Origin of the sequence: Psychrobacter sp. SCQQ22, from assembly GCF_015864605.1 — a bacterium.
Lineage (GTDB): Bacteria > Pseudomonadota > Gammaproteobacteria > Pseudomonadales > Moraxellaceae > Psychrobacter > Psychrobacter fozii.
Window position 1 is genome coordinate 305,667 of record NZ_JADYWZ010000002.1, and the last position, 57,671, is coordinate 363,337.

45 protein-coding genes and 1 tRNA gene (2 of these 46 cut by a window edge) are annotated in these 57,671 nt (G+C 41.8%); 24 read left to right on the forward strand and 22 right to left on the reverse strand.

The genetic code is table 11. The features are described from left to right. On the forward strand, nucleotides 1–1,185 hold the 3' portion of the coding sequence (locus I6E84_RS04015; protein ID WP_197216303.1) for a GntP family permease. Its footprint begins 174 nt before the window's first position; only the last 1,185 of its 1,359 coding nucleotides appear in the window; its start codon lies beyond the left edge, outside the window; the stop codon is at nucleotides 1,183–1,185. Nucleotides 1,186–1,252: 67 nt separating this feature from the next. Beyond that, a complete protein-coding gene (locus I6E84_RS04020) occupies nucleotides 1,253–2,386 on the forward strand; it encodes a glycerate kinase (RefSeq protein WP_197216304.1) in 1,134 nt (377 codons plus the stop codon). Between the two features lie 84 nt (nucleotides 2,387–2,470). Here I6E84_RS04020 and I6E84_RS04025 read toward each other — a convergent pair whose 3' ends face one another. Continuing rightward, complete coding sequence (locus tag I6E84_RS04025) at nucleotides 2,471–3,340, reverse strand: LysR family transcriptional regulator (RefSeq protein ID WP_197216305.1); 870 nt, start codon at nucleotides 3,338–3,340, stop codon at nucleotides 2,471–2,473. 108 nt (nucleotides 3,341–3,448) lie between these two features. Between I6E84_RS04025 and I6E84_RS04030 the strand changes: the two genes are divergently transcribed. Next, nucleotides 3,449–3,949, forward strand: coding sequence for a lactoylglutathione lyase family protein (locus I6E84_RS04030; protein WP_110923075.1), 501 nt, complete (start codon nucleotides 3,449–3,451; stop codon nucleotides 3,947–3,949). A 260-nt stretch (nucleotides 3,950–4,209) separates the two neighbouring features. Next, nucleotides 4,210–5,022: an enoyl-CoA hydratase gene (locus I6E84_RS04035; RefSeq protein WP_197216306.1), complete on the forward strand. Its 813-nt coding sequence runs from the start codon at nucleotides 4,210–4,212 to the stop codon at nucleotides 5,020–5,022. Nucleotides 5,023–5,663: 641 nt separating this feature from the next. On the opposite strand, the gene I6E84_RS04040 is transcribed toward I6E84_RS04035, so the two are convergent. The 6 genes from I6E84_RS04040 to I6E84_RS04070 form a co-directional block, all read right to left on the reverse strand. Next, nucleotides 5,664–6,002, reverse strand: coding sequence for a RidA family protein (locus tag I6E84_RS04040; protein WP_197216499.1), 339 nt, complete (start codon nucleotides 6,000–6,002; stop codon nucleotides 5,664–5,666). Nucleotides 6,003–6,061: 59 nt separating this feature from the next. Beyond that, entirely contained in the window at nucleotides 6,062–7,309 is a 1,248-nt protein-coding gene (locus tag I6E84_RS04045; protein ID WP_197216307.1) for an NAD(P)/FAD-dependent oxidoreductase, read from the reverse strand. A gap of 315 nt (nucleotides 7,310–7,624) precedes the next feature. Continuing rightward, nucleotides 7,625–10,120, reverse strand: a complete 2,496-nt coding sequence (locus I6E84_RS04050) for a DEAD/DEAH box helicase (RefSeq protein ID WP_227681292.1) — start codon at nucleotides 10,118–10,120, stop codon at nucleotides 7,625–7,627. A gap of 33 nt (nucleotides 10,121–10,153) precedes the next feature. Continuing rightward, entirely contained in the window at nucleotides 10,154–11,476 is a 1,323-nt protein-coding gene (locus tag I6E84_RS04060) for an ATP-binding protein (protein WP_197216308.1), read from the reverse strand. Nucleotides 11,477–11,524: 48 nt separating this feature from the next. After that, entirely contained in the window at nucleotides 11,525–13,933 is a 2,409-nt protein-coding gene (locus I6E84_RS04065) for a TerB N-terminal domain-containing protein (RefSeq protein WP_197216310.1), read from the reverse strand. A gap of 128 nt (nucleotides 13,934–14,061) precedes the next feature. Next, entirely contained in the window at nucleotides 14,062–16,242 is a 2,181-nt protein-coding gene (locus tag I6E84_RS04070) for an ATP-dependent helicase (RefSeq protein ID WP_197216312.1), read from the reverse strand. A gap of 373 nt (nucleotides 16,243–16,615) precedes the next feature. On the opposite strand from I6E84_RS04070, the gene ychF reads away from it, so the two are divergent. The 4 genes from ychF (at nucleotide 16,616) to I6E84_RS04090 (ending at nucleotide 20,681) form a co-directional block, all read left to right on the forward strand. Beyond that, a complete protein-coding gene (gene ychF, locus I6E84_RS04075) occupies nucleotides 16,616–17,707 on the forward strand; it encodes a redox-regulated ATPase YchF (RefSeq protein WP_197175561.1) in 1,092 nt (363 codons plus the stop codon). A gap of 129 nt (nucleotides 17,708–17,836) precedes the next feature. Continuing rightward, nucleotides 17,837–18,382 (forward strand): hypothetical protein, encoded by a 546-nt coding sequence (locus I6E84_RS04080; protein ID WP_197216314.1) that lies wholly within the window; start codon nucleotides 17,837–17,839, stop codon nucleotides 18,380–18,382. Nucleotides 18,383–18,462: 80 nt separating this feature from the next. Continuing rightward, entirely contained in the window at nucleotides 18,463–19,896 is a 1,434-nt protein-coding gene (locus tag I6E84_RS04085) for a deoxyguanosinetriphosphate triphosphohydrolase (protein WP_197216316.1), read from the forward strand. Between the two features lie 104 nt (nucleotides 19,897–20,000). Then, nucleotides 20,001–20,681: a TetR family transcriptional regulator gene (locus tag I6E84_RS04090; protein WP_110923082.1), complete on the forward strand. Its 681-nt coding sequence runs from the start codon at nucleotides 20,001–20,003 to the stop codon at nucleotides 20,679–20,681. 170 nt (nucleotides 20,682–20,851) lie between these two features. Here the strand turns inward: I6E84_RS04090 and I6E84_RS04095 are convergent, their stop codons facing one another. Both I6E84_RS04095 and I6E84_RS04100 read right to left on the reverse strand, forming a co-directional pair. Next, on the reverse strand, nucleotides 20,852–21,535 hold the full coding sequence (locus tag I6E84_RS04095; protein ID WP_194197404.1) for a TetR/AcrR family transcriptional regulator: 684 nt from the start codon (nucleotides 21,533–21,535) through the stop codon (nucleotides 20,852–20,854). A gap of 219 nt (nucleotides 21,536–21,754) precedes the next feature. Then, nucleotides 21,755–22,543 (reverse strand): TatD family hydrolase, encoded by a 789-nt coding sequence (locus I6E84_RS04100; RefSeq protein WP_197216318.1) that lies wholly within the window; start codon nucleotides 22,541–22,543, stop codon nucleotides 21,755–21,757. A 296-nt stretch (nucleotides 22,544–22,839) separates the two neighbouring features. On the opposite strand from I6E84_RS04100, the gene I6E84_RS04105 reads away from it, so the two are divergent. Continuing rightward, nucleotides 22,840–23,505, forward strand: coding sequence for an acyltransferase (locus I6E84_RS04105; protein WP_197216320.1), 666 nt, complete (start codon nucleotides 22,840–22,842; stop codon nucleotides 23,503–23,505). Between the two features lie 21 nt (nucleotides 23,506–23,526). Here I6E84_RS04105 and I6E84_RS04110 read toward each other — a convergent pair whose 3' ends face one another. Then, complete coding sequence (locus I6E84_RS04110) at nucleotides 23,527–25,314, reverse strand: GspE/PulE family protein (RefSeq protein WP_197216322.1); 1,788 nt, start codon at nucleotides 25,312–25,314, stop codon at nucleotides 23,527–23,529. 50 nt (nucleotides 25,315–25,364) lie between these two features. Then, on the reverse strand, nucleotides 25,365–26,207 hold the full coding sequence (gene tsaA, locus I6E84_RS04115) for a tRNA (N6-threonylcarbamoyladenosine(37)-N6)-methyltransferase TrmO (RefSeq protein ID WP_197216324.1): 843 nt from the start codon (nucleotides 26,205–26,207) through the stop codon (nucleotides 25,365–25,367). Between the two features lie 355 nt (nucleotides 26,208–26,562). On the opposite strand from tsaA, the gene I6E84_RS04120 reads away from it, so the two are divergent. Further along, nucleotides 26,563–27,336 (forward strand): ferredoxin--NADP reductase, encoded by a 774-nt coding sequence (locus I6E84_RS04120; RefSeq protein ID WP_110923088.1) that lies wholly within the window; start codon nucleotides 26,563–26,565, stop codon nucleotides 27,334–27,336. 159 nt (nucleotides 27,337–27,495) lie between these two features. After that, a tRNA-Leu gene (locus I6E84_RS04125) sits at nucleotides 27,496–27,581 on the forward strand. A gap of 284 nt (nucleotides 27,582–27,865) precedes the next feature. Here I6E84_RS04125 and I6E84_RS04130 read toward each other — a convergent pair. Beyond that, nucleotides 27,866–28,657, reverse strand: a complete 792-nt coding sequence (locus I6E84_RS04130; RefSeq protein ID WP_197216326.1) for a tetratricopeptide repeat protein — start codon at nucleotides 28,655–28,657, stop codon at nucleotides 27,866–27,868. Nucleotides 28,658–29,419: 762 nt separating this feature from the next. Between I6E84_RS04130 and I6E84_RS04135 the strand changes: the two genes are divergently transcribed. The 4 genes from I6E84_RS04135 (at nucleotide 29,420) to eutC (ending at nucleotide 35,292) form a co-directional block, all read left to right on the forward strand. After that, nucleotides 29,420–30,946, forward strand: coding sequence for an aldehyde dehydrogenase family protein (locus I6E84_RS04135; RefSeq protein ID WP_197216328.1), 1,527 nt, complete (start codon nucleotides 29,420–29,422; stop codon nucleotides 30,944–30,946). A 187-nt stretch (nucleotides 30,947–31,133) separates the two neighbouring features. After that, nucleotides 31,134–32,552: an ethanolamine permease gene (eat, locus tag I6E84_RS04140; RefSeq protein ID WP_110922565.1), complete on the forward strand. Its 1,419-nt coding sequence runs from the start codon at nucleotides 31,134–31,136 to the stop codon at nucleotides 32,550–32,552. A 357-nt stretch (nucleotides 32,553–32,909) separates the two neighbouring features. Then, nucleotides 32,910–34,304: an ethanolamine ammonia-lyase subunit EutB gene (locus I6E84_RS04145; protein ID WP_197216330.1), complete on the forward strand. Its 1,395-nt coding sequence runs from the start codon at nucleotides 32,910–32,912 to the stop codon at nucleotides 34,302–34,304. Nucleotides 34,305–34,347: 43 nt separating this feature from the next. After that, the gene (gene eutC, locus I6E84_RS04150) at nucleotides 34,348–35,292 is read left to right on the forward strand and encodes an ethanolamine ammonia-lyase subunit EutC (RefSeq protein WP_197216332.1); all 945 of its coding nucleotides are present in this window, start codon (nucleotides 34,348–34,350) and stop codon (nucleotides 35,290–35,292) included. A gap of 312 nt (nucleotides 35,293–35,604) precedes the next feature. On the opposite strand, the gene map is transcribed toward eutC, so the two are convergent. From map to I6E84_RS04165, 3 genes are all read right to left on the reverse strand, one after another. Then, nucleotides 35,605–36,387 carry a type I methionyl aminopeptidase gene (gene map, locus I6E84_RS04155; RefSeq protein ID WP_197216334.1) on the reverse strand — a complete coding sequence of 261 codons (783 nt, stop codon included), beginning with the start codon at nucleotides 36,385–36,387 and terminating at the stop codon, nucleotides 35,605–35,607. Then, a complete protein-coding gene (locus I6E84_RS04160) occupies nucleotides 36,380–36,586 on the reverse strand; it encodes a ParD-like family protein (protein ID WP_197216335.1) in 207 nt (68 codons plus the stop codon). Before I6E84_RS04160 ends, map begins: the two co-directional genes overlap by 8 nt. Before the next feature lie 232 nt (nucleotides 36,587–36,818). Continuing rightward, entirely contained in the window at nucleotides 36,819–37,064 is a 246-nt protein-coding gene (locus I6E84_RS04165) for a hypothetical protein (protein ID WP_110922539.1), read from the reverse strand. A 503-nt stretch (nucleotides 37,065–37,567) separates the two neighbouring features. Between I6E84_RS04165 and dinB the strand changes: the two genes are divergently transcribed. The 7 genes from dinB (at nucleotide 37,568) to infA (ending at nucleotide 46,015) form a co-directional block, all read left to right on the forward strand. Further along, entirely contained in the window at nucleotides 37,568–38,653 is a 1,086-nt protein-coding gene (dinB, locus tag I6E84_RS04170; protein WP_197216339.1) for a DNA polymerase IV, read from the forward strand. A gap of 200 nt (nucleotides 38,654–38,853) precedes the next feature. Further along, entirely contained in the window at nucleotides 38,854–40,056 is a 1,203-nt protein-coding gene (gene queA / locus I6E84_RS04175) for a tRNA preQ1(34) S-adenosylmethionine ribosyltransferase-isomerase QueA (RefSeq protein WP_197216341.1), read from the forward strand. A gap of 111 nt (nucleotides 40,057–40,167) precedes the next feature. After that, nucleotides 40,168–41,904, forward strand: a complete 1,737-nt coding sequence (locus I6E84_RS04180; RefSeq protein ID WP_197216343.1) for a peptigoglycan-binding protein LysM — start codon at nucleotides 40,168–40,170, stop codon at nucleotides 41,902–41,904. 51 nt (nucleotides 41,905–41,955) lie between these two features. Continuing rightward, entirely contained in the window at nucleotides 41,956–43,533 is a 1,578-nt protein-coding gene (locus I6E84_RS04185; protein ID WP_197216345.1) for a FimV/HubP family polar landmark protein, read from the forward strand. 171 nt (nucleotides 43,534–43,704) lie between these two features. Further along, on the forward strand, nucleotides 43,705–44,790 hold the full coding sequence (locus tag I6E84_RS04190) for an asparaginase (protein WP_197216347.1): 1,086 nt from the start codon (nucleotides 43,705–43,707) through the stop codon (nucleotides 44,788–44,790). A gap of 42 nt (nucleotides 44,791–44,832) precedes the next feature. Then, nucleotides 44,833–45,672, forward strand: coding sequence for a tRNA pseudouridine(38-40) synthase TruA (gene truA / locus I6E84_RS04195; protein WP_197216349.1), 840 nt, complete (start codon nucleotides 44,833–44,835; stop codon nucleotides 45,670–45,672). A gap of 121 nt (nucleotides 45,673–45,793) precedes the next feature. Continuing rightward, on the forward strand, nucleotides 45,794–46,015 hold the full coding sequence (infA, locus tag I6E84_RS04200; RefSeq protein ID WP_021814850.1) for a translation initiation factor IF-1: 222 nt from the start codon (nucleotides 45,794–45,796) through the stop codon (nucleotides 46,013–46,015). A 242-nt stretch (nucleotides 46,016–46,257) separates the two neighbouring features. Here the strand turns inward: infA and I6E84_RS04205 are convergent, their stop codons facing one another. From I6E84_RS04205 to leuC, 5 genes are all read right to left on the reverse strand, one after another. Next, complete coding sequence (locus I6E84_RS04205; RefSeq protein WP_197216351.1) at nucleotides 46,258–47,379, reverse strand: L,D-transpeptidase family protein; 1,122 nt, start codon at nucleotides 47,377–47,379, stop codon at nucleotides 46,258–46,260. 422 nt (nucleotides 47,380–47,801) lie between these two features. Next, complete coding sequence (leuB, locus tag I6E84_RS04210) at nucleotides 47,802–48,905, reverse strand: 3-isopropylmalate dehydrogenase (protein WP_197216353.1); 1,104 nt, start codon at nucleotides 48,903–48,905, stop codon at nucleotides 47,802–47,804. A 162-nt stretch (nucleotides 48,906–49,067) separates the two neighbouring features. After that, entirely contained in the window at nucleotides 49,068–49,784 is a 717-nt protein-coding gene (locus tag I6E84_RS04215; RefSeq protein ID WP_197216355.1) for a hypothetical protein, read from the reverse strand. 139 nt (nucleotides 49,785–49,923) lie between these two features. Next, nucleotides 49,924–50,574 carry a 3-isopropylmalate dehydratase small subunit gene (gene leuD / locus I6E84_RS04220; protein ID WP_197216357.1) on the reverse strand — a complete coding sequence of 217 codons (651 nt, stop codon included), beginning with the start codon at nucleotides 50,572–50,574 and terminating at the stop codon, nucleotides 49,924–49,926. A gap of 42 nt (nucleotides 50,575–50,616) precedes the next feature. Continuing rightward, the gene (leuC, locus tag I6E84_RS04225) at nucleotides 50,617–52,035 is read right to left on the reverse strand and encodes a 3-isopropylmalate dehydratase large subunit (RefSeq protein ID WP_197216359.1); all 1,419 of its coding nucleotides are present in this window, start codon (nucleotides 52,033–52,035) and stop codon (nucleotides 50,617–50,619) included. Nucleotides 52,036–52,488: 453 nt separating this feature from the next. Between leuC and I6E84_RS04230 the strand changes: the two genes are divergently transcribed. Further along, nucleotides 52,489–53,361, forward strand: coding sequence for a LysR family transcriptional regulator (locus I6E84_RS04230; protein ID WP_110922529.1), 873 nt, complete (start codon nucleotides 52,489–52,491; stop codon nucleotides 53,359–53,361). A 501-nt stretch (nucleotides 53,362–53,862) separates the two neighbouring features. Further along, nucleotides 53,863–55,362, forward strand: a complete 1,500-nt coding sequence (putP, locus tag I6E84_RS04235) for a sodium/proline symporter PutP (RefSeq protein WP_110922528.1) — start codon at nucleotides 53,863–53,865, stop codon at nucleotides 55,360–55,362. Nucleotides 55,363–55,918: 556 nt separating this feature from the next. On the opposite strand, the gene I6E84_RS04240 is transcribed toward putP, so the two are convergent. Both I6E84_RS04240 and I6E84_RS04245 read right to left on the reverse strand, forming a co-directional pair. Then, nucleotides 55,919–57,226, reverse strand: a complete 1,308-nt coding sequence (locus I6E84_RS04240; protein WP_197216361.1) for an OmpP1/FadL family transporter — start codon at nucleotides 57,224–57,226, stop codon at nucleotides 55,919–55,921. Between the two features lie 406 nt (nucleotides 57,227–57,632). After that, nucleotides 57,633–57,671, reverse strand: the final stretch of a protein-coding gene (locus tag I6E84_RS04245) for an OmpP1/FadL family transporter (RefSeq protein ID WP_197216363.1). Its footprint extends 1,164 nt past the window's final position; the window shows 39 of its 1,203 coding nt (coding positions 1,165–1,203); the start codon falls outside the window, past its right edge; its stop codon occupies nucleotides 57,633–57,635.

The following is a 57,671-nucleotide window of genomic DNA, read 5'->3' on the forward strand; positions in this document are numbered from 1 at the left end:
GGTTATATCGGTCTAGTAATTGTATTCGGTACCATTATCGGCTTAATCCTTGAGAAAACTGGTGCGGCTATTGTGATGGCAGAAACCGTTATCAAAGTTTTGGGGCCACGCTTCCCTACTTTGACCATGTCTATCGTCGGTGCAGTCGTTTCAGTACCTGTATTCTGTGACTCAGGCTACATCATCTTAAACTCATTAAAAGAGACGTTGGCCGAGCGTTTAAAAGTATCTAGTGTGGCGATGAGTATTGCCTTAGCAACTGGCTTGTACGCAACCCATACTTTCGTACCACCGACACCAGGTCCGATTGCAGCGGCAGGCAACTTAGGATTAGAATCCAATCTAGGTTTGGTCATCATGGTCGGTGTGGTCGTGACAGCCGTTGCTGTATTGGCTGGCTGGTGGTGGTCCAACCGTTTTCTGAATGTGACGCCTGACAATATAGATGCGCTGGATGCACCAGCCGTGACATTGCCCGAAAATATGAAAACGCGTGACGACTATAGTAATATGCCGTCAGCAACGATGGCGTTTTTACCCATTATCGTGCCTATCGTATTGATCTGCCTATCGTCTGTTGCCAACTTCCCAAGCGCACCGTTTGGTAGTGGCACGTTGACAGATATCTTAGTATTCATTGGTAATCCACTAACAGCTCTGCTCATCGGTCTGTTTTTGTCATTCTTACTTATCAATACTGAGCAAAAAACACAGCAGATCAGTGACAGCATCTCACAAGGTCTGGTCGTAGCCGCTCCTATTTTATTGATTACTGGTGCTGGTGGTGCATTTGGTGCCATGTTAAAAGTAACACCAATCGGCGACTATTTGGGCACGACACTATCTGCGTTGGGACTCGGTATTTTTATGCCATTCATCGTCTCTGCTGCACTAAAGACGGCACAAGGCTCGACCACCGTAGCACTAGTCACCACCTCTGCGATGGTTGCACCGTTATTGGATCAAATTGGTCTAGACAGTGAGCTGGGTCGCGTATTTTGTGTGATGGCAATTGGTGCAGGCGCTATGACTATCTCACATGCCAATGACAGCTTCTTTTGGATTGTCAGTCAGTTTAGCCGCATGAGTGTGTCACAAGCATACAAAGCCCACTCGATGGCGACTGGTATTCAAGGTGTGACCAGTATTGTGTTTATCTGGCTGTTAACTTTAGTATTTATTTAACAGTGTTCATTTAACACATTCGTTGAAATATCAAAAAAGACGTTCAAAAATACCCAGAGAGACATTCATGAAGATTTTAATCGCCCCCGACTCGTTCAAAGAAAGCTTAGAAGCATTGGATGTTTGCCGCGCCATTCAATCTGGTTTTAGTCAGGTGTTTCCAAATGCTGACTATACGTTATTGCCCATGGCTGATGGCGGTGAAGGCACCTCTGCAGTATTGTCTTATGTATTAGGCGGACGCTGGAAAGAAGTGGTGGTACACGACCCACTCATGAGACCCATTACTGCAAAGTACTTATTATTGCCTGATGCCACAGCAGTTATCGAGATTGCTCAAGCTTGTGGGTTACATCTACTGACCATCGCAGAGCGTAATCCTGTCATTGCTAGTAGTTACGGTGTCGGTGAGCTGATTGCCGATGCTTTAGATGAAGGCGCCGAGCGTATTATTATCGGGCTGGGTGGTAGTGCCACCAATGATGCAGGTCTTGGTATGCTAACGGTATTGGGTATGACATTTCATGATATTAATGACAGTCCATTAGCACAAGGCGGTGGTGAGCTTGCCAAGTTACACAAACTCAATGATACAAGTTTCCATGCAAAAGTGGTAGATACCGTGTTTGAAGTGGCGTGTGATGTGACCAATCCACTATGTGGGCAATTAGGGGCCAGTGCTATATTTGGACCACAAAAAGGTGCATCTCCACAACAAGTTAACGATTTGGATAAAGCCTTAAGCCATTTTGCAGCTGTTCGCGCGAACAGCCATCAGGACTGTCAAGAAGTCGCAGGTGCTGGCGCAGCCGGTGGTCTTGGCTATGCGTTGATGAGCTTTTGTGGCGCGCAGCTGAAATCGGGTTTTGATACGGTCGCTGAAGTGACCAAGTTGTCACAGCATATTGCCGATGCGGATTTGGTTATCACTGGCGAAGGCAAGCTCGATGCACAAACAGCCATGGGTAAAGTCGCTGGTGGTATCAGTCATATCGCTAAAGCCAATAATACGCCTGTCATCGCCATCTGCGGCAGTGTTGACGGATTAAAACCTGCTCAGACTAGCCAATTCGAGGTCGTCATGCCCAGTATCCAAAAGGTAGATACCATCGAAAACGTACTCAGGCAGGCTTATGACAATATTGAAACCACGGCTGTAAACATTGCTGCGAGTATCAGACTTGGGCAAAGCATGAAATAGCTTCATTTTTAGAATAAAGATAAGTCTTAGGTATACGGTTATTAGAGGTTTTTAACAGTTTTTTGGATATTTGTCTTAAAATCTCTATAACCATTTTTGCACTTCATGAATAACGGTTTGCATTCTGTTAGGCAGTACAGACTGACTGCGGACAGCAAGGTATAAAGTTTCGCTGACAGGTACTGGTAGGTAGTGACTTTTGATAGCTTGAGGATTTGGGTATGCGGCAACCGCATGCGCTGGTAAAACGGTAAACCCAAGTCCCCTGCTCACTGGCTCCAAAATCAAGCTAATCTGGTTTGAAAATCCTTTTTTATCAAAATCATTGACGTGCTGAAACTCAGGATAATTAGCACTTAGCAGCAGACTTGCATGGTGCGCACCATCTGGATGATCTATAAACCCAAGCTGATTTAGTGTCTCCCAACTCGTCTCAGTAGTCGTTGCAGGAGTAATCAATAGCAACGCTTCTTGAGCCACTGGCTTGCAACTCACTGTCTCATCACCTGAAATATCCGTCATAAAACCAATATCAATCTCATGCTTGGCAAGTGCCCGCTCTATATCAACATTGGGTGCAAAGCGATAATCAATCACTAGATTCGGATGCTGCTGCTGTAGTGTCAACAGCTGCGGATACAGCTTAAGCCCCACACTACCCGGTGACATCAGTCGCACCAATCCTTCATAAGCAGGGTCTTCCCCAATGCGCTGCTCTAAGCGTGCCAATCGCTGTAAGATATCTTCTGCTTCCTGATAAAGCTGTTGACCGGCATCAGTCAATGAGAACTGCTTACCCTGACGAATAAGCAAATCAATATCTAACTGATTCTCTAGCTTACTGATGTGTTGACTGACACCGGACTGGGTCATGTGTAAGCGCTCGGCTGTATGCGTAAAGTGACCGACGTCAACAAGCGTGCAAAAGGTGCGTAACCATGTGATATTTATCATTACAATATATACTTATCTTTATAATAAATGATAATTTTACGTAATTATCTTCTGTTTGTATACTGGCTCCACGTTAAAGAAAACGCACACCAAACAGGAGCACAAGCTATGAACAATGTTTATCCAAGAAGCTTTTCGCACATCGGTCTTTCAGTCCCTGACCTAGATGCAGCCGTGAAATTCTATACTGAAGTAATGGGTTGGTATACCATCATGGAGCCTACTGAGATTGTCGAAGATGACAGCCCTATTGGTGAAATGTGTACTGAAGTATTCGGCTCAGGTTGGGGCAGCTTCCGTATCGCCCACCTATCGACTGGTGACCGTATCGGTGTTGAGATTTTTGAATTCAAAAATCAAGAAGACCCTGAAAACAATTTTGAGTACTGGAAAACTGGTATCTTCCACTTCTGTGTTCAAGATCCAAATGTTGAAGAGCTGGCTGAGCGTATGGTTGCAGCAGGTGGTAAAAAACGTATGGAAAAACCACGCTACTACTACCCTGGTGAAAAGCCATATCGCATGATTTATATGGAAGACCCGTTCGGCAACATTGTTGAGATATACAGCCACAGCTACGAGCTTATTTATAGCGAAGGCGCGTACTAATCTCAAGATAAATACAGATTCGTATGGCTTTAGCTTATATCTGACTGACAAACCAATAGCGTACTCATAACTTGAGTGCGCTATTTTTGTTTTTGAACACTCTATATTAATAAACTATTGTATATAAAATAAGCCATGCTACTATTTAGGTACAGTCAATTTCCTATAAATTAGCAAATTCTTACAAACGACGTAATCTTGACTGAATAATATAGCGGTACATATTGCACTTACCAACAATCTATTATCAAGGATGATAAATGACTCAATCTGACGTTACTCTAGACCTAAATGACCTTCTGGTTATTAGAGAAGACAATAAAGAAAGTGGCGTAGTCACGCTCACCTTAAACCAACCCAAACAATTTAATGCTTTATCCGTTGAGTTACTGTCTGCGATGCAAACTGAACTAGATAATATTGCCCAAGACAACCAGATTCAAGTTGTCATTATTGCAGCCAATGGTAAAGCATTTTGTGCAGGCCACAATCTAAAACAGATGCGTGCCAATGTAAACGAAGCCTTTCAGCGCACACTATTTCAGCAGTGTAGTCAAATGATGCTAACCATCAATCAAATGCCGCAAGTCGTCATTGCAAAGGTGCAGGGCATTGCGACAGCAGCAGGATGTCAGCTAGTCGCAGCTTGTGATTTAGCCGTTGCCGCTGATGAAGCCAAATTTGCCACTTCAGGGATAAACGTTGGACTGTTCTGCTCCACGCCTGCGGTTGCTGTCAGTCGTAATCTACCTCGTAAGCAAGCGTTTGAGATGCTGATTACTGGTGAGTTTATCGATGCACATACTGCTTTACAATATGGATTAATCAATCGTGTGGCAAGCGCTGAGCAATTAGAGCAAGTCTTACAATCGTTGATAGAAGCAATCACTGTCAAATCACCAGTGGCGGTAAGAACTGGCAAAAATATGTTTTATAAACAACTAGATATGAATGTCGAAGATGCTTATCACTATGCCAGTGAAGTAATGACTTGTAATATGATGGCAGACGATGTGAATGAAGGTATTGACGCCTTTATTGAAAAGCGCCAACCCGTATGGAAAGGATACTAACGGTTTGACAAAAATACTCTGACCAAAGAAAAATGAGGTTACCATTATTATGAAATCATCATAGACCCTAAGATTATAAATGCAAGAGCTACCAATGATCTCAAAAATGGCGAACTACAATCTGGCCAGCGAGTGATAATAAAATATAAATTGGCAAATGGAAGAAACAGATACAAAAGCCCCCAGAGTATTGATTCTTGGAAGGCAATGATAATTAACTTAATGCTATAAATAAGAAGCATAATACCTGCGATTATAAGTATAATAGAACCTAAAATTTCCACGTGATTTTCCTCAAAATTTTTAATAAAAAAATAAACTACAATCTGTTTAAAAACGCTATTTATAATAGATAATATGATTGCTATCCGCTCTCTTGACATCAAGAAATATAATGTGTCTTAAGGCATCCATATTATCTCAGAATTGTTTCTGGCGTATAGTAACAGGTAACACAAAAGATTCATAATTTTATAAGACATAAGTTGATCAAATTTATTCCAGACTACTTCGATAGCTTATAAAAAATGCTGACAACCAATACATGAGAAGACAGAAAAAACAAAAAGGCCATGATATCGCTATCATGGCCTTTTTTGTTTCTATTTAATACCGGTACTACAGATACTATGAGCAAATTATTATTCAGCAGCGATAGCGATCATCTCAACCAATAGCTCAGGGCGTGCTAGGGCTGATTCACCACAAGCACGAGCTGGAGGCTGAATGCCTTCAAAAAATTTGTCATAGACTTCATTCATAGCAGCAAAATCTGCCATATCTTTGATCCAAACCGTTACTGATAGTAGTTTTGATTTATCACTACCCACTTCTTCTAGCAAGGTTTGGATTTTTTCTAAGCAAGTCAATGTTTGTGCTTTGATATCATCTTCTGCATTACCTACCTGACCACACAAGTATACAGTCTGGTTATGGACGACAATTCTGCTCATGCGTGGCGTGGCGTGTAGCTTCTTTATCATATTGTATACCTTCAATTTATTAATTTAAGTCTGTGCTAAATCTAACAGATATGCGCTTATTTTGAAAAACGCTGAGCACTAAATGGTGCAAGATTTACTAATGATGGCTTTTCATGAATCATTTCTTCAACCAGACGCCCTGTCATAGGCCCTAAGGTGAAACCCTGATGGCTATGACCAAATGCGAACCATAATTTTTCATGCTTGTCTGCAGGACCAATAACTGGCTTCATATCTGGCATACAAGGACGCGATCCTGCCCATGCTTCAGATTCTACCGCGTCTTCTAATGGTAAGATTTTGCGAGCCAGCTTCAGAACCGTTTTTAATTGACCAAAGTTCTTGGGCGCATCCATAGTGGTCATCTCAGCACCAGTCGTAATACGGATACCTTGCTGCATTGGGCCCATTACAAAGCCTTTGTCCATATCAAACATACTGTGATTGATGGTATTTTTTTCTGTCACTTTGAAATGCTGATGATAACCACGCATTGGGAACAATGGCAGATTATAACCAAGTGGTCTGATCAAGTCATTCGACCATGGACCCGCTGCAATGACCAACTTATCACTATAGTAAGTGTCATTATCAGTGATGATTTTCCAGCCTTCGCCATCTTTTACGATTTCTTTTACATCGCTCTCTTTGATCGTACCGCCCATCTCTTGAAAGTTTTTCGCATAGGCTTTTACTAGCGAGCTTGGGTTCGATACTTGCCAAGAGTTTTTCCAATGAATCGCACCAACGAAACCTTCAAAATTAGCACTAGGCTCCATGGCTTTTAGTGCTTCAAGGTTTAATACGTTATGTTCAACCCCTTGATTGCGTGCATCAATGGCTGCTGCTTGCGCTTCTTTAAATGTCTCTTCAGAACGATGCAGCTGTAACCAGCCGTCACGCGTGATTAGCTCGTCAGCACCAGATGCTTCAATCATTGTTTGATGTTCACTGGTGCAATGCTCAATCAGTGTCTGCCACTCTGATTCGATTTGCTTAACAGTCGCAGGTACAGAGTATTTCCAGTATTGTAACAGTGCTTGATGGTAACGCAGAATCGCTGGGATACGATAGCGAATATCAGTACCTTGGTTCGGTAATACTCTGATCATCTCAGTCAATTGACGAGGAAAAGGATGGGTGTGAATGGCTTCGCGCTGAATCAACCCAGCATTACCATACGAGGTCTCTGATCCTGGCAGCTTCTTGTCTAACATCAGTACTTGTGAATTGTTTTTTTGTAAATGCCACGCAACTGACGTGCCAACCATACCTGCACCGATAACGATCACTTCATAGCGCATAACCTATCCTTTTCTTAGGGTGTTAATACAGAGTATCAAATATGAGGGTCTAACAGAATTAGGTGGTAATAGTAACGCATTGAGCTAAATATTAAACCCTTATCTGCAAAATATTTTTGGGTTGAACACTTTTAGTTATGGGGTTTTTGAAAATGTATTTTTGATAGGAATAATTTAATAAGTTAACGAAGGTTTTGCCTTTAAATTATTCTTTCTAAACTGAATATATGTAATTCTAGTCAGTTATTTAGAAACGCTATTGAAATAATAAACATACTTTACAAGAAGGTGATATGTTGAGTAGCTTCAAAAACTTTATTTGTAATCAACTTCTCTTTCAAATAATAACTGTAACCATTCACTGAGACTATCAATATCAAAGGCCTTTGCACCATAGCCAAGATTTAATAAATCCTCAGGCAAATATTCATCGAACTTCTCAATTATCTTGTTGGGTACATTTTCGGCAAGTTCAGTAGCACTAGGCATAGCATTTGATGCTAAAAAGCTCAAAAACCTGATAATTTGAACCGAATCGACTTCGTGAACACAGATTACACCTGCATATGCTTCATTAGAGAATCCATGTTGCATAAGCAAAGCTGCTAGGGTATTAACGACTTTATCATCGCGCCACGTGAAAATGTAAGTATTGCCGTCTCGATCTATGATTGGTCGATGACGTAATTGACACCTATCAAAAGTCTCAATGCTTTCTTTGAAAAGTTCACGCGCTGTTTTATCAGCGAAGTCTACTTTTTTATCACCGACTGAAATAAGATAATCACCACTACTCAATATGTCGTACATTTCTTGGCGGACTCGGTCATGTATCGACATATCTCCGCCGCCATCAAAATCTGGAGGCTGACCGCCGCCTTGGACAGCGCTCACATAAATAACCTTTTTATCCATATCGATATCTTTGACTTGCCAGCGTATACCAGCGAAGATGATGTATTGTTCGGGTAGCAGCAGAGTAGTGACGGGTAATGTACCCAGTGTTTTACTACCAGCCACAAGACGATACTCTTCTGGCGTTTTAAACACCGCATAAAAAGTATAATGACCAACGATACGCTCGCCTACTACCCCTAACACTAATTGCTGATTGCCAAGCTGAGTAATCAGTTGCATCGCGCCCATTTGTGATAATAAGGATTTAAAATGAGTAGGTGTTATCTTTTGAAAAGGACCTTGTCTACATAGCAAAGTATAAATTTGATCGGCACGAATACCACCCCATTGACCGATAGTCGCTAGCACTTGATGCAGCAAAGTTGAAAAGTGATAAAGCGACGTATCTGCGGGCTCAAACCATCGGCTAGCGATAAGCAGTCTTATCATTGCTAATGACTGAATAAGCTGTAAGCGTAGTCTATCCACCAAGCTAGTATCGACATCGATTTGTTTTTCGGTGATGAGCATGCGTAGCACTGATGAACCGCCTCGCCTACCCGAGCGCCCAAGCCGTTGCCGCAAGCTTGAAACTGAATGCGGTGCTGTTACCTGTACAACAGAATCTACTTTACCGATATCGATACCTAGCTCTAAAGTCATCGTACAGACAGCAGTAGTCGGCAAATCCTCTTTTTGCAAACGCTGCTCTAATCCTTCTCTTAACTCTTTTGCTAACGAGCCATGATGAGGAAAAAACTCATTTGGAACGATGTTTTGTTCACATTTCTCACTTAGCAGTGTGGCTATAAGTTCAGTACGCTTACGGCTATTGGCAAAGATCAGGTGATTACCGCCACGACAAAAGCGATATAAATCCGTACATATTTGTGATTGAGCATCATAGGGAATCTCAAAATTACTACTTTTAATAATGGCACTCTCTAGACCAATACCTGTAAAATTTTCTTCTTCAGTTTTATTACTTTCATAATTAGTCTCAACACCATCAATTTGTACCATTTGCATTATCTGACTAGGTTCCATACCACCTTTTAGCTGAATATTAACATTTGAGGTTGAGTTAGTATCTTCGACAATAACGTAAGGTAGCAAGCTGTTAGAACGTAGCAATAAAGGAACCCTTTCTAAATCGCCCAAATCAGACTCAACGCTATTATTTTGCACCGCTTGCATTAGCTGACTAGGCTCTACGTAACCTTTTAGCTGAACTTTAACGTTCGAAGTCGATTCAGTGTCTTTAATAATGACGCAAGGTAAGGACTTATTAGGGCGTAGCGATAAAGGCACAGTTTCTATATCGCCCAAAGTGGCGCTAAGCGCGACCCTAGGAATAGGAGCATCTAACCGCCCCGCCACATGCTCAAGACGGTTCAGTAAGGACAATAAGTGCTGTCCACGCTCACTACCCAAAAACGCATGAAACTCATCTATGACAATATATTTTAGCTCACCAAAAGCTTGCTTTACCCATCCTGCATCTCTTATCAATAAGGATTCAAACGATTCAGGAGTAATCAAAATAATGCCTGAAGGTGACTTTTTCTGTTGTTTCTTTTTACTTAGCGGACTGTCGCCATGCCATGGAGTCACTTGCATGTCTAGTAGTTCCGCTAGACTTTGCAAGCGTCGATACTGGTCATTAATCAATGCTTTTAGCGGGCTGATATAAAGAATACCAACGCCCTTGTTTTGATGAGCAATAGCGCTGCAAGCAGGCAAAAAGAAAGCTTCTGTTTTACCTGCAGCGGTTGCCGCACTGATAAGCACATCCTTTTTTCCTGATAAAATAGGTGCGATAGCTTTGGATTGTACTTCGCGTAATCCGTGCCAGCCTTGGTTAAAAATCCAGCGTTGCACACGTTTATCAAGCTCGGTATGGGCATCTCTCAAAGTAATTTTCCGTCCTAAAGTTATATATCAAACTTATAAGCTAAAGTCTGCAAGTCCATCATCTTCATCCATGTCACTAAGGTCGCTCATATCGATGTCCATATCGGACGGCGTCTCAGGGTCGATAGCTACCGAATGAATGAGATGATCCCATGAGATCGTAGGGTTTTGGTCGATGACAGCTAGCATATCTAAAAATGCCTTGATGGTATTACGTGGCGTTCTAAAATAAGCATCACCAATCGTTTGGCTACAGTGTTGCAAAAAAGCTTGTAGTGACTCATCAGGCACTAGATATGCAGACTCATCACCGCCCGCATAAACGTGACGTAGGTTTTTCAGCAAGATATAAAGCTCCTCTGGCGTTAAACTAGCTAAATGTAATGCGGGAGATGAGTAATCAATAACCCCTGCCTTCTTGGCAAAGCTGTTGTCCGCTAAACGAGTTTGCAAGGCATCATAGCTATATAAACCCTTGCGCGGGTCGAGTAAGAACTCAGGAGTACCCCCTAATAAGAACCCTAAGTTCTCAGCCGTACCTTGCAAACAGTCATTTAATATACGCAGAATTTGCTCATAGTTACCTTGACGCGCTTGCGTACTATTGAGCTTATATAGATTGACCATCTCGTCCAAATTAACGAGCAATCCTTGATAACCTGCTTGGCGGACAAATAAGCTCATAATCTTTAGTGAATCATAAAAGGAAGCATCAGAAATAATAGTGCGCACACCTAAGTCCCGTCTGGCATCAGTCTTAGTAACGTATTCTGCACGTAACCAGCGAATAGCGTTGGCTTTTAACTCGTCATTACCCTCTTCGTGCCCTTGCCAATAAGCTTCAATGACTTTTGCAAAATCATAACCGCCTACCAACTCAGTCAATTCAGCTAAATTTTGTTGGATAACGTCACTGATAGCCTCTCCGCTACTGTCCGCTTGTTTGCGTGCTTCGGTAATAAAACGCTCAACCACACTAGCAAGCCCATTGCCATCAGGCTTATTGCGCGTCGATAAGTTACGCATCAGCTCAGAATATAAATTCCTCGCTTGGCCTGACGATGCTTGAATGCGTCTGTCAGGCGATAAATCCGCATTCACCGTGACCAATTTACGCTCAAGTGCAATGGCGCGAACCACGCTCAAAAAGAAAGTCTTGCCCGACCCATATTCCCCAATAATCAGCCGAAACGCAGAACCGCCATCAGCCACACGTTCAATATCATCTATCAAAGCTTTGAGCTCATTAATACGTCCCACTTGGATATGCTGAATACCAACTTTGGGGGTAACGCCAGCCTTGAGCGACTGGATAATCGCGTCGCGTTCTTTGGCTCTAATTTTTTTACCACTCATCTTTATTCCTTTTTAATCCACTATTTTTAGTGTGCTAATTTTTATATATTATAAATTCAAAGCATTTAACTCTTCGACAATCTCAAAATCAACTATGACTTCATCATCATCTTCTAGTACGGGTGCTTCAACGTTGTCATATGCCCAATCATTAATGGTCTCAATAGCACCATTTATCATCAAATTTAAAGATTCGCATAGCTTGTTGACGGCTTCACGTTGCCATACCTCGGCACTAATAAGCTCTTGATACAGTTTGCTGTGACTACTATCTAGTCCATTTATAATCGCCTCATTACCTGAACTATGATTATCAACAGGCGCGTTGCTCTGATGCTCAGTCACAGTCTTACTGTTTATCTTTAATAGTACACTCTCTTTTATATTATCTTCGCTTTCTTCATCTTCTACAGCAAAGATCTTACTTAGCATTGCTTTAGCCACTGCGGTCTCACGTTCATGTAGCGCCAACAGTTCGGCATCAAAACTAAATGAGCGGCTATTTTTGCCGTTATTGTCTTTGGTTTCGGGCGCATTATTTATGCCCATGTCTACTTTTTTATTCGTTGACAGCTGATGAATATCACTAGTCACCATCGTTCTATCCAGACCTAAAGCTTGATATAATTTTTCGATTTGTTTGATTTGACTGGGTTCAATATTGCCATTCGCTAAAGCAACGGTAATGATAAAACGGCTGATAAAGCCAATATATTGCGCGTCAAGATCAGCCAATGTCGCTTTTAGACCTGCCATATTTGCTGGGGTATTTAACTGCCATAGCAAATAAGCGGTCAGTGAGCTTTTTTCAATAGTGGTTAGTTGACTGTCTTGATTGAGCAGCGTCAATAGTGTATCTACTTCCCTTTTATCAACATAACCATTAATAGTCGCTACCATTGCTCCTAATCTCATAGTTAGGCTGACTTGATAGAACGACGAACTCGGCTCAAAATCTTCACAAGATGTACCATGACCGCCAGCAAATAACACAGCATAACCGTCCGATTGCAAGCGAGTCTGATGATAACGCTGGTCAGGTGCAACACCAAAGCCAGCCAGCTCCACCAAATTAACAACCAACTCGTTTTGCTTTTTACTTAGCATTTTGCTAGCGTTTTGTAGCGGGGATTCGTCTAAATATGCCCATAGCGCTTTAGTTGTTGTCAGCCCCTCATTTTTTTCTATAACAGAATTAGCCCAAGTTTTAAATTTATCAATTGCAGGATGGTGATGGTTATGAAGTAAGGGTTTTGGCAGTAGCATAACAGCGGCAATATCATCCGCCGAGCTGCTTTCTTTGCCTAGATAACGACTGTAAGCATCTAAAGAGTCATTGCATTGTTCAGCGATAGTTATAAGTTTTTTGACAGGTGCTCGCAGTACGCTTGGGTCTGGCAGGTCATCAAGCGTAAGTTCTACGCTAACGATAGAGCGACTGGCAGCGTTATAGCTGAGCTTAAGCCTAGTCTTATTGGCAGAAACCATAAGTCCGTTTGGATAAGTATCATAGTAAAAGATTTCGAACAAATCTTTGAACGTCTCTTCACAGCGCTTGGCGGGAGTTTTAAAGTTGTATTCATTAGAATATACCAGCCACTCCCATGCTAATGGTGCTGGAATAGGTAATTGCAACGCTACCACCTTTGCCAAACGCATCTTAAAGTTCAAATTTTGGCTAGTTACAGGTGGTGGTAGCAAATGCCCTGTTTGTATTTTATCTTCAAACAATAATGAACGGATGAGGGTCATAAACGCTAAAAAATGTGCTGAATAACTGTCGAACGAAGCAGACTGGCTGCCATAGATGCGATTGAGTCGTGTCACTTCTTCATAGATAGCCATAAACTCAGCATCGGAGACAACATCATCGTTAATATGTTCAATAATACGGCGCTCAAAACCGCCAAAATAAATGAACACATAGCCAATAGGCGTACTTGGATGCGCGCGATTTGAAGCTAGCCAATCAAGATAAGTACCTCGGCATTTAACGGACAAACGCTCGTAACTTGGCCAATAACCAAGCGATTCATCATGATAAATTGGCGATATACTGTAGATGACGTTTGGAGAGCTGGCAGGTAAACTATCATCGACTAGCGAAGGTTCAATACCAAACCCCGTTAGCATTGTAAGCTGACCGCCAACATAATGAAAACCGCGCTCAATAGAACGTCCTTTAATATTAAAGGCTTCGTTTTCTTTGAACCAGCGTCCTAACTGCTTATTGGCTGAAACACCAGAAGCATTGTTAGATTTACCAGATGAGATGATAAATGACGCGAAATCATCTGTATCGTCATTTTGACTAGACTGACTTACTCTATGTCGGTTATCGGGCTTTATATCAGGTGGTAAGTCTATAAAGGCGGGCTTTGTTGTTTTATTACCTTGAGCATCGGCATCATATTTTTGTCTAAAGAGTGCCTTTACATCGGCGATGAAATTCTTCATTAATTATAAAGTCCATGCTAAGTAGTACGAAGGTTGGTATAAAGAATCAGTCGCCAATACTATTCTAACAACAAACGTGCATTAATTATGCCTGTATTTTTATATTATTTATCGAATTACAATACCCTTCACCACCACACTGGGTCATCATTTTCCAGACTAGGATGTTTAGCTGTCTCTACCTTTACCTCATCCGTAGATAGCTCTGCGATGAAGCGTGATGGCTTGTCAAAATACCCTGAATAACTGGCAAAGTAATCAGGTGCCGTTAGATACAGTCTGGTCTTGGCTCGACTACAAGCAACATAGAATAATTTACGCTCTTCTTCCAACTCCTCAAAATCATCCAAAGAGCGATGGTGTGGCGTGATACCATCGACCAATGAATTGACAAATACCACTGGCCACTCTAGCCCTTTGGCACTGTGGATAGTCGAGATAGTGACTTTATCACTGTCATTATCATCAGGTTGACTGGTTGTGGCTACCGAATCATTGGGTGGATCGAGTGCCAAATTTTCTAAGAAGTTATCAAGGCTACTGTGTTCTGTTGCCAAGTTTTTGAGCACACGAAAGTCCTCGTTACGCTCTCGCCAATTCTCTTCAATCGTTTTTAAAACAGGAATATAGAACTCTAAAATATGCTCAATGACCGTCTCGACTGATTCAGCCTGATTTGCCTTCGTAAGCGTATTGTGTAAAGGCTCAAGCTGTTCGCTTTTTTTAGCAAACTTCGCTGTAAGTAGTGGCTCAAAGGAATTGTTATCCGCATTGATCGCTTGGGTCAAACGCGTTGCGGTAACTGTCCCAACGCCTTGGAATAAGGTCAAAATACGATGCCAAGCAATCGTATCATTGGGGTTGTAAAGAATTTTAATAAAGGCTAAAACGTCTTTGATATGTCGCCTTTCAACGAACTTTATACCACCCACCACGATAAATGGAATATGACGCTCCATAAACTCTAGCTGGACATAGTTGGACTGAAACGACGTGCGGCACAGTACCGCAAAATCATTGTAATCATGATCTGACTTTAGCTCGATGATTTTATCGGCGATATACTTGGCTTCTTTTGTCTCATTGGTTAGGCGGCTAAACACTGGCTTATGCCCACTTATCGATGCGCCAGAGTACAGTTGCTTTTGATAGCCTAGCGTTATTTGCTCAGACAAAGCATTGATATAATCCAAAACAGCGGGCGTACTACGATAATTTTGTTCGAGCTTAATGAGCTTGGCCTCAGGATAGGTCTCACCGAATAACAGAATGTTTTCATAATTGGCACCGCGAAAAGCATAAATACTTTGATTGTCATCACCAACGACCATCAGCGATACCGACTCAGGCTCACAAATCAAATCTATCAGCTGCTTTTGCGGAATATTGGTGTCTTGATATTCATCAACCATGATATAGCGATATTGGTTTTGTAGCATTTGCCGAAAGGTGTCGTTGGTCTTTAAATGGCGCACGACCTGACTGATAATATCGTCAAAGTCGTAGAGATGATTGGCACGCTTATACTCATGAAAATCGACTGCCAATTGCTCGATAATCGGAATATGTACGGCGATATCAGGATAATTGCTTTCGATTAAATCGCGGATATGAATACGTCTATTCCGAGAGCTAGAAATGATATTTTGCAGTGTCTTCTTACGCGGAAAGGCTTGGCTTTTGGTTTGCGCAGGATACTTTTTTTCTTTATGGATTAAGTCGATGGCATCTTCACTGTCGCCTGTATCTAAAATCGTAAATCGCGGATTGATACCGAGTAGACCTGAATACTGGCGCAGCAGCATATTGCAAAACGAATGAAATGTACCACTGGTGATGCTATTTAATGCTTTATCAGTTGGCAGCTTGTCTTCAGCCAACTCATCATTAGACAAGCTGCTTGCCAGCAAGAACTTAGCTCTATCTTTTATTTCATTGGCAGCTTTACGCGTAAAGGTCAGTAGCAACATGCTTTTGGGCGTGACCCCATTCTCTAACAAATAACTGGTGCGATACGTTAGCGTTTTAGTCTTACCTGAGCCAGCTCCTGCAATCACTAATACTTTGCCTTCGATAGTTGTGGCTGCTAATAATTGGTCGGGATTTAACTCACGGGCATAGTCTACTTTTAATCCTAATTCATGATTCAGCCTTTGATTTAACAGCTCAACATTTGCATCGTCATCAGCATCAATCAGATTTGCCTCTAGCTTTTTAATCGCCTTTTCCAGACGTGCCAACTTGGGCTTAATCTCCATGAAATTCTGTGGATAATTATAGTGGCGTGTGTCAAAGATCGTGGTAGTCATTGTAGGGTTTTGCCTTTCATTTTATTTTAGCTGCCTTTATCGATACGGCGCATTTATCATTTATACCTAGGGCGTGTCGTCAATTAGCACATTAATACATTTAGCGTTCATAATGAAGATTGCTCGTAAAGTGTAGCGAGTCACAAATGCTTATCTTTTATAAGCCTATAAGCCAAACTATTATTTTATAACACAGCTTACCATAATCGATAAAACAGCAAAATTGCCAGTCATGAGAAGAAGCAAAATCTCAGTATACAATACAACAACCTCACCCCTATTCCAGTAAATTTGCTACAATGTGCCCAATTTTGATTTATCATTTAACCAATCTTTATACCAACTGATTTTATTAATACATTGAGAGAATGTTATGGGTTTTAATTGCGGCATCGTCGGCCTACCAAACGTGGGTAAATCCACCTTGTTTAATGCGTTGACCAAAGCGGGTATCGCCGCTGAAAACTTTCCATTTTGTACCAAAGATCCCAACACGGGTATCGTACCAGTACCAGACCCACGCCTGAAGAAATTGGCTGACATCGTCAATCCAGAACGCGTGCTACCAACGACCATGGAGTTTGTTGATATCGCAGGTTTGGTTGCAGGCGCGTCAAAAGGCGAAGGTATGGGCAACCAGTTCCTAGCCAATATTCGTGAGACTGATGCGATTGCTCACGTCGTGCGCTGTTTTGATGATGACAACGTCGTCCACGTTGATGGCCGCGTTAGCCCAATTGATGACATCGAAACCATCAATACTGAGCTCGCATTGGCAGATTTAGAGGCCGTTGAGCGCGCTATATTCAACTTGACCAAAAAGGCCAAAGGCGGTGACAAAGACGCTGGTGCTATGCTTGATATCTTCAAAAAAATCGAACCATTATTAGCAGATGGTCAGGCAGCACGCGCCGCCAATCTCGATGCGGATGAGAAAAAACTCATCAGAAGCTATGGTTTAATCACGCTAAAGCCAACCATGTATATCGCTAACGTCTCTGAGGATGGTTTTGAGAACAATCCCTACCTTGATGCCGTTCGTAACTACGCCACTGGTGAAGACTCTATCGTCATCGCGCTGTGCAACCAAATCGAATCTGAAATCGCTCAGCTCGATGAAGATGACAAAAAAGACTTCCTAGCTGAGATGGACATGGAAGAAGCCGGTCTTGATCAAGTAATCCGTGGTGGTTATGACTTACTTGATATGCAAACTTACTTTACCGCTGGTGTTAAAGAAGTACGTGCTTGGACTGTCGCTATTGGCGCAACTGCCCCGCAAGCTGCTGGCGTGATTCATACTGATTTTGAGCGCGGCTTCATTCGTGCCGAAGTTATTGCGTATGATGATTTCATCGAACACAATGGTGAAAAAGGCGCAGCTGCTGCTGGTAAATCACGTTTAGAAGGCAAAACTTACATCGTACAAGATGGCGATGTGATGCATTTCCGTTTTAACGTATAACTTCAAGCGGTAAATAGCATTTAAAATTAATGAGCCGATGTTGGAGATTCTCCATCATCGGCTTTATTTTGTACGCTAATTGTTATATTATAACATATCTTTATTTTTGCTTATTTGAGGACGTATATTATGGCTGCTTATTTCTCTTTTTCTAAACTTGCAAGTGCTGCACTAATAGGAAGCGTAGTGACAGGCTCACTATTGGGCTGTCAGCCTAATAGTGAGACACCAGAACCTGAAAATGTAGTACAAATCGATGAGCATGAAACACATGAGCACGAAGAACATGAGGGAGAAGAACACGAAGGTCATGATGAGCATGAAGGACATGATGAACATGAAGGGCACGATCATGACGAGCACGAAGGACATGACCATGCCAGTGCAGGCACGCCATTTTCTTGTGAGCCTGCGGCTACTATCGATGTTTCTTACCATAGCGACAGTACACCGCAGACAGCGAACCTACTCATCGATGGTCTAGAGTACGATTTAACAGCTACTGCTGCTAGTGACGCTGACAAGGCCATTTACATGAGTGATATTGGCTTAGATGATACTCATGGCATCATCTGGCAAGTAAATGGCGACAAAGCAACCTTGCTCAATAAAACATTGGGCAGTAATGTGGCTATCGAAAAAGAAGAAGTGCTTTTTAACTGCCAAAAATCTTAATGTAGTTCTCTGACTATATATCTGTACCAAGGGCGCTATTTTGCTATGCTAGAGGCTCCCTTGGTTTCGGATGTTTTAATATGCTAAGTACACCAACCTCTTTGCCATCCCCTACCACACAATGGTCTTACCTTCTCAACTCACAGCGTCTTGGCGCTTCCAAAAAATTCAACGCCAATACAAGCACTCGCTCTCAGTTTCATAAAGACTATGACAGATTGGTGTTTTCGCACTCCTTTCGTCAGCTCAATCAAAAAACCCAAGTTCATCCGTTGACCAATCAGCTTGGCATCCATACTCGCTTAACCCATTCGCTTGAGGTTTCCTGTATTGGACGCTCTTTGGCCATGATGGCAGCAGAAAAGCTCCATGATAAATTAGGCAATGGTTTACCAGCAGGTATCTCGCCCGCGGATGTCGGCGTCATTGTACAAGCCGCCTGCCTCGCTCATGATATTGGCAACCCGCCTTTTGGTCATGCAGGAGAGTATGCCATTCGTGATTGGTTTATCAATCCGGATCGTCAAACGGTGTTGCAAGATCTGAATAACAACGAAAAATTAGACTTGCTAGCTTACGAAGGTAATGCGCAAGGGTTTCGACTATTGGCACGTAATGAGCATCATCCGGACAAAGGTGGCATGCGCCTCACTTGTGCGACCTTAGGTGCCTTTATGAAGTACCCTTGGCTGGCCACACATAGCAATCCTGATTTTCAAAGTCTTCATCAAAACGGCAGTGCAACCAATATACAAAAATTTGGCTGTTTCTATAGCGAGGCGGCGCAATTAGAAGAGCTGGCAGCTTGCTTAAATTTGCCGCGCTCTGAGCAACACGATGGCTTTGCCAGACACCCACTGGCGTATTTGCTAGAAGCGGCAGATGATATTTGCTATGCGTTGATAGATTTAGAAGATGGCATCAATCTAAACATGCTCACTTATCAGGAGGTTGCCACGATATTTTATGAGCTGATTGGTGAGCGCCCTGATAGTATTAACTTACCAGCACACATGTCCGTTAGACAGAGTCTTGCGTCATTGCGAGCACGAGCCATGATGCGTTTGGTAAACACGGTGACCGATGCCTTTGTTGCCAATAGTGATGCCCTGCTGGCCGGAAAGCTCCAAGGCAGTTTATTTGACCACTGTGATATCAGTGTGCAAAGTGGCATCAACCAAGCAAAACAGTTGGCACGTGAAAAAATATTCAATCACCCAAACAAAGTAAGAATGGAGTTAATGGCCAACCAATGCTTGCATCGTTTATTAGATGCTTTTATGCCATTGGCTTGGACAGGCAGTAGAGCAACATCTGACCCTCAATCCATGTCCTTTGAGCAGCAGCGTCTATCAAAGTTGCTACAGCCTCACCTTTGTGAGCATCGCCGCGAGCTATCAGATGATATCTATCACAATATTTTAAATATTTTAGATTTCGTTACTGGCATGAATGACCATGAAGCGTATCGATTGGCGCAGGAATTGCAAGGTCATTGGGGCACAATGGTTTAAAAGACCAGTGCAGGGTTAGTAAATTAATACAAGTTGCGTATTTCATTCGTATTTTTACGCTGAAATGAGTATGATAAACACCTACCGGACAATTTTGAAATATTATGAGCAGTCGCGAACAAAAGAAACTTCAAACTCGGCACGCCTTCTTTAATGCCGTACTCGATTTATGTATGACAGGGCAATCTTTTAGCTCTATCAGCCTAAGACAGGTCACGCGTGAAGTCGGTGTAGTGCCGACCGCATTTTATCGACATTTCGATGATATGGAATCGCTCGGACGTGCGTTGGTGGTTGAAGAGTTAGGAGGCACGTTGGCCATATTAAGCGATAGCTTACAGATTGGTCGCAAGCGTAGTTTCGATCGTCAAATTGCCAAGAGCATTCAGCTGTTTTTGTATATGGTGAGCGATCAGCCTTATTACTGGCAGTTTTTGGTCAGTGAACGTTATGGCGGATCGGAGTCTGTCCGTAAAGCCATCAATGAGCTCACAAAGAAGCACGCTCAAGGTTTGGCAGATGACCTAGCACTACAGCCAGCATTTACTCATATCAATGACTATGACCGTCGGTTATTGGCCGAAGCTGGAGTCAATATGTTCTTTTCTTGGATTATCGACTGGTTGGAGTTGACGTATACGGAAGACCATGATGACGAGATCGACTTGAACGAGATTGAAGAGAATAAACAGATGATGCTACATAACTGTACTCGTCAAGCACAGATGCTGTTTTATGGTGCTTATAATTGGAAATCTACGGAAGAAACCCTATTAGAAGACTAGCGTGCTGTAGAGCTCGGCATGCTTCATTAATTTTTAAAAGCTATAAAAAACTAAGTGCTGTGTGTTGCCATGATAAACATGACAACACACAGCACTTATAATGATATTGCTTATGACATGCAAACTGCATAGACAGTATTAAGAGGCAATATTAAAAGTCAATAAACCGCTTAATAATTGGTATTGCGATGCTCTTCTGACTCGGTCTCAATCTGTTCTACCAATTCCTGCATATCCTCATCCATCACCTCATCATCCACAGCGGGATAATGACTAGGCAACTCTAGTATTTGCTGGACGAACGCATAACGCAAAGTATCTCGGCGACCCAAGTAACGCTGATAAAAGCTTGAGTTTAATAGCCCAGCACCACCTTGACCCATCGCCCAAATAGACGACAAATAATCTCGCGTACTCAAACTGCTGTGCTCATCTTTCAAATAAGCACTGATGATATCAATCAGACGCTTCATACGCTGACGGCGGATATCATACAGCTCACCAAATAATCGATTGAGTCCTGTTACCGATGCGGCCAAACGCTCTTCGATTTGATTCAGTAGCATGGCTTTTTGTGGATTGAACAGCTGCTGAAAAATCATCCGAGCGACACCTGCCGATGGACAATCATCAATGCGATTGATATTAAACAGATGCTCTTCGTAACGGATAATAATACGCAAATAGAGCTCATCTTTGCTGGAGAAATGCTTATATAGTGTCCCTTTAGCCAAATCCAGCTGGTCTGCCAAACTGTCTAAAGTGATATCACCATCGCCCGACTCAAGTAGCAATTGCTCTGCCATCGCTAAGATATTTTCTTCTCGTACCTTGAACTGATGCTGACGACTCATAGTCTCTCCCAAAACTTAATAAGATTAAGCATATGACTGTCGTTTGCGTTAACACACTAACATCAAGAGTATGGAGCCATACAGAGACTGCGCGAGGTCGACAAGGAATATGCTCATATTTTCTAATATAGTCATTAGCAATCATATAATTACGCCTGCTTGGAGCAGGTCATTATAAGGCTACATGGTAAATGACTGATTGGTCATAGCATAACCATTTTAATGATACTGTGCCAGTAAATTTTCAAAGTTTTTTGCAGTCAATGCACCAACGTCTTCGCTACTACAGCCATACATCTCTGCGATACAACTGGCCACGTAGGGTACATAGGCTGGCTCATTGGGTTTACCACGTTTAGGCACAGGCGCTAAATAAGGGCTATCGGTTTCGATAAGCAGTCTGTCTCTAGGCATATTCTTTGCGGCATCTTTGATTTGTTGCGCACTTTTAAAACTGACGATACCCGAAAATGAGATATAAAATCCCAAATCTAATGCTTTTTTTGCGGTCTCCCAATCCTCGGTAAAGCAGTGGATAATACCGTGTTCTGCTCCTTCAGATTTTAAGATGTCAATTGTGTCTTCTTTGGCATCACGCATATGGATGACGAGTGGTTTTTTCAGACTTTGACTGGCATGTATATGACGGGCAAGGCTGGCTTGTTGTTCTTTTTTATTTTCGGTTGACCAGTAATAATCTAATCCGGTCTCTCCTATCGCCCACACATGATCAGCATTAGCTGTTTCTATCAGGCGCTCGACGGTCGCTGACTGTAATATAGCCATATCTTCACAAGGATGAATACCCACGCTCATACCAAGATTCAGTGTTTCATCCGCATACGTTTTAATAATGTTAGCGATATCATCATATTCGGCAAAATCACACATAATCGCCATCGCACGAGTGACATTGGCTTCTTTCATAGCGGCTATTGCGCCAGACAGTTGACCATCGTACTTTGTTAAATCTAAACGGTTAAGGTGACAGTGAGTATCAGTAAACATAAAAATCTCGTTAATAAAAATTGATAAATAAAAAATATTAAAGTTAAAGCTTCGAATATAGTTGATTCAGTTTAAAAGAGATACAAGGCAACCGAGTGCAGATGTATATCTGATACTTCAAGCGAGGTTAACGCTGTAACTATTTTATAGAGGATTGACTATAGATAACTGTATTTATTGCTCTAGAATAGGCTATTTTCAAGTGCTGTTTGACGGTACACTATAAAACGCTTAACCAGCAGACACTTTTATCCTTTTGACGACTTCTATTTGATTACTTGCATAAGCCCTTTATTATGACCCATAAAAAAACCATTACCCTGCCTCCTATCATCAAGACACTATTACCCAAACAGCTGTACAGACAACGGTTTTTATTACAAGACAGAGGGCATCGTAATCGTATCGATATTGCCGCAGATGCACGTATCATTGGCAGTTCAATTATTACCATTCGTCAAGGTCATGACAATCAAATCACCATCGGTGAGCATGGCAAGTTTAATAAGCTAAAAATAGACATCAATGGCAGTCATAATCGTATAACTATTGGAGAGACAGTCAAATTCTCTGGGCAACTATTGATTGTTGGTAATCATTTGCACATTCATATTGGTAACCATACTACTGCCATTGACTGCTATATTTTGGCACGTGATAGAAGCGTGACCATTGGTGAATCTTGCATGATATCTCGTGGTATTGAGATTCGTGCTACTGACGTCCACAAGGTTTACGATATAGACACCAATGCACGAGTAAATAACGCACATTCTGACGTCATTTTAGGTGACCATATCTGGATTGCTGCCAATGTGACCGTTTCTAAAAACGTCTCTATTGCCAATGGCTGTATCATTGCAGCAGGTGCTTTCGTCAATAAGCCAGTCGAAACACCAAACTGCATGGTGGCCGGCACGCCAGCCAAAATCATTCGTCAAAATGTACGTTGGGAGCGCTAAAAGCGATTTACAATTTGATTCTTAATTCAATGGCACTACTCGCATTACCTCTTCTATGGTCGTCACCCCGTCACTAATACGTTTTGCACCAGACAACCTTAGTGGCTGCACACCTTCACGGTATGCTTGCTGCTTAAGTACGTCTAAGCTCGCATCAGCCGCAACCAGTTTTTTTAGCTCATTTGACAACGGCATGATTTCATAGAGACCCACACGCCCTTGGTAACCTGTATGACGGCAATGCTCACAACCATTTGCAGTATAGATTTGTGCTGGGGCTGGCGCGCGCCAAGGCTGTACCAACTCTTGCCACTGAATCGCAATCTCACTATCTGGCGTGACATCAACGGCTTGCTTGCAATGCGTACATAACGTACGTAGCAAGCGCTGTGCCATCACTCCTAGTATGGTAGCAGAGGTTAAAAACGGCTGAATACCCAAATCATGCAAACGAGTGAGAGAGCTGGGTGCATCATTGGTGTGTAGCGTCGAAAGCACCAAATGCCCAGTTAGAGAGGCTTGTACAGCCATATTTGCCGTTTCTGCATCACGAATCTCCCCGACCATAATAATATCAGGATCTTGACGCATCAAAGAACGAATACCCTCCGCGAAATGCAAATCAACGCCTGGATTTACCTGCATTTGGTTGAAAGCAGGCTCAATCATCTCGATAGGATCTTCAATCGTACAAACGTTAACCTGCTCTGTGGCGAGCTGCTTGAGCGTGCTATATAACGTTGTAGTCTTACCTGAGCCCGTTGGACCTGTGACCAAGATAATACCGTTGGGATGCGCCGTCAGCTCATGCCATGTCTCAAGCTGCTTGCCGGATAAGCCAAGCTGCGCAAATGAACGCACCAGCACTTCAGGGTCAAATACACGCATGACCAATTTTTCACCAAATGCGGTAGGCATCGTAGATAGACGCAGCTCAGTCTCTAACCCTTTTGGCGTACGGGTTTTTAGTCGTCCATCTTGTGGTTTGCGCTTTTCTGCGACATTAAGTCGTCCTAAGATTTTGATTCGTGCCGTGACCGCAACGATAATTGCTAAAGGCATCTCATAGACGGTATGCAGCACGCCATCGATACGAAAACGTACCTTACCCGTCTCGCGCCGCGGCTCAAGATGAATGTCACTAGCACGCTGCTCAAAAGCATATTGCAACAGCCAGTCAACGACTCTGACGATATGTTGATCGTTCGCATCGGGATTAGTATTGTCACCTAACTGCAGTAACGCTTCAACATTGGTGACATCAGCTGCCGCACGCTTATGAACACTATTCGCACCTGCAATGGCTTGCGTGACTTGATAGAACTCTTGTCGATAACGATTAATTTGTTCAGGATTAATATAGACCGTACGATAAGTTTTAGACTTAATTAGCTTTTCAATGTTTGAGTGCCAATCGGTATGAAACGGCTGATCTGTGCCGATGACGACTTCATCCAGTGTGACTTCAATAGGCAAAATATGCTGTGAGCGTGCATACTCAAAGGACATCAGCTGCGTCACAGCAGGGACATCAACTTTCAACGGGTCGATGCGCACAAGTGGCATACCCGCTTTAGCCGCCAACCATTGATTAAGCCACGGCAATGTTAATTTGCTCTCAGAGTCACTATCAAGCGCATGGCCATTTGGCAAACCAAACTCGTTGATGGTCAACAATGGATGCTGTGTCTTATCACGGCGGCTAGTAATTACCAAGTTATAGCCCCGTTGGTCAATCACTTTATCTGCCAATAGCTCATCTAGACACCAGCGCAAATCAATCACTATTGAATATTTATGCTCAGACATATTTTTCTTCTTTTATCGTTTTAGAGTATATGGTTAAGAATGATATCAATTCATATCACTTCTATAACGGCGGTTATTTGTAGCTCATCTACCGCTATCAACTGAAAGCTCACGTCAACGGATTTATAGCGCATGGTAAACGGCATATTTATTTGAGTACGACGATACGCTGGACGAGGATCTTGCGCAATGAGTGCCTTAATAATATCGATATCAGAGAGTAGTAATTGACTTTGCATCTGATGCATAAGCGTCGTAACCGTATCCTGCTCTATATTTATCTCTTTTTTATTATCAATAGGCTGTCCAGTATTAGCTAACGCTAAAAACTGCTCGTAAGCAGGCTCAGTGATCATCACCTCTAACAGCCTAGGAGCTGTGGGTGCAAAGCCACTCTCTGCCTCTACAAGCGCATCGCTATACGCTACATACGGCTTAATATCTATAATTGGCGTACCATCTATCATATCTGCACCGCTAATAATAAGAAATGCTCGTCCCTGTATGACCTCTACGCGCTCAAGCTTGACGACAGACAACCCTAGTGCCGACGGACGATACATACTACGACTGGCAAACACACCTATTTTTTGATTACCACCCAACCGTGGTGGCCTTACTTGCGGGCGAAAGCTACTATCTGCCTCATTCACAGCGTTGTCTTTTATTTTATAGTTATGATGAAACTGCCAACTGATCCAAATATGGCTAAACGCTTCCAAGCCCACGAATGCTGCTGGCGTATCGTAAGGCGCGAGCATTTCGATAACACTGGTGAGTGCTACCAAATTTGGCTGACGTGGCGCACCAAATTTTTGTGATAATGGTGCACGGTGGTAACCCACTATGGGCGCATGATGGTGGTTATCTAACTGTGCATCGTCACCAGACATAAAAGTCTCCAAGAAATCTACTAATAACCAAAACCTGCCAATATAAACCAGTTTTATCCAGTGATACACAATTACTCACTAACGATATTCCATTTTATCATGCCACATAGTAGTGGCTAGGCGGATTTTTATTTTAAATTTTGTTATTATGAGCGAGAATTATTATTGAGAATAGATTGCATCACGATAATAGTGGCCTTTATCTCATTAATAAGATATAAAATATACGTCGACATTTGGACACTGCCTGACCATTTAATCGTCATCATAATAAAAATTTGATGCAGTGCTAACCCCTAATGACACATTCAATTAATACTGTTGACGTCCACAGCGACTACTTAACGAGGACTTTATGTCAAAACTTCGCACCGAAACGGTTACAGAGGTTCGTCATTGGAATGACTCTCTATTTAGTATAAAAACCACTCGCGACGACGGCCTACGTTTTCGTAATGGTGAATTTGCGATGATTGGTATCGTCGTCGATGGCAAGCCATTATTACGTGCTTACTCGATTGCTAGCCCCAACTACGAAGACCAATTAGAGTTTTTCTCTATCAAAGTACCAGATGGTCCACTGACCTCACGCCTGCAACACATTAAAGTAGGCGACGAGCTGTTGGTTAGCAAAAAACCAACTGGGACACTAGTACTAGATGATTTATTACCGGGCAAGCATTTATACATGCTATCGACAGGCACAGGACTGGCACCATTTTTGGCGTTAGCACGTGACCCTGAAGTGTACGAGCGTTTTGATAAAATCATTTTGGTACATGGCGTTCGTCATGCCAAAGATTTGGCCTATCGTGAGATGTTTGAAACTGAGTTGGCCAATGATGAAATCTTTGGTGAATGGTTCCGCGAAAAATTCATTTACTATCCGACTGTTACTCGTGAAGAGTTTAGAAACCAAGGCCGTATCACTGACCTTATGAAATCGGGCAAGTTCTTTGAAGATATTGGCTTGCCTCCGATGAATAAAGAAGATGACCGTGTGATGATTTGCGGTAGCATGCCATTCAACGCAGAAGTTTCTGCTATTTTGGATGACTTTGGTCTAACCGTCTCACCACGTATGGGTGTTCAAGCAGATTATGCGGTCGAACGTGCCTTTGTAGGATAAGTGATATATAGAATATATCGGTTTTTTTGATTTAATCGCAAATTATATAAAATAATTCTTGACGATCAAAAATAGCCTGCTATAATACGCAGCCTATACAGAGTTAACCCTGTAGCCCAATTCGATAATACCTATATAATAGATATTATTACCTAACATGCCAGTGTGATGGAATTGGTAGACATGACGGATTCAAAATCCGTTGCCTAATAAGCGTGTCGGTTCGAGTCCGACCACTGGTACCAATACATAGTTCTATACTATCTTATAGAATAGCTAAAGCCCCTGATATCAGGGGCTTTGTTGTATCTGGTGTTCTATACTGTCCTGCTCTATCTATCCCAATCCATGCACATTGAGTGTACTGAATTTGAAGAACCATTCTGCTCTGCTAAAACATTCATACTTTCAAAAAACTCATCGGCTCCAGCTGACAAAGTTATATCAAATGATAACCTCATGGCTAACACTTAATAAATAAATGTATATTTTAACTTTTTTAAAATCACAGTTTTTCCTATTCAATTGGCTACAACTCATCACAACTGGGCTGATATCCGTTGTCACAAGATTTGCTATACCACTCTTGGGATTGAGCTTTATCTTGCTCCACGCCTCTGCCCTCAAAGTACATCAAGCCAAGACTGTTCTGCGCTTCGGCTATTTCTTGATTTGCAGCTTTCAGATACCATTCAGCTGCTTTTGCATCATCAAGTTTAAGCCCTCTACCAGTTTCGTACATATCACCAATATTGTTTTGAGCTCCCGCATATCCTTGAGCAGCAGCCTTTCTTAGCCATTTGAGTGTCTCTGCATAATCCTGACTCACCCCTTGGCCTTTATCGTACATTCCAGCAAGATTATACTGAGCTAGTGCAAAACCTTTATCAGCCGATTTTTGATACCATTGAACTGCTTTATCATAATCTTGAGGAATACCTTCACCGTGCTGATAAAAAGTTCCAAGATTGAATTGAATCTCAGCATTGCCCTGATTAGCAGCTTTTTCATACCACTCAATGGCCTTGGCATCGTTTTGACGTACGCCAGTGCCATTGCTGTACATCTCTCCAAGTGCATATTGGGAAAATGCCCTTCCTCTATTAGCAGCGGCTTTAGTCCATTCAAATGCTTTAACATCATCTTGACTAATATCATCACCAGTACTGTACATATAGCCAAGAGTGGCTTGAGTAGTAGCGAATCCTTTGTTCATTAAAGTATTTACAATGCCAAGATCTGCAACAGCAGGTATGGCTAAACCACTTGATAATCCTACTATCATCATTTTATGAATTAATGTCTTATTAAGTTTTTGCATGATAACTATTCTTTCTCATTCAGTTTTTGATGAGCGTCATAGCTGAGCTTATAGTCGATTTAATTTAAAAGTAGTACAAAGCAACCTAGTGTAGATGTATATTAAATATTTCAAACTAGGTTAACGCTGTAATACTTTTATAGTGGAATGACTATATAACCATTTTTTTAAGCTTTGCTATACCACTCTATCAATTCGACCTTGTCTTTAGCGATACATCTGCCTTCCAAATATAACTATATAGAATTATATAAACATTTGTTTTTTAATACATCTTTTATTTCATCTTATTGCTGATAAATATAAAAAATAAACCACCCTAATCTTAGCCTTAAAACCGATTAACAGGTTTAGGATGAACGCTCAGCAATACTAATATTAATTCATTCTGCAATCTCGCTTACTACCCACATTACCCCTACTTGTGTCAGCTGTACTTTCTTAGGGAATATTGAATCGCAACGATCAGAGCTTTCAGTAGTCATTGAAAGTGACTGTTGAAAAACTAAGCTATAAAAAATTATTAGTTTGTATTAACTAAACAGTCTTTGACTTTTACTAAAAAATAACATGAAAAGTTTTATCAAAGAGACCCATCCACCTTTATTTAAAGCTATAACTTTTAGTAATAGATAATTGAAATGTTTAACGTAAAAATTAGCTTTAACTTGAATAAGAATATCAGTAGCATGAAATTACGACTCGATCAGGAAGATCAGTTGAAGGTATTTAATATACCTTTCTCACAACAAGGAGCAGTTAATGTTATATCCCCATCCAAACACAGAAAAAAGCCAAGTCCAATTCCGCGAAAAATACGACAACTTCATCAATGGTGAATGGGTTGCACCCGTTGATGGTGAATACTTTGACAATACCAGTCCCATAGATGGCAAAGTTATCTGCCAAGTTGCCCGTTCAAAAGAAGCTGATATCGAAAAAGCCCTAGATGCGGCTCACGCTGCCAAGGATGCGTGGGGCAAAACCAGTGTGACGGAACGCGCTAATATCCTCCTCAAAATCGCTGACAAAATGGAAGCCAATCTTGAGTCTATCGCCATTGCTGAATGTTATGAAAACGGCAAACCGGTACGTGAGACACTCGCAGCAGATATCCCGCTAGCGGTTGACCATTTCCGTTATTTCGCCAGTGCCATTCGCGCTCAAGAAGGCGGCATCAGCCAAATTGATGACGATACCGTTGCCTATCATTTCCATGAGCCACTGGGTGTTGTTGGTCAGATTATTCCTTGGAACTTCCCTATCCTGATGGCCGTCTGGAAACTGGCACCTGCGCTTGCTGCTGGTAACTGTGTCGTTCTCAAACCTGCTGAGCAAACCCCTGCCTCTATTCTTTATATGTTAGAGATTATCGGTGCGGCTGACCTGTTACCTAAAGGCGTATTAAACGTCGTCAATGGTTTTGGTGTTGAAGCGGGTAAGCCGTTAGCTTCTAACCCTCGTATTAATAAAGTAGCCTTTACGGGTGAGACTACGACGGGGCGCCTCATCATGCAGTATGCCAGTGAAAACATCATTCCTGTGACCTTGGAGCTGGGCGGTAAGAGTCCAAACATCTTCTTCGCTGATATCATGGACGAAGATGATGACTTCTTGGACAAGGCCGTTGAAGGTTTAGTGATGTTTGCGCTTAACCAAGGTGAGGTCTGTACCTGCCCATCACGTGCACTGGTACATGAGAGTATCTATGATGAGTTTATCAAACGCTGTATCGCTCGTGTTGAAGCCATCAAAATGGGCAATCCATTAGATACTGAGACGATGATTGGGGCACAAGCAAGCTCGGATCAATTAGAGAAGATCCTGTCTTATCTAGATATCGGTAAGCAAGAAGGCGCTAAAGTACTGGTCGGTGGCGAACGAGCCACGCACGATGGTGATCTAGGTGATGGCTACTACGTGCAGCCGACTATCTTTGAGGGCACAAACGACATGCGTGTGTTCCAAGAGGAAATCTTTGGACCGGTACTTGCGGTAACGACCTTTAAAGATGACGAAGATGCGATGAGAATTGCCAACGATACGTTATATGGTCTGGGTGCTGGTATTTGGACGCGCAGTGTACATAAGGCGTATCGCTTCGGCCGTGGTATTCAAGCGGGCCGCGTATGGACGAACTGCTATCACATCTATCCATCACATTCTGCATTCGGTGGTTATAAACAGTCTGGTATCGGCCGTGAGAACCATTTGATGATGCTGGATCATTATCAGCAAACCAAAAATATGCTGGTGTCTTACGATCCTAAAAAAATGGGGTTCTTTTAAACTCATTTAAGTAAAGTTTTTAAAGGGTGGTGATTAACATATTAGTGAGTCAGGTCTGTAAATCTAAAAGCAGGCTTGACGCATTGGTGTTTTATCAATCTTAAGGTTACTTTGATGAGAGCTTGCCAGTTCATTACTAATTGGCTGAGCTTTGGAGAATACCATGCCTAAAAATGCTAATGGCCAGATGAATGGCGCAGCAGGAAGCACTCAGGCTGAAAAAGACTATTTTGCTAAAAGACAACTCAAACAAGGTGCAGTCGGCTGGGTACTATTAATAGGCCTTGGTGTTGCCTATGTCATTTCTGGAGATTTTGCAGGTTGGAACTTTGGGCTTGCTCAAGGCGGTTGGGGTGGGATGTTTGTTGCCACCATTGTGGTCGCCATAATGTATCTTTGTATGTGCTTATCTATGTCAGAAATGGCGACAATGTTGCCTACTGCCGGTGGCGGTTATAGCTTTGCCCGAACTGCCTTTGGTCCTTTGGGCGGTTATTTAACGGGTACAGCAATTTTAATCGAATACGCTATTGCGCCAGCTGCTATTGCTGTATTCATCGGTGCCTACTGTGAATCTTTATTTGGTATTGGTGGGTGGATGGTATATCTGGCTTGCTATATTGTCTTCATAGCCATTCATTTGAAAGGTGCTGGTGAAGCTTTAAAAATTATGTTTGGTATCACCGCTATTGCCTGTATCGCACTGGGTGTATTTATAGTAGCCATGATTCCTCATTTCGACAGTAAAAACCTTTTTGATATCGCCGTTGGTAATCAAGCAGGGGCAAGCTCATTCTTACCATACGGCTATATCGGGATTTGGGCTGCTGTGCCATACGCTATTTGGTTCTTTTTAGCCGTTGAAGGCGTACCCTTAGCCGCTGAAGAGGCCAAAGACCCTGCTAAATCATTGCCACGTGGATTGATTGGCTCGATGTTGATACTCGCAACATTTGCCATTCTTATCCTATTTTTAGGACCAGGAGCAGCTGGCGCTGATGCGTTAAAAGACTCAGGCGCACCATTAGTAGATGCTTTAGCGTCTGTATATGGAAGTAATTCTTGGTTAGCAAGTTTTGTAAATTTTGTTGGTTTGGCTGGTTTAATTGCGAGTTTCTTCTCGATTATTTATGCCTACTCTAGACAGATCTTCGCCTTGTCTCGTGCAGGATACCTACCTAAGAAACTATCATTAACAAACAATAATAAAGCCCCCTATTTAGCGCTTATCGTTCCTGGAGTCATAGGATTCCTGTTATCACTTACCGGTGAAGGTGATTTGCTTATTCTGATGGCTGTATTTGGTGCAACTGTGTCATATGTTCTCATGATGGCATCTCATATCAAATTACGTTTATCTCGGCCTGATCTTGCTCGTCCTTATAAAACACCCGGTGGTATTTTCACTTCAGGTATCGCTTTAGGTTTGGCATTGCTTGCCGTAATAGCAGGATTGATGGTAGATCCTAAAGTATGGTTTATGGCCGCTGGTATTTATGTCGTATTTATTCTTTATTTCGTTATATTTAGTCGGCATCATTTAGTCAGTGGTACACCAGAAGAGGAGTTCGCTCAAATAGAAGCGGCAGCGGATGAATTGAGTTGAAAGCATAGGGCATGTCCTCAATTCAATCGATAGTCATCTAAATGGGTTGAAAATGGCTAAATCTTGCCAAACGGCGTCAAACAGCTGACTAATATCTCGATATTATCTGCACTATTTTCCTTGTTTGACTGCAATTTATCTCATTTTTATCACCATTTTTAAAATGAGGACACGCCCTAATTATAAAGTCACTGATTATGATGTTGTATAAACTCATCAGAAACTTCTCACTTGGCTTTAAGTTTTAACTTGGTTGAAACTTAAGGTCATGATAGTTTGAAATATATAATACATAGTTTCGTTGGCAACTCACATATCAAAGCTGAGTAATGTTATTACGCAATAAAGGTGGTTAACATGGCATATAAACATACCGTAGGACAGCGAAGCTACCAATTTAAAGACTTAAAAACCTTGCTGGCAAAAGCATCGCCAAGACGTTCGGGGGATGAGCTGGCTGGAGTAGCAGCCTGTGATGCAACTGAGCGCGTAGCAGCACAAATGGCGTTAGCAGACTGCTTATTAACTGATTTTTTAGAAGACTTTTTAATACCCTATGAGACGGATGAAGTCACTCGCCTCATCATGGCACAGCATGATTCTCAAGCATTCTCTAAAATAGCCAGCTTTACTGTTGGAGACTTAAGAGACTGGCTGTTGGGAGGGTCAGCGACCACAGAGACCATATCCGAATTAAAATATGCCTTTACACCTGAGATGGTCGCAGCCGTCAGTAAAATAATGCGGGTACAAGATCTTATCTTGGTAGCGAAAAAATGCCGCGTGGTCACTAAATTTCGTAATACCATCGGTCTAGAAGGATCTCTATCTACACGATTACAGCCCAATCATCCAACCGACGATCTATTGGGTATTTCTGCAAGCATCATTGATGGATTGATGTATGGCAATGGTGATGCGGTCATTGGGATTAACCCTGCTACCGATAATATTCAGAACCTGTCTGAACTATTGAAACTACTAGACCATGTAATCTCCGAATATCAAATCCCTACTCAGTCTTGCGTTTTAACCCATATCACTTCTGCTATACAGTTAATCAATAAAAACGTACCTGTCGATTTGGTTTTCCAGTCCATCACAGGTAGTGAAAAAGCGAATACCAGCTATGGCATAAATTTAGCGATGTTAAGAGAAGGCTATGACGCTGCCACGAGTCTTAATCGTGGCACAGTAGGTCAAAACGTCATGTATTTTGAGACAGGTCAAGGTAGTGCGTTATCCAGTAATGCTAACTTTGGCGCTGATCAGCAGACGCTTGAAGCCAGAGCTTATGCTGTGGCTAGAGAGTTTAACCCTTTGTTGGTCAATACTGTGGTTGGTTTCATCGGGCCTGAGTATCTCTTCGATGGTAAACAAATCATTCGAGCAGGATTAGAAGATCATTTTTGTGGCAAGCTGCTTGGCGTACCCATGGGCTGTGATATTTGTTATACCAATCACGCTGACGCAGATCAGGATGATATGGATACGTTACTGACGTTGCTTGCCAATGCTGGCATTAACTTCATCATGGGTATTCCAGGTTCAGACGATGTCATGCTCAACTATCAGACAACTTCATTTCATGACGCGCTATACATTAGACAACTTCTTGGTCTTTCCCCCGCCCCTGAATTTGCGCTTTGGCTGAGTAATAACGACATCTATACCCAATCTGGCAATAGCATTAATTGGTCAGACAAACCGTCTTCCTTACTGTCAGGGATAATGGGTAGCAAGCTTACTTAAGCGAAAGTATAGAAAACGTCGATACACTATAAAGAGAAATGCTATGTCCATTGATTACTCACAAAATAAGACATCACTGACTGTCAAAGAGCATGTCAAATCGAATACAAACAACTCTAGTGAGTTAGTGCATTTAGATCCTTGGGAAAAATTAAAACAATATACAGACTCTAGAATTGCTTTGGGACGCGTTGGCTGTAGTGTCCCCACTAAGCCCTTGCTGAAGTTTCAGCTTGACCACGCTGAAGCTAAGGATGCTGTATTGCAGGATTTGGATGTTGATTCCTTAGTAATTAAGCTGTCTGAACATTGCCGCTCCTCTATAGTCGAGCTAGATTTAAAACTGGTTACAGATGGGTTAGATCATATAAATAGCCAAGACGATCATGTCAGTGATAGCTTAAAAATACTGAGAGTCACGAGCCAAGCGCAAGATAAGTCGGAATATCTTAAACGCCCAGATTGGGGCAGACTGCTTAGTATGGAATCCGCTAAGCAATTGGAAATATTCGGTAAGGACAAGTCCTACGATGTTGCTATTGTTATGGGAGATGGCTTATCAGCGAGAGCAATAGCCGAAAATGCTCCCAAACTTGTTGCAGAACTCATCTCGCTTTTTAAGGAGAAAGGTTGGGCTATCGCACCCTTAGTCATTGCTACTGGTAGCCGTGTCGCTTTAGGAGATGAGGTCGCAGAGCGTCTTCATGCCAAAATGCTGGTCATGCTGATTGGAGAACGACCAGGTTTAAGCTCTCCTGATAGCTTAGGTATTTACTATACTTGGGATGCTCAATCTTCGAGTCATGATGCTATGAGAAACTGTATCTCTAATGTGCGTAATGCTGGCCTGCCAACCAGAGTGGCAGCAAGTCGTCTCTTAGCATTAATGGAAAAATCTTATGAGCTCAAGCTATCTGGGGTTGGGCTAAAAGATGAGCAGGAACTACCGGTATTAGATCAAGGTCAAACAGCGATCAAACTACTATGATGACGGAAAATATTATGCAATTTAACCGAAAATGCGAAGAACATAGGCTAATGTTACAATGGCTGGGCTGTCGTAAGCATTGGGATATTTCATGTCAATAGAATAGCTCGCTAGGTATAGAAACGCCTGCTTGATCGCATAGACTTCAAAGGTTGTACATAGCGTTTCAAGAGTGCTCATAATACGCTGAAGGATTTTCGGATGTGAGTGATAAACACTAGTAGATAGAGCGATTAAAATAGTGGCAGTGTAAGACATTAAAAAAGGCGCTGCCCATTTAAGGAAGCGCCTTACCAAATACTCTTACAAATATTAAACGGCTGAAATCGCTTCATCTTCTCGCAGAGTAAGAACCTCATAGCCATCAGATGTGACAGCAATTGTATGTTCCCACTGCGCAGATAACTTTTTATCGTTGGTAATTACTGTCCAGCCATCTTTTTTGACTTTAACTTTAGCCTTACCTTGATTGATCATAGGCTCAATGGTGAATGTCATACCTTCTTGTAGGACTAAGCCTTTTCCCAAATGTCCGTAATGAAGCACTTGCGGTTCTTCATGCATTTCACGTCCAATACCGTGACCACAATACTCCCGTACTACAGAGTAGCCCTGTTTCTCAGCATAACTTTGAAGAGCATGACCAACATCACCTAGCGTCGCTCCAGGTTTCACTGCTCGTATTCCTTCCCACATAGCTTCATAGGTCTTATCAACCAAACGTTTTGCGAGGGGTAACACCTCACCTATCAAATACATTTTGCTAGAATCAGCAATAAAACCACCTTGTTCTAGGGTAATATCCACATTCACAATATCACCTGATTTAAGTATTTGATTGTCTGAAGGAATACCATGACAGACCACGTTATTCACCGAGGTATTTAATGCATACTGATAGCCATACTGACCTTTACTGGCTGGGCGTGCACCTAGCTGATCGACAATATAACGCTCGGCAAGATCATTAATATCCATCGTAGAGATACCAACTGTGATTTTTTCGTCTAGATAATCAAAGACAGAGGCTAGAAGCCGTCCCGACTTGCGCATGATTTCCAATTCCGCTGTATTTTTAAGTATGACCTTATCCATCTATAAGGTTCCTTACATTAATATCAGCTTGTCTCATTTGCTCATTGATAATTTGGTTATAAGACAGATTGGGATTAGATTCAGCAAGCATTCCTATCTTGATCCAATATTCAGCTTGTGCGTTGATAGAGCGCACCATGACTGAGCTTGCTTTGCGAATTTCTTCGTGCAGCTCATTATCAATTTTAACAATACCCATATAAAGCTCTTAATATACGAAACGTATATGAATCGTATACCTATTTTTATCTAGTTGCAAGAAGTAGTAAGTTAATGCAATGGAATAGTTTTTTATTGCCTATTAGGCTATGCCCTACGGAAACTAGTCATATACAGCTTCTAATCAATTAGTTGAAGCCATAAAAAAGAGCTGAATAACCAGCTCCTTTTCGACACTTTTCTTTAACTGCGCTAACTCACAGCCATCACAATTACATCGCTGTTTCGTATTGCATGACAGCACATATCTTAATCGGTACGGCAAACCTCCATGGCATGCCAGCGCTGCAATAAAAATACCCGTCACTATATGACACAATATACGCCGTAAAATCATTACCACAATGATCCATCATGGCGCGTTCATCATTTTCATCACAAACTGCACACCATATATCCTGATCACCTCGTGCTAGCATTGCCCGTGTTAAATCACTCCCTTTTAATTCGTTGTACATCATCAGCTCCTTAGTCATTCTAAACCCTCTAAAAACAACGTGTTCTTAAAGCATTGATTCCAATATTACTGAATCTTCTATTTTGGTATGAGCGATAAGCAACGTCTTTTTTTGAGTGAGAATTAAGATGCGCAAAGTATTGCTTATTGTTTAATAGTCGTATATTAACGCGGATAATATATTGTAAAACACTGGAAGCAAAACTGTAACATATAAACGTAAAATTCATGACAAACGGTGAAGTTGTTACGACAAATGGTGCAACTAAACAAATAATTTTTAGATAAACTATATTTAGACTTAGTAATAGAAAACACATGTTCACTAAACAATGCTAGATAAAATTATTATGATTCTCCAACCCTATGATATATAAGATTTGTAGTAGATTACATTATCTATATAGATCCACCACATTACCCAACAATTTATTGTAAAATCTTATCTTAAAACCTAGCTTTTCATCATAAATTGAAGCAGTCAAATCAGGTACAATAACGATTATGACAACCTCTATAACGCCTAATTCTCGGAAAATTATTCATATAGATATGGATGCTTTTTATGCCAGCGTGGAGCAGCGTGATTTTCCTGAATTACGAGGCAAGCCATTGGTCGTTGGTGGAGATCCGAATGGTCGCGGTGTCGTCGCAGCAGCCAGTTATGAAGTACGCAAATTTGGTGTGCGTTCTGCCATGTCTTGCTACGAGGCACGTAAACGCTGTCCAGAAGTAGTATTTGTAAGGCCTCGTTTTGAAGTTTATCGAGCAGTGAGCGATGAGATTCGCCGTATTATGTACCTCTTAACCCCAAACGTTGAGCCATTATCGCTAGATGAAGCCTATCTAGATGTCACAGGACTGGAAGTCCATAAGGGCTCAGCGACGTTGATGGCCAATTGGCTGAGAGCTCAAATACTAGAGCAAACAGGACTGAAAGCGTCTGCTGGCGTCTCATTTAACAAAATGCTGGCCAAAATTGCTTCAGATATCAATAAACCTAATGGCATTGCGATTATCACGCCCACAGATGCGGATGCCTTTATTAGCACCTTACCTATTGAGCGCTTTCACGGTATCGGTAAAGCAACTGCTAAGCGCCTACACGCGATGGGCGTGAACGTTTGTGCCGATCTACGGAAGATGCCAGCAGCGGTATTGGTACAGGAATTTGGCAAACGCGGTCAATTTTATCATGACATCGCACATGGACGTGATGAGCGCGCTGTCAAGTCTGAGCGCATGCATAAATCCATTGGCTCAGAGACTACCTTTAGAGACAATCTAACGGATGATAATGCGTTACGAGTACAGATTTATGAGCAGAATGAAGATGCTTTTAATCAAGTACAGAAAAAGCAGCTAATCGCCTACACCATCACGCTCAAAGTTAAATATGCAGACTTTACTCAAATAACAGGCTCTCACACATTATCAACCGCTTTTGATAGTGCCAAATCTGCGCACTATTGGTTAGACAAGCTGTTTTTAGATATTCCTCGTGAGTTGCCCATTCGTTTAGTGGGTGTCACCTTCTCCTCCCTTGCACCCGCTGCACAATTACTGCCTCAGTTAAATTTGTTTGAATAATTTCATGGGCGACTGGCATTAAACAGTTTTTTTGATGATTATTAATAGTAACTGATAGCAACTATTTATATTACTGCTTAGGCTATTTTTTCTAAGTAGCTGCCTTACTTATATGCGCACGAGTCGTTATTAAACTGTCCTTTCATAATCTCATTTCTGCTACAATTACATCAAAATTTATATTCATTTAAAGATTCATTATGACCGAAACATATGCCGTAGACTCTGCTACCAACACCTTGATCGATACTAATAAAGATAACGAGGCCTTAGATTATTTAAGCGTTGATGATTACGATTATGAGTTGCCGGATAGCCTGATTGCACGCTATCCATTGTCGCAACGCTCTGCTTCCAAACTACTGTACTTGCCTGCTGACCAACAGAAAACCACTACTACTGTAGAGGATCGTTTGTTTGCTGAGCTGCCTGACTTGTTAAGTGCTGGAGACCTCATCGTATTCAATGACACTAAAGTTATGAAAGCACGGTTATTCGGTCAAAAAGACACTGGTGGTAAACTTGAGGTACTCATTGAGCGGTTGGTTAGTATTTCGGACTTGGATACAGCAACGCTGCACTTAGAGGACATGACTGATAAACCAATCAATCAAGAGCATATTGCGCTTTGTCATGTGAAAGCCAGTAAAGCACTTAAACTGGGACAACGTTTACAACTCGCCGATGGTCATATGAGTGCCACTATGATTGGTCGTCAAGACAATTTATTTATTTTGGCTTTTGATGCGCCTATCTTGCCGCACTTAGAGCTTTATGGTGAGTTGCCTATCCCGCCCTACTTTGAACGACATGCTGACGATACAGACAATGCTCGCTATCAGACGGTTTTTCATGACCCAACCAAGCTTGCAAGCGTGGCAGCCCCTACTGCAAGCTTACATTTTGACGATTTGGTACTCAGCAAACTAACTGAGAAAGGTATCAATACTGCCTTTGTCACCTTGCATGTCGGCGCTGGAACCTTTGCGCCTGTAAAAACTGACAACTTACTCAATCACACCATGCATAGTGAGTACGCGCATCTACCACAAGCCACTGCCGACCTAATCAATCAAACGCATGCTAATGGTAAGCAGGTTATCGCTATTGGTACGACGGTTACCCGCGTGCTCGAAACAGCGTATCAAAAAACAGCCAATGATGGACAAGCGCTATCTAGTTGGTCAGGCGACACTGATATATTTATTTACCCAGGATTTAAGTTTGGTGTGATAGACAAACTGTTAACCAACTTTCATTTACCTAAATCCACGCTATTAATGTTGGTGTCGGCATTTTCGGGTAAAGACACGATAGAGCATGCTTATCAACATGCTATTAAAGAGCAATATCGCTTCTTTAGTTATGGCGATGCAATGCTGCTTGAGAAGAAATCGACTTAAACATTACTTAAACATTTTTTGTATTGTTCACAACAGTTGTGAAATAAACTGGTAAACTAAGCGGTATTTTGTTATAACAGCAAAGATAACTTATATTCTAAAGGGCGGCACATGTCTGGTCATTTATCTCATCGTTTGACTAATATACATCGCGCGGTATCGGTGGCACTACTTTATTCTGTAGGTTATGCCGCCTTAGTGTCGAGTGCACAAGCGGCAACGATAGGAAAGACTGTCGTTACTTCTGCTCAGCATGAGCCTCTGGTAGCGAGCATTGCTGTTTCAGATATTAGAGCGTCTGATTTTTCAGCAAGCTTGGCAAACTCTACTATTTATCAACAGATGGGGTTGACCCAGACTGACTCAATGAGTGTACGCTTTCAGCCTACTTCAGCGACCAGTGGTCAGGTATTTATAACGACTTCGCAGCCAGTATCTAAGCCTTTTGCCGATGTGGTTCTGACTCTAAATGATAAAGGTCAACACAATGTTATTCCTAAGACATTGTTGATGCCGCTTAATGATAATGTGCCTGTTGAAGCAACTAAGAATACCGTTACTGGCGCAAAAAAACCCAGTTTACCAAGTGTATCCGCAAGTATTGCCGAGCCATTAACCGTCAGAAAAGGTGCGCCACCACCGTTTATATCAGCGCCTAATGTATCGACGAGCGAGTTAGTTGCCTCTAAATTGCCAGCGCCGAGCATGCAGTTACCTACCGTGGGTAATGCGGCGCAAGGCACCAATCTTGCTTATGCACCGAGTCGTTTGGATAATGGTCGCCTGAGCAATAGCATTGAGACAAATAATACCAATACTAATGACAATAAACCGAATTCAGCGAGCCGTTTAGACAATGGTCGTTTGAGTACAGATAATAATGTTACGACAATCGGCACCAATAATACCGACCTTAATGAAAATAAAAATACATCGATTACAGCGCTCACTGACAAAAAATTCGATATTTTAAATATACAAATCACCCGCCAAATACAGCCAAGTAGCAAGTCAGATAATGGCATAATGACTGCTGTGCCTATGATGCCCGCACCAAACGATAATAAAGCAAACATATCAACGCCCGATCTCGACACTAGCAATAGCATCGCTACCGCTACTCCGACGAATAATATACCTGCTAACATTGTTGCACCTGCATCTCCTAACACCAATGTTGCCAACAGTGCCTCTGACAACAATACGGCAATCAGTACTGCGGCTGCCCAGTATCAGGTACAGCGCAACGATAGCTTATGGGTCATTGCTCAGCAGATAGCACAAGAAAATGATCTCGATGTGCAAACCGTGATGAAACAGATTCAATCACAAAACCCTGATGCTTTTATTAACAAAGATGCCGATCAATTAAAAGCAGATGCCAAGCTTAGCTTACCTAGCTATGATGTCGTGCCATCACAACAGAAATTAGAAGCGGCTATTAGTGCACAAAGACAATATAACCGCAGAGCAAACACACCAGTGGTAAAAAAAACTGCTAAGACACCAGCTAAAAAAACTGCTGAGAAACCTCAAGCAACGAAACAACGTAAAAAACCAATGATTACGAAGACACAAACATTACCAAAAGCACAGTTTTCTGTGCTAGCTCCTGGTCACAATGGCAGTGCAGATGGTACTCAAGCGAAATCTGCTTCGGCAACAGGTAATGGTCTTAGTACAGACGTATTGGCAACACTCAAGGCATCAAGAGAAAACGCGGCCTTACAAGCTCAGCGCTTATCAAAAACCAGTAGTGTCCTTGATAGCTATACTAAAAAAATTCAACTACAGAACCAAAAACTGGCTGAGCTACAAGCTCGTCTCAAAAAACTACGCAATCAATAATTGCCTGACTAATCAATGCAATGCGCCGTGATCATAGGCGTGGGAGTAACTATGGACAACATGCTATATATCATCGCTGGATTGGTACTTATTCTACTAATAGTTGGTTTAGTACTGCGCAAAAACAAAGCGCAAAAATCCTCACCACAACCATTTGCAAAGTCGGAGCAAAACGCTGCTACGACAACTCCGGACCATGGTTCTCCTACCCAAAGCACTAAAGCTGAAGATAAATTCAATCATATTATGATTGCCCAACGCTTTATGGATCAACAACGCTATGACAAAGCGATTGAAACACTCAATCGTGGCCTAAGAGAGCAACCAAATGATGGTGAGCTATCTCTCAAGCTGCTTAGCATATATGCGACCATCAATCAGCCAGAAAACTTCAATAAAGTTTATGATGCCATCAAAACGCAAAGCGATCCAAAGAGTGTCGCTCTAGCCGACGAGTTAAAAGCTTTATTTTCTGAAGAGCAGAATCAAGTCGCGGCAAAAGAGGCACCAGTAGAAGATAATAACGGTTTTGAAAGCATAGATTTCGACTTACCAACTAGCCAAGTCGATAGTAATAACGGTACTCTAAGTAGCGAGCCTATCGTTAGTGCGATATCTTCAAATGATTCTCCAAAGGCAACCGCTCCGGACGACAAAGTAAACGATAGCTTTGATCTTACACTGAACGATTTAGAGAGCGGTTTCAACGAACCTGCTGCAACCAATACAGCGCCTGTCACATTAGATGTGACAGAAGATGAAAGTATCAATGTATCTACTGTTGATACTCCTACCGAAGATGACGAGCTTATTGATTTCGACTTTAGCTTTGATTCACCTGAAGAAACGAGTGCGCCAACAGAGCCTTCTATAGACGCAGCTTCATCTGATCATGCTACCGAAGATATGACGCTAGACAGTGAAGATTTCGTCTTAGATTTTGATGATTTAGCGACTGATGTTGATCTAGACACTGAAGAAACCATTGTTGAAGAGTTGGCTATCGATGCGTTCGAAAGTGATGCAGCAGAAGACTTTGTATTACCTTCAGACAACATTGATACGCCAAGTAGCAAAGAAACGTCGTTGGAAATCGAAGAAACTACCTTTGCAGAAAATAGTGATAACTTTGTTCTTCAAGACAGTAGTTTCGAAGAACAAAGTTTTGAGGACAGCGATTTTGAAATAGAAGATCTTGAAATAGAAGATCTTGAAAAAATTGATGTTGAAGAGCCAATGCTCAACGATAGCAACTTACCAGAAACACTTGCTAATGGGTTTGCTGCTATACCGACTGACACGCCACTGTTCGATGACAACAGCCTAGTAAGTGATGAGTTTGCTGTAGAGCCTTTGACTGCAGCTAGCCCAGTCGATATCGAGACTGATATTGCAACTGACGAAGTGGTCGAAACTCCTGAAACTGCAGAGGACTTCTCATCTCGTTTTGCAGCAGATTTTGATTTTGTAAAATCATTAGATAGCAACCAAGTGACTCTAGACTTGGCTGGCCAATATCTGCAACTGGGTGAGTATGACAGCGCCAAACGCTTACTCAATGAAGTGATTGCTCATGGCGATAGTGAACAGCAAAGCCAAGCGCAAACACTACTTGAGCGCACTGCCTAGTAAACAACCAGTTTTCTCATCAGCAAGTATTCTACTACCATAGAATACTTGCTGATTTTTTTTGCATTTAACCTTTATACTATCTATTATTAATAGAGCTTATTGAGTACATTCTAGACATCCTTTTCTTTCATACTTAATTATTACACCAATACTATGCCATCTTCTGCTATGACAACGACCATATCAAACCCTATTCAACTGATTTATGCTGGTGGTACTTTTGGAAGCTACGGAAGACCATTAGCACCCTTAGCCGCAGATGTGTTTTTGCCAACATTGCAGACACTGATGCTTAATCAGGATAGTGCAACCAAGCACCCAAGTATCTCTTGGCTAGATAATGCATTGATTAAAGACAGCAGCCAACTTACCCCAAGTGACTTTGTCCATTTTTATCAGCTGTTACTGACTGCTTATGCTCAAGGTGATAGACGCTTTGTGTTAATTACTGGTACGGACACCTTGAGCTACTTAGGAGCATTTTTGGCAGAAGCCTTTGCAGGTAGCGATATTTGTGTCATCGTCACTGGTAGTATGCGCCCATTGTTAGACAGTGAAGTACTACAGTCCTACACTATCGACACTCACAGTGATGCTTGGGACAACCTCAATCATTCGTTGAAACTGGCAGCGGCAGGTGAGTCAGGTGTCAAAATCAGTTTTGGTGGTGAATCTTGGCCTGCACAAACGGTACAAAAGATTCATAGTCATGATTTGATGGCATTTACTGGCCATTCTCGAGCAGCCTATCCTGCAAATAGCTACATTAAAAACCTACCAGCTACCCGACGCCAGCATTGGCTTGATGATCAACAATCACTACTTGCTAGCATTCAAGCGCGTGCTGAATCCAGCCGTGTCCATGCACTATATTGCTTACCTAATGATACCAACGTCATCAATACTCAGCTACAAGCGCTCTTATCACACCCACCCTCTGGCATTATTCTACTGGGATTTGGGGCTGGTAATGTTCCTTATTCCGCAGCACTAGCAGAAACATTAGAGCTGCTTCATAAAAAAGGGCACATCGTAATATGTGCTAGTCAGTGCCCATTTGGCGGTGTTAGCGATAGCTACGCGGCGGGTAGTTGGCAATATGACCATCATGTCATTGCAGGTGGACGTCTAACGATTCCGGCAATTTATGCGCGATTATTATGGCTGTTATTGCGTTACGACACTCCGGCAAGACGCAAACAGCGTTGGTTGAATAATGTCAGTCAGACTGGCACCAGCATAAAAAAACGATAAACTACTCTTAATCCCCTTAACTTTATAAGTTTAAAAATCACCATGTCTGAAACTGAAATTATCGAGTCTGAACGTTCGCCAATTTATACCTTAGCGATTGCTATTGAATTTTTGGGCACACATTATCATGGCTGGCAGCGACAACGAGAAGTGATGGGTGTACAAGAAGCACTCGAAACGGCTATTAGCAAAGTTGCCAACGAATCAGTAGAAGTCATCGCAGCTGGCCGTACTGATGCAAGCGTTCATGCCAGTAATATGATTGCTCACTTTACGACTCACGCTTATCGCCCTCCCCATAATTGGTTGCGCGGCGTAAACAGCTTGCTACCTGATGACATTGCTCTACGCTGGATTCAACCGATGCCTGCTGACTTCCATGCGCGCTTTGGCGCCATTGCCCGTCGTTACCGGTATATTACCCTCAACCAACCACAGCGCCCCGCGATACTCAATCATCAAGTCACGCATATTTATGAGCCGCTCGACTTAGCAGCAATGCAATTGGCAGCATCTGATATCGTTGGCACTCATGATTTTAGTAGCTACCGCGCCGCAGCTTGTCAATCCAATCAGCCAGTGCGTACCATCAGCCACGCTAGACTTTTCAAACACGGTCAGTTTATTGTGTTTGATATTCAAGCGGATGGATTCTTACATCATATGGTTCGTAACTTAATGGGTACTTTATATGCCATCGGTAGACATGAGTTAGTGCCAGAAGATTTTATGAATATTTTGCACAAAAAAGACCGTACGATTGCACCACCGACCGCCTCTGGTGATGGTTTATACTTCATTAATGCTTATTACCCTGAACGTTTTCAGCAGATATTACCACAGGCACCTTTGACCCCTATTTGGCTAAACCTACCTGACTAAATTGATATGAATTGGCATACATATCACTTACAGACTGTCAAGCCAAAACCCGGTTCCGTATTGCTTTAACCTGCTAACTTACGTATAATATGGGCTTATTTTTAATTGATTGATACAAATTATGGCAAAAGACGATATTATCGAATTTGAAGGCGAAGTCATTGATACCCTTCCTAATACTTTATTTAAAGTTCGTTTAGAAAACGGACATGAAATCATTGCGCACATCTCTGGTAAAATGCGTAAGCATTATATCCGCATCTTGACTGGTGATAAAGTTAAGGTCGAAATGACGCCTTATGACCTGTCTAAAGGTCGCATTACTTATCGTGGTAAGAACTAATTTTTTATTGACTAAAATGGTTATAAAAGCATTTATATAAACACAGCCAGTTGTCGAATGACACTTTTATCACTGGTATAAATGTTTGAGTGGTTTGACTGATAATAATAATGAAAATGCTAAGCTACTCATTATTTCCTATCAATATTTTAGTTATTTGAATTCCGTTTTTACCATAAAAAATACCGCTCAATATCAGCGGTATTTTTTTGTCTGTTTTTTATGATTTAGCTTATTTATGTTTAGCTAAATTCTACGGTTGCACCGTTTTTAATCACACCTAAAAGACTAAGTGCATCCCAGTTGGTCAGACGCACACAACCAGCTGATGCCTGACGACTGATACGAGCAGGATCTGGTGAACCATGAATGCCATAAGTTGGTTTACTCAGTCCAATCCATACCGAACCAACTGGATTGTTAGGGCCTGGCGGAATAATGGACTTGCGACCGTCATTGCCTGTATAGGTATAATTAGGCTCGTTTACTTTCACCTTTACGGTATGCGTGCCTGTCGGCGATGGTGTCGCTGTACTACCCACTGTTGTTGGATAACTAGCAACTAACTTATTGTTTTCGTCATAAGCATAAAGTGTCTCAGTATCCTTGTCAGCGACTACTCGGCTGACAGGCTTGGTGTTAGGGTTGCCAGGGTTATATACCGTAATAATTTCACCAGCAGTAAAGCTGGCATTAGGATTAAGAGATTTTAGATATTTCTCACTAATATGAAATTTTTCTGCGAGCGCCTCAGTGAGGCTTTCATAATACATTCCTTCGAGCTTGGATTTGGCCACAGAATCAGCAGGTATACTCGTAGTTTTGACGTTTACATCTGCATCAGTTAGCTGATAACTAACTAACACTGGTTGAACGATAAGCTTTTCATTTTTAATCAGTGCTTGCCACGTTTCATTGTTCAACGTGTCAGTTACAGTCAGACCATTCGCATTTTGAAATGCTTGCATGGCTTTGCGGGTATTTTTTCCCCAATATCCATCGACAGGCCCTACCCCATTATGATGCCAGTTCAATAAGGCTTGCAGTTTCGTTCCCATATTACGATCTATATCAGCATCCGTAGTCCAATTGATATTGTTCACTTCTTTTGCCGTGTCTGATAGGTTTTCAGTTGTGTATTTTATGGTAGGCAATAGCTTATTTAATGATGTTGCAGCTTTACTATCCCCTGTTAATTTTTGGCTTATCCCATTCGTCACTGGACTCACTTCTGTCGGAGCTGTAGCGCTATTATCTACAATCATGCTATTAGTTGGTTCTGCTGCAATACTTTGCCCCATAAAGACGACTGTAGAGAATCCAATCATTGCTATCGCTGTGCTTAATTTTTTTAATTGATACATGTGATACTCCTAATTTTTGATAATTTTTTTTGTTTTTTTTCAGTTTTTATTATGCATAAACTCTTATTTTTAGACGTTCAAACTTTTAATGGTTATAAAGCTTTTTCTATTAACTTCCTTATAAAATGATAAATACATCTATCCATTTATTATTAATCAATATTGCCATATTCCTCTGTGAGCATATAACAACTTTGTGTTAATGAGCGCCTTACACGATAGTAGCTGTGTTAAAACAAGTGCTTTTTTACAACGAGGTGGGTGAGTATGTTACGGATAATAAAACACTCAGATAAGCACGAAAAAACCCATAATCTGCTTAGCAAATTATGGGTTTGCAACTACAAGAATTTATGAAGATTAAAATAACTCAGTCTACAAATAAGACGGAGAAAATTTCAAGCTATATTAAAAGATGCTAATTAAACCAGTTTAGCCAATACTGCTTGACCCATTTCTATACAGCCTACTTGCTTAAGTCCAGCTTCAGTACTATCTAAAATATCAAGCGTACGTAGACCATCATCAAGCACATCACTGACTGCTTGCTCAATGGCTTTAGCAGCCTCTTCTTGCTTAAAGGTATAACGCAGCATCATCGCAACAGATAAGATGGTCGCCAATGGATTGGCTTTATTTTGTCCTGCGATATCAGGTGCTGAACCATGGCACGGCTCATACATCCCTTTACCTGCCACATCTAGACTGGCTGATGGCAACATACCGATAGAGCCGGTTAGCATCGCCGCTTCGTCAGACAATATATCACCGAACATATTGCCCGTTACCATCACATCGAACTGCTTAGGATCTTTGATCAGCTGCATACAAGCATTGTCCGCATACATGTGCGATAACGCCACATCGCTATAGTCCGCTTGTTGCATCTGGGTCATCGTCTGCTTCCACAGCTCTGTCACTTCTAATACGTTTGCTTTGTCCACTGAGCAAACTTTAGGCGCTGTACCTGCTGCTTGCGCACGTGTTTTTGCCAATTCAAAAGCAATTTTACCGATACGTTGAATCTCGCTCGTACTATACACCATGGTGTTATAGCCTTGCTGCTCGCCATTCTCTAATGTGCGAATACCACGCGGCTCACCAAAATAGATACCACCTGTCAGCTCACGAACGATAAGCAAGTCTAAACCTGAGATGATTTCAGGCTTGATACTAGAGGCATTAGCAAGCTGCGGATAAAGTTTTGCCACACGTAGATTAGCGAACAAACCAAGCTCACCACGAATCTTTAGTAGACCACGTTCAGGACGTTTGCTACGCTCAATGCCATCCCACTTAGGGCCGCCAACAGCGCCTAGCAATACTGCATCTGCAGCACGTGCGCGCGCCAAAGTCTCATCAGGTAAAGGCTCGCCAGTTGCGTCAATAGCAACGCCACCAATCAATCCAGACTCAAGTGTCAAACCCAATGTAAAATTATCGTTCACAGCATTAAGCACATCAATGGCTTGAGTCATGATTTCAGGGCCAATACCATCGCCTGCTAATGTTAAAATCGTTGCCATACTGATCCTTGGGTAAGTAAGTTTTATTTATAATACTGCTATAAGCACATGATAACTTTTAAAAGATAATTACTCGTGTAATGAGCTACACGAGAAAAAGAAATTTATCCCATTTAAAGGACTACTAAATTCTGTATCAATCTGAGACTAGCACACTGGTTATTAAGCTTTTGTTTTTGATGGTGTAGGCATAGTCTTGGTGAGACGCGTTTCTACAAACTCGCCTTGATGCTCAGCACCCAGTTCTTTGCAGAAACGGCGCTGTACACTGTTTCCTTGATATAGATCGACACACAAAGGCTCTGGTGAGGCGGTGTCTAATAAACTACCTGAGTTATCACTAGATTTCTTTTGATAAGCTCGAAGCTGATAAGTATCCGCCTCGACAAAATCATGAATCATCGCAAAACGCTCAACATAGCCCAAGTTGTTTTCTGGATAAAAATTCACTTGTACTTCTCGTTTGGCTGGCTTTACCCGTGCATAGTAATTGGTTAGACCGGCGATGCCTGAAGCCGATAAAGGTACAATTTTTATCTCATTTGTATGAGCAATCGGTGTCATATCCATTTTCATGGTGACTTTCGAACGGTTATTGCTACTGTCTGCTGTCATCGCAACGACCATCGTAGAGTTTATAGGCTCATGGGTATCCGTAGCTATCACTGGCACTTTATCTATTCTCGCAATTTCACAATGATAAGTGCCTATACAAGCAATATTTACTTCACCAGCGACAGGTTGAATCTTACCTGCCCACGCTTTTGCGCTTTCTGCCTCATCTATTTTCTGGTAGCCATTCATGAGCTGACAGCCTGACAACCACAAGCTGGCAGCAACAATTGTACTTGTCCATAAAACATAACGTTTTTTATTCATAATGACGGCTACTATTCATAAGTGAAATAATAAAATACTTTACAAAACCATACTTCATTTTAGCCAGTTCGCCGCCATAACTCAACGCTACATTGCTGTTGTTCAGCAGTTTTATGCACCATAGCTATCAATTAATTGCCTAGGCTCGTACTTCGTTGAAGATCCAAGGCGTTTTTTGCATCATTTGTTGCTCGTACTCTTTGATAGCATCGCTTTGCTGCAAAGTAAGACCGATATCATCAAGACCATTTAGCAAACAATGCTTACGGAAATCATCCACTTCAAAAGCGTACTCTTCACCTGTTGGTGTAATAACGACCTGACGCTCAAGATCAGCAGTTAGCTCATAGCCTTCATTAGCAACGGTAGCTTTCATCAACGTATCGACGATGTCTTCCGCCAATACAATTGGGAGCATGCCGTTTTTAAAACAGTTGTTATAAAAAATATCGGCAAAGCTTGGTGCAATAACCGTACGAAAGCCATATTCTGAAAGTGCCCACGGTGCATGCTCACGGCTAGAGCCACAGCCAAAGTTTCTGCGTGCTAATAAGATATTAGCACCCTGATAACGTGGCTGATTGAGAATAAAGTCTGGGTTGATAATGCGTGTGCTATTGTCCTGACCTGGATAGCCTTCGTCGAGATAGCGCCAATCATCAAACAAGTTGACGCCAAACCCTGTACGTTTAATAGATTTTAAAAACTGTTTTGCGATAATTTGATCGGTATCGACGTTTGCGCGATCTAAAGGGCAAACGATACCTGTTTGGGTGTTATAAGCTTGCATAAAATTTCCTATCAATGATGTTTTTATTGATGTGTATCCGTCTTAGAATGTGCGTACATCTACAAAGTGACCGGCCAATGCTGCTGCTGCTGCCATTGCTGGGCTAACCAAATGCGTACGACCGCCATTACCTTGACGACCCTCAAAATTACGGTTAGACGTAGAGGCACAATGCTCTTGTGGCTCAAGCTTATCGGCATTCATAGCTAAGCACATAGAGCAGCCCGGCTCGCGCCATTCAAAACCAGCGTCCGTAAACAAGGTATTCAAACCTTCTGCTTCTGCTTGCAACTTCACTTGACCAGAACCAGCAACGACAATAGCTTCTTTGATATTGTTAGCCACCTTACGACCCTTGATCACCGCTGCTGCATCACGCAAATCTTCGATACGTGAGTTGGTGCACGACCCAATAAAGATACGATCTAGTTGAATATCGGTAATTTTTTGACCCGCTTCTAGACCCATATAGGTATAGGCACGTAACCAACCCTCTTCTTGTGCTTCATCCACAGCTTGGTCAGGTGTTGGTACTGACTGAGTGATGTCAACGACCATTTCAGGTGACGTACCCCAAGACACTTGCGGTGCTATTTGGCTACCATCAATCTCGACCACGCTGTCAAATACTGCATCATCATCTGAATACAATGTGCGCCAGTATCCTTCAGCTTGTTGCCATTGCGATTCTGTTGGCGCATAAGGACGACCTTTCACATAATCGATAGTGATGTCATCGACCGCAACCATACCGACGCGCGCGCCCGCTTCAATGGCCATGTTACAGACGGTCATACGACCTTCCATACTCATCTCTTCAAATACTTGCCCGGCAAATTCAATCGCGTAGCCTGTGCCACCCGCTGTACCAATTTTTGCGATGATGGCCAGTACAACATCTTTCGAGGTCACGCCAGCACCTAGCTGACCAGTCACACGAATTTGCATATTTTTTGATTTCTTTTGAATCAGGCATTGAGTGGCCAATACATGCTCAACTTCAGACGTACCGATACCATGTGCCAAGCAACCAAGTGCACCATGGGTCGCTGTATGTGAATCACCACAAACGACTGTCATGCCTGGTAATACGAGGCCTTGCTCAGGACCAACAACGTGCAAAATTCCTTGACGAGCATCGTTGATCGTAAATTCAGCGATATCAAACTTGGCACAGTTATCATCCAAGGTGACCACTTGCAAGCGTGATACTTTGTCTTTGATACCAGACACACCTTCTAAGCGCTCTTTAGACACCGTTGGTACGTTGTGATCGGGACTTGCGATATTGGCGGACAAACGCCATGGCGCTCGGTTGGCCAATTCTAAACCTTCAAATGCTTGCGGACTTGTCACTTCATGCAGTAGATGACGATCGATATAAATGAGGCTCGAACCATCATCACGTTTAGTGACTTCGTGAGCGTTCCAAAGTTTGTCATATAACGTTTGACTGGCCATGTTGCTATCCTTTATTGGTTGCTAGCTACTTAATTACTCGATGGCTTACACCATAATAAACGAGGATTCTATTTAAAATTTATGTTTACATATAACGGCTTGATGGTATTTTCTTATCAATGCTTATTGGCTTAAAACTGACATTTTTCAATCAATATTTTCATCAAAATTGATCTATCAGGATATCTCTACTCTAGAGATACAAAATAACAATTATCTATTTTTTAATATTTATTGCTGCAATTGAGGCTCAAAACAAGTTTTATAGCGTCATTTATCAAGTTAATCTAATAAATATGTCACAATACGTCCTGATGTCTTGTGATTATAGCAGGCTAATCCTATAATAATAATTGATGATTTTTGACCAGACGCAAACTTTTATTTCTAATACATTGTGATTAGGCCAGCCAACTTTTATTTATAGCTCGATAAGTAGCTAAGGACATCCGCTTGAACACCACAAACTTAACGACTTTCGTCACTGTTATGCACACAGGCAGTATTTCGGGCGCGGCAGAAAAGCTGTTTATTACTCAGCCTGCTGTCAGTAAACGCATCAAAAATCTAGAAGATGAATTTAATATTACGTTGTTTGACACAGTAGGACGCGGGATTGTACCGACACAAGCAGCCAATGAGATGCTACCACATGCCAAACGTTGGTTAGAAGATTATGAAAATTTCAAAATCAACCTACAGCACTCTCAACATATTGTATCTGGCAAACTGGTCATCGGTACCAGTCACCATATAGGCTTGCATCATCTAGCGCCTGTGCTTAAACACTTTATTCAAGCTTATCCTGCCGTACAGTTAGAAGTACATTTCGTTGATTCAGAAAAAGCACACAAGGCCGTGTTAGATGGTGATTTATCGTTGGCATTCGTCACGCTGCCACCTGTTTATGATAAGCGCTTAACCTATCACACGCTATGGTCAGATCCTCTCTACTTTATGACAGGCACTTTATCGCCTTTAGCGACTAAGTCGAATGTTACCTTAGAGCAATTGGCCCGTTATCCTGCTATTTTGCCATCTGCCAATACCTTTACCAGTCAGATTACCTTGGCTGAATTCGCCAAGCACAATCTCAAGCCTTATGCCACGATGAGCACTAATCCACTTGAGTCTATTCGCATGTTGGTTTCTGTTGGGCTTGGTTGGTCAGTGTTGCCACAGACCATGATCAGTCAAGATTTGGAACGTATCGATATGGCTGATAACGTTGAGCTACAGCGTCATTTAGGCGTCGTGATCAATCCAAAACTAACACAATCTAGTAGTGTTACTGCTTTGCTAGACTTGCTTGCTCCTATCGAATAAAAACTGCTCTCTAAAGATAAATTTCTATAGTTACAATTGGGTCAATTTATTGGGTCAAAAAAGCACGCTATTCGCATTTGCGTCAGTCATACGTTATAATACACTCGGCATTGTCTACATAACAAAAACTTACCATATGAACACTGATAGTCATATATTGAAGACTTCTAGTAAGATATGATGGTTAGTAGTAGGTTTGATGGTTTTAAATGATTGGTTATACAGGCGGCTTATATTGATATATAACGAGCAGATGCGAGCAATTAAGACAGATAGAAAGAGCGTAATATTTCTATTGCTCTCAAATGACTGCTTAATTAGTATTCGCCCTAAAACAGCATCAATCATATAAAACTAACAACAGATATTAAATAAAAGCCATTATGTCCTACTTAATGGCTTTTTTTGTCTTTAGATATTGTTTTGGACATCGTCTTGTAACACTTAATATTTATAGTTAAAAATAATTACAGCCAACATGGTTGGTTAAGGATCATTTATATGAACGGAGTTTCTAGTGGCGTGCTGATATCACTCGGCGCCTATTTCTTAGTGATGATTGGGATTGGCATTTACGCTTATTTTAAGCAAGCCAATGATACTGAAGGCTATATGTTAGGGGGTCGTAACTTAGGTCCAGCAGTAACAGCACTTTCGGCAGGTGCATCAGATATGTCAGGTTGGTTATTACTTGGCCTACCTGGTTATATGTTCGCCGATGGTGTGGTTAGTATTTGGATTGCCCTTGGTTTGACATTAGGCGCATTCTTGAACTATCTCATCGTGGCACCGCGTCTTCGTGTTTATACCGAAGTAGCTGATAATGCTATTACCCTACCTGATTATTTCGCCAACCGCTTCGAAGATAAATCACATATGCTACGGGTTATTTCAGCCGTGGTTATCATCTTGTTCTTCACTGTTTACACCGCAGCCAGCTTAGTAGGTGGTGGTAAACTATTCGAAAGCTCACTCAACCTTTCTTACAGCACAGGCCTATGGGTCACCGCAGGCGTGGTTGTAGCATACACCTTGTTTGGTGGTTTCTTAGCTGTATCAATGACTGACTTTGTGCAGGGCGTTATCATGCTTTTTGCCATGGTTATCGTACCGGTTGTTGCTTTCACAGACTTAGGTGGTATTTCTGCCACCACAACAGCTGTTAGAAACATTGACCCTAGTTTGCTAGACATTACCAGTGGTATGACGGTTATTGGTATCGTTTCTCTGATGGCATGGGGCTTAGGCTATTTTGGTCAGCCACATATTATTGTTCGTTTTATGGCGATTCGCTCAGTGAAAGACGTTCCTACTGCGCGTAATATCGGTATGAGCTGGATGGTAGTTAGTCTTGTAGGTTCATTGATGACTGGTTTTGCTGGTCGCGCTTATGTACAAAAAACTGCGATGACACTAGACGATCCTGAAACTATCTTTTTAGTATTCACTCAGTTTTTATTCCATCCACTGGTATCAGGTTTCCTATTAGCCGCTATTTTAGCCGCTATTATGAGTACGATTTCTTCACAGCTATTGGTGGTATCAAGCTCACTAACCAAAGATGTGTACAAATTGTTCTTTGATCAAGATGCACCAGAAGCTCGCCAAGTATTGGTTGGACGTATTTCTGTAGTCGCCGTTGCTCTAGTATCAATCTTACTTGCCTCTAATCCTGAAAGCTCTGTACTAAGCCTTGTATCTAACGCATGGGCTGGATTTGGTGCAGCATTTGGACCATTGGTTATATTTAGCTTGATATGGCGTGGTATGAACCGCAATGGTGCGGTTGCCGGTATGGTCATTGGTGCTTTGACCGTCATTCTATGGATATATGGTCCATTCGAGATGAATGGTATGGCATTGAATAGCTGGTTATATGCTATCGTTCCAGGCTTTGTATTAAGTACGATAGCAATCTTTGCTGTTAGTATCATGACTGGTGGTCCAAGACCTTCAGTATCTGCTAAGTTCGAAGAGATGGAGCTGAACCTAAACAAGTAACTTTGTTTAGCACTTTTAGCTTACTACAATAAAAAAACCTCGCCATCATTGGCGAGGTTTTTTTATTGATTGCAATTAATACAAAAGTAACTAGAACTTAAATCAACTCGCTTTGGGCTTGTCGCTTAGTACCTACCGTGTGTTGGCAATGCCAAATTGTTATAAAAATAGTGCCAATACCTCTGTCTTCTTTGTGAGAGGATAAAAGCAGCTGGTACCTGATCTTCAAGTTTATTATATAACGACTCCATCAATAGCTTGCTATAGCATCTAATCTTAGTGAGACTCTTCTCAAATAACCCCACATAGCATACAAGCTGAAACTCGATAGCTTACCTTAAACCCCCTCTATAACTTCAGTCTACTTAACCACAGTAATTTATCACCTGCCCTATATTTACTTATAACGATTGCAGCAATCAGCATTTTTTCACTGAACAGCATGTCCTATTATTCGTTATTAAATTCTTTATAAGAAAGTCCATATAAAACACGCCATAAAAAAACGACCTTTAGATGGTCGTTTTTTTTACTACACAACAGTTATCAGTTAATACTATTTTGCTTGATAGGAAACTTTTAGACCAGCGATGAAGCCATCGTTGTCTTGGAAGTCGGCAACAATTTTGTCAGTTGGTAGTGAGCCTTGAGCATCACCGAACCACAGATATTTACCACCAGCTGATACGGCCCAGTTCTCAGTGAAATTGTACTTAGCACCAAGACCAACACTATAGTAGCCATCAACAGGACCTAGTGACGTTGTTGGATCACCAGCACCGCTATCCCAACCAACAGTACCACTGATTGCAAGTGCTGGTGCTACACGCTTTGCCAGACCAAGCTCTACTTGCCACTGATCATCATCATACTCAACTAAATTTAGACCATCCGGACCATAATTTGCTTTACTGACTTCGTTATATAACGGTGGTGTGATGACAAAATCGCTCCACGGTACCCAACGTACTTTTGCCGTCGCTAGTGTCGTAGGATTGATACCGGTTTGAAAATCAAAATTCACTGATTTAGGCGTAGTGATTTCATAATTACTCTTCTGATTGGCTGAAAGTGCACCTCCAGATATAATAGATCTGAGAGGATAGCTTTCAGCTATATCTACATTGTGTTCAATCTCAGAACGGTACGTCAGCGCCGCTTTTAGAGCAATCTCAGGCTTGTAATAAGCAACACCTGCTATGTAACCATAATCCATATCAGGATTACTGGTTGAGGTGTAACCACTGGCAGGGCCGTAAGCCAGTCCACGTAGTTTGGTTTCTGCTTGAATACGCTGTGCCACTGGGCCACCATACACTTGGAAGTTTTTGTTAGCACCAAATTTCATACCAAGCATGCCTGTTAGGCTTTGGCTACGTACTTCAACGTTAGTGTTTTCGCCTGCACCAGTGGCTTCAGCTGTTGCTATCGCACCTGCAGTTTGCCCATCAACGCCATCAGCTACTAATTCACCGACAGACCCACCTAAGCTCTCACTCGCAACAAAATTACTTTGAGTGTATTCAGCAGCCGCGCCAAAAGGCTCATCATATAACACACCAACACTGAAAGTATCATTGATATCGGCTTTTACACCATAGCGGAAAAAGTCATAGGCTTCAGCAATATCGCCCGTTTTATCACCACGTGTATAGTCATTAGTGCTGTTATTATTGTTTGAGCTATCGTAACCACTCACATCAGCATCGATGTAGGTATAAACGGCTTCAGCATAGGTGCCATCTTGGAAAAAGGCAGTGACATCTTGACCTGAACGATCGAGACCAGCTGCATTGGTGACGCTGGCTATAGAAAGAGTAGCAATCGCTACTGCGAGGGTTTTCAAATGAAAGTGATTGCGCATTGTGTATCTCCAACGGTCCTTGTTGTATTACTACTTTAACAATCAATGTGTAGCATTGTTGCGCTTAACATTGAAGTTATCAAAGTCGTGTCCTAAGTTGAATACTAATGCCTTTTTGACACTAAAACAACAATAAAAGTGCTTTATTTCTCAATTATGACTGGATAGTACAAATACCATATAAATATAATACTGGTATATGTTTTTAAGATATGATTATTATTTAAATCACTGTTAGAGTTACTTAGCTATAATAGCGAGATAAGAATTTGATCATAATCAAGCCCCTAGTAAGCTATGCTTATTTTCTTCAAAGATGGTAATGCACGCACAAAAAAACGACCCATTATGAGTCGTTTTTTTTCGCCGCTAAACTATACATTCAAAAATATGATGGACGTATGCCTTATAGCGCTTGGTAAGAAACTTTTACGCCAAGTACAAA

Bases quoted from the DNA above. Each gene is read 5' to 3' on its own strand.
- I6E84_RS04020 (WP_197216304.1), top strand. From the start codon at position 1,253: ATGAAGATTTTAATCGCCCCCGACTCGTTCAAAGAAAGCTTAGAAGCA.
- I6E84_RS04025 (WP_197216305.1), bottom strand. From the start codon at position 3,340: ATGATAAATATCACATGGTTACGCACCTTTTGCACGCTTGTTGACGTC.
- I6E84_RS04030 (WP_110923075.1), top strand. From the start codon at position 3,449: ATGAACAATGTTTATCCAAGAAGCTTTTCGCACATCGGTCTTTCAGTC.
- I6E84_RS04035 (WP_197216306.1), top strand. From the start codon at position 4,210: ATGACTCAATCTGACGTTACTCTAGACCTAAATGACCTTCTGGTTATT.
- I6E84_RS04045 (WP_197216307.1), bottom strand. From the start codon at position 7,309: ATGCGCTATGAAGTGATCGTTATCGGTGCAGGTATGGTTGGCACGTCA.
- I6E84_RS04060 (WP_197216308.1), bottom strand. From the start codon at position 11,476: ATGAGTGGTAAAAAAATTAGAGCCAAAGAACGCGACGCGATTATCCAG.
- I6E84_RS04065 (WP_197216310.1), bottom strand. From the start codon at position 13,933: ATGAAGAATTTCATCGCCGATGTAAAGGCACTCTTTAGACAAAAATAT.
- I6E84_RS04070 (WP_197216312.1), bottom strand. From the start codon at position 16,242: ATGACTACCACGATCTTTGACACACGCCACTATAATTATCCACAGAAT.
- ychF (WP_197175561.1), top strand. From the start codon at position 16,616: ATGGGTTTTAATTGCGGCATCGTCGGCCTACCAAACGTGGGTAAATCC.
- I6E84_RS04080 (WP_197216314.1), top strand. From the start codon at position 17,837: ATGGCTGCTTATTTCTCTTTTTCTAAACTTGCAAGTGCTGCACTAATA.
- I6E84_RS04085 (WP_197216316.1), top strand. From the start codon at position 18,463: ATGCTAAGTACACCAACCTCTTTGCCATCCCCTACCACACAATGGTCT.
- I6E84_RS04090 (WP_110923082.1), top strand. From the start codon at position 20,001: ATGAGCAGTCGCGAACAAAAGAAACTTCAAACTCGGCACGCCTTCTTT.
- I6E84_RS04095 (WP_194197404.1), bottom strand. From the start codon at position 21,535: ATGAGTCGTCAGCATCAGTTCAAGGTACGAGAAGAAAATATCTTAGCG.
- I6E84_RS04100 (WP_197216318.1), bottom strand. From the start codon at position 22,543: ATGTTTACTGATACTCACTGTCACCTTAACCGTTTAGATTTAACAAAG.
- I6E84_RS04105 (WP_197216320.1), top strand. From the start codon at position 22,840: ATGACCCATAAAAAAACCATTACCCTGCCTCCTATCATCAAGACACTA.
- I6E84_RS04110 (WP_197216322.1), bottom strand. From the start codon at position 25,314: ATGTCTGAGCATAAATATTCAATAGTGATTGATTTGCGCTGGTGTCTA.
- tsaA (WP_197216324.1), bottom strand. From the start codon at position 26,207: ATGTCTGGTGACGATGCACAGTTAGATAACCACCATCATGCGCCCATA.
- I6E84_RS04120 (WP_110923088.1), top strand. From the start codon at position 26,563: ATGTCAAAACTTCGCACCGAAACGGTTACAGAGGTTCGTCATTGGAAT.
- I6E84_RS04130 (WP_197216326.1), bottom strand. From the start codon at position 28,657: ATGCAAAAACTTAATAAGACATTAATTCATAAAATGATGATAGTAGGA.
- I6E84_RS04135 (WP_197216328.1), top strand. From the start codon at position 29,420: ATGTTATATCCCCATCCAAACACAGAAAAAAGCCAAGTCCAATTCCGC.
- eat (WP_110922565.1), top strand. From the start codon at position 31,134: ATGAATGGCGCAGCAGGAAGCACTCAGGCTGAAAAAGACTATTTTGCT.
- I6E84_RS04145 (WP_197216330.1), top strand. From the start codon at position 32,910: ATGGCATATAAACATACCGTAGGACAGCGAAGCTACCAATTTAAAGAC.
- eutC (WP_197216332.1), top strand. From the start codon at position 34,348: ATGTCCATTGATTACTCACAAAATAAGACATCACTGACTGTCAAAGAG.
- map (WP_197216334.1), bottom strand. From the start codon at position 36,387: ATGGATAAGGTCATACTTAAAAATACAGCGGAATTGGAAATCATGCGC.
- I6E84_RS04160 (WP_197216335.1), bottom strand. From the start codon at position 36,586: ATGGGTATTGTTAAAATTGATAATGAGCTGCACGAAGAAATTCGCAAA.
- I6E84_RS04165 (WP_110922539.1), bottom strand. From the start codon at position 37,064: ATGTACAACGAATTAAAAGGGAGTGATTTAACACGGGCAATGCTAGCA.
- dinB (WP_197216339.1), top strand. From the start codon at position 37,568: ATGACAACCTCTATAACGCCTAATTCTCGGAAAATTATTCATATAGAT.
- queA (WP_197216341.1), top strand. From the start codon at position 38,854: ATGACCGAAACATATGCCGTAGACTCTGCTACCAACACCTTGATCGAT.
- I6E84_RS04180 (WP_197216343.1), top strand. From the start codon at position 40,168: ATGTCTGGTCATTTATCTCATCGTTTGACTAATATACATCGCGCGGTA.
- I6E84_RS04185 (WP_197216345.1), top strand. From the start codon at position 41,956: ATGGACAACATGCTATATATCATCGCTGGATTGGTACTTATTCTACTA.
- I6E84_RS04190 (WP_197216347.1), top strand. From the start codon at position 43,705: ATGACAACGACCATATCAAACCCTATTCAACTGATTTATGCTGGTGGT.
- truA (WP_197216349.1), top strand. From the start codon at position 44,833: ATGTCTGAAACTGAAATTATCGAGTCTGAACGTTCGCCAATTTATACC.
- infA (WP_021814850.1), top strand. From the start codon at position 45,794: ATGGCAAAAGACGATATTATCGAATTTGAAGGCGAAGTCATTGATACC.
- I6E84_RS04205 (WP_197216351.1), bottom strand. From the start codon at position 47,379: ATGTATCAATTAAAAAAATTAAGCACAGCGATAGCAATGATTGGATTC.
- leuB (WP_197216353.1), bottom strand. From the start codon at position 48,905: ATGGCAACGATTTTAACATTAGCAGGCGATGGTATTGGCCCTGAAATC.
- I6E84_RS04215 (WP_197216355.1), bottom strand. From the start codon at position 49,784: ATGAATAAAAAACGTTATGTTTTATGGACAAGTACAATTGTTGCTGCC.
- leuD (WP_197216357.1), bottom strand. From the start codon at position 50,574: ATGCAAGCTTATAACACCCAAACAGGTATCGTTTGCCCTTTAGATCGC.
- leuC (WP_197216359.1), bottom strand. From the start codon at position 52,035: ATGGCCAGTCAAACGTTATATGACAAACTTTGGAACGCTCACGAAGTC.
- putP (WP_110922528.1), top strand. From the start codon at position 53,863: ATGAACGGAGTTTCTAGTGGCGTGCTGATATCACTCGGCGCCTATTTC.
- I6E84_RS04240 (WP_197216361.1), bottom strand. From the start codon at position 57,226: ATGCGCAATCACTTTCATTTGAAAACCCTCGCAGTAGCGATTGCTACT.